Origin of the sequence: Methylocella tundrae (assembly GCF_901905185.1) — a bacterium.
GTDB lineage: Bacteria > Pseudomonadota > Alphaproteobacteria > Rhizobiales > Beijerinckiaceae > Methylocapsa > Methylocapsa tundrae.
This window is the reverse complement of record NZ_CABFMQ020000120.1, coordinates 57,672-113,967: the sequence shown is the minus strand read 5'-3', so window position 1 is coordinate 113,967 and position 56,296 is coordinate 57,672. Positions and strand designations below refer to the sequence as shown.

Annotated in this window: 56 protein-coding genes and 2 pseudogenes (2 of these 58 only partly in view); 27 read left to right on the top strand and 31 right to left on the bottom strand. The window is 62.1% G+C overall.

All coding sequences use genetic code 11. The features are described from left to right. A protein-coding gene (locus tag MPC4_RS17755; protein ID WP_174513696.1) for a DUF47 domain-containing protein crosses the window boundary here: on the top strand, positions 1-1,351 show its 3' portion. It extends 545 nt beyond the left edge of the window; 1,351 of the gene's 1,896 nt are visible here — the last part of the coding sequence; its start codon lies beyond the left edge, outside the window; it ends in the stop codon at positions 1,349-1,351. Beyond that, a complete protein-coding gene (locus tag MPC4_RS17750; RefSeq protein WP_174513695.1) occupies positions 1,344-2,927 on the top strand; it encodes a PEP/pyruvate-binding domain-containing protein in 1,584 nt (527 codons plus the stop codon). Before MPC4_RS17755 ends, MPC4_RS17750 begins: the two co-directional genes overlap by 8 nt. 9 nt (positions 2,928-2,936) lie before the next feature. Here MPC4_RS17750 and MPC4_RS17745 read toward each other — a convergent pair whose 3' ends face one another. Further along, a complete protein-coding gene (locus MPC4_RS17745) occupies positions 2,937-3,803 on the bottom strand; it encodes an NmrA family NAD(P)-binding protein (RefSeq protein ID WP_174513694.1) in 867 nt (288 codons plus the stop codon). A 111-nt stretch (positions 3,804-3,914) separates the two neighbouring features. Between MPC4_RS17745 and MPC4_RS17740 the strand changes: the two genes are divergently transcribed. Next, positions 3,915-4,814 (top strand): LysR family transcriptional regulator, encoded by a 900-nt coding sequence (locus MPC4_RS17740; RefSeq protein WP_174513693.1) that lies wholly within the window; start codon positions 3,915-3,917, stop codon positions 4,812-4,814. A 153-nt stretch (positions 4,815-4,967) separates the two neighbouring features. Here the strand turns inward: MPC4_RS17740 and MPC4_RS17735 are convergent, their stop codons facing one another. Further along, complete coding sequence (locus MPC4_RS17735; protein ID WP_174513692.1) at positions 4,968-7,118, bottom strand: alkaline phosphatase family protein; 2,151 nt, start codon at positions 7,116-7,118, stop codon at positions 4,968-4,970. Between the two features lie 392 nt (positions 7,119-7,510). Between MPC4_RS17735 and pqqC the strand changes: the two genes are divergently transcribed. Continuing rightward, the gene (pqqC, locus tag MPC4_RS17730; protein WP_244629095.1) at positions 7,511-8,275 is read left to right on the top strand and encodes a pyrroloquinoline-quinone synthase PqqC; all 765 of its coding nucleotides are present in this window, start codon (positions 7,511-7,513) and stop codon (positions 8,273-8,275) included. Positions 8,276-8,344: 69 nt separating this feature from the next. Here pqqC and MPC4_RS17725 read toward each other — a convergent pair whose 3' ends face one another. Further along, positions 8,345-9,010: a dienelactone hydrolase family protein gene (locus MPC4_RS17725; protein ID WP_244629094.1), complete on the bottom strand. Its 666-nt coding sequence runs from the start codon at positions 9,008-9,010 to the stop codon at positions 8,345-8,347. A gap of 397 nt (positions 9,011-9,407) precedes the next feature. On the opposite strand from MPC4_RS17725, the gene MPC4_RS17720 reads away from it, so the two are divergent. Continuing rightward, positions 9,408-10,469, top strand: coding sequence for a hypothetical protein (locus MPC4_RS17720; RefSeq protein WP_174513690.1), 1,062 nt, complete (start codon positions 9,408-9,410; stop codon positions 10,467-10,469). Here MPC4_RS17720 and MPC4_RS17715 read toward each other — a convergent pair. Beyond that, positions 10,447-11,475, bottom strand: a complete 1,029-nt coding sequence (locus MPC4_RS17715; protein WP_244629093.1) for a ribose-phosphate diphosphokinase — start codon at positions 11,473-11,475, stop codon at positions 10,447-10,449. The genes MPC4_RS17720 and MPC4_RS17715 overlap by 23 nt on opposite strands. Before the next feature lie 30 nt (positions 11,476-11,505). Further along, entirely contained in the window at positions 11,506-13,551 is a 2,046-nt protein-coding gene (locus MPC4_RS17710) for an NAD(+) synthase (protein ID WP_174513689.1), read from the bottom strand. 527 nt (positions 13,552-14,078) lie between these two features. On the opposite strand from MPC4_RS17710, the gene MPC4_RS17705 reads away from it, so the two are divergent. From MPC4_RS17705 to MPC4_RS17695, 3 genes are read left to right on the top strand one after another with little or no spacing between them, the layout of a single operon-like run. Then, positions 14,079-15,206: an ABC transporter permease gene (locus tag MPC4_RS17705; RefSeq protein WP_174513688.1), complete on the top strand. Its 1,128-nt coding sequence runs from the start codon at positions 14,079-14,081 to the stop codon at positions 15,204-15,206. A gap of 3 nt (positions 15,207-15,209) precedes the next feature. Next, positions 15,210-16,001: an ABC transporter ATP-binding protein gene (locus MPC4_RS17700; RefSeq protein WP_174513687.1), complete on the top strand. Its 792-nt coding sequence runs from the start codon at positions 15,210-15,212 to the stop codon at positions 15,999-16,001. An 11-nt stretch (positions 16,002-16,012) separates the two neighbouring features. Next, the gene (locus MPC4_RS17695; protein WP_174513686.1) at positions 16,013-17,137 is read left to right on the top strand and encodes an ABC-type transport auxiliary lipoprotein family protein; all 1,125 of its coding nucleotides are present in this window, start codon (positions 16,013-16,015) and stop codon (positions 17,135-17,137) included. Between the two features lie 54 nt (positions 17,138-17,191). Here MPC4_RS17695 and MPC4_RS17690 read toward each other — a convergent pair whose 3' ends face one another. After that, entirely contained in the window at positions 17,192-17,350 is a 159-nt protein-coding gene (locus tag MPC4_RS17690; protein ID WP_174513685.1) for a hypothetical protein, read from the bottom strand. 91 nt (positions 17,351-17,441) lie between these two features. Here MPC4_RS17690 and MPC4_RS17685 point away from each other — a divergent pair, with 91 nt between their 5' ends. Further along, entirely contained in the window at positions 17,442-17,756 is a 315-nt protein-coding gene (locus MPC4_RS17685; protein ID WP_174513684.1) for a hypothetical protein, read from the top strand. Positions 17,757-17,852: 96 nt separating this feature from the next. Here the strand turns inward: MPC4_RS17685 and MPC4_RS17675 are convergent. Together MPC4_RS17675 and MPC4_RS21410 are read right to left on the bottom strand one after the other, a co-directional pair. Next, a pseudogene (locus MPC4_RS17675) lies at positions 17,853-18,324 on the bottom strand (DDE-type integrase/transposase/recombinase); the annotation flags it as partial. A 68-nt stretch (positions 18,325-18,392) separates the two neighbouring features. Next, positions 18,393-18,545 carry a hypothetical protein gene (locus MPC4_RS21410; protein ID WP_244629092.1) on the bottom strand — a complete coding sequence of 51 codons (153 nt, stop codon included), beginning with the start codon at positions 18,543-18,545 and terminating at the stop codon, positions 18,393-18,395. Between the two features lie 117 nt (positions 18,546-18,662). Here MPC4_RS21410 and MPC4_RS17670 point away from each other — a divergent pair, with 117 nt between their 5' ends. Beyond that, entirely contained in the window at positions 18,663-19,283 is a 621-nt protein-coding gene (locus tag MPC4_RS17670; protein WP_244629091.1) for a DUF4915 domain-containing protein, read from the top strand. 586 nt (positions 19,284-19,869) lie between these two features. Continuing rightward, positions 19,870-20,487 carry a hypothetical protein gene (locus MPC4_RS17665; protein ID WP_174513682.1) on the top strand — a complete coding sequence of 206 codons (618 nt, stop codon included), beginning with the start codon at positions 19,870-19,872 and terminating at the stop codon, positions 20,485-20,487. A gap of 23 nt (positions 20,488-20,510) precedes the next feature. Here MPC4_RS17665 and MPC4_RS17660 read toward each other — a convergent pair whose 3' ends face one another. The 18 genes and pseudogenes from MPC4_RS17660 to MPC4_RS21810 form a co-directional block, all read right to left on the bottom strand. Continuing rightward, positions 20,511-20,732 (bottom strand): hypothetical protein, encoded by a 222-nt coding sequence (locus MPC4_RS17660; protein ID WP_174513681.1) that lies wholly within the window; start codon positions 20,730-20,732, stop codon positions 20,511-20,513. 97 nt (positions 20,733-20,829) lie between these two features. Then, a complete protein-coding gene (locus tag MPC4_RS17655; protein ID WP_244629090.1) occupies positions 20,830-23,037 on the bottom strand; it encodes a CDC48 family AAA ATPase in 2,208 nt (735 codons plus the stop codon). A 31-nt stretch (positions 23,038-23,068) separates the two neighbouring features. Further along, positions 23,069-23,626, bottom strand: coding sequence for a hypothetical protein (locus tag MPC4_RS17650; protein ID WP_174513680.1), 558 nt, complete (start codon positions 23,624-23,626; stop codon positions 23,069-23,071). A 47-nt stretch (positions 23,627-23,673) separates the two neighbouring features. Next, positions 23,674-24,198 (bottom strand): Hsp20/alpha crystallin family protein, encoded by a 525-nt coding sequence (locus MPC4_RS17645; RefSeq protein ID WP_174513679.1) that lies wholly within the window; start codon positions 24,196-24,198, stop codon positions 23,674-23,676. Further along, positions 24,191-24,532, bottom strand: coding sequence for a gas vesicle protein (locus MPC4_RS17640; protein WP_174513678.1), 342 nt, complete (start codon positions 24,530-24,532; stop codon positions 24,191-24,193). The genes MPC4_RS17645 and MPC4_RS17640 overlap by 8 nt, the downstream gene beginning before the upstream one ends. Before the next feature lie 11 nt (positions 24,533-24,543). Further along, the gene (gvpJ, locus tag MPC4_RS21005) at positions 24,544-25,167 is read right to left on the bottom strand and encodes a gas vesicle protein GvpJ (RefSeq protein WP_210253684.1); all 624 of its coding nucleotides are present in this window, start codon (positions 25,165-25,167) and stop codon (positions 24,544-24,546) included. Beyond that, complete coding sequence (locus MPC4_RS17625; RefSeq protein WP_174513677.1) at positions 25,142-25,402, bottom strand: gas vesicle protein GvpG; 261 nt, start codon at positions 25,400-25,402, stop codon at positions 25,142-25,144. The genes gvpJ and MPC4_RS17625 overlap by 26 nt, the downstream gene beginning before the upstream one ends. Positions 25,403-25,744: 342 nt before the next feature. Next, complete coding sequence (locus MPC4_RS17620) at positions 25,745-26,482, bottom strand: GvpL/GvpF family gas vesicle protein (RefSeq protein WP_174513676.1); 738 nt, start codon at positions 26,480-26,482, stop codon at positions 25,745-25,747. Positions 26,483-26,520: 38 nt separating this feature from the next. Further along, entirely contained in the window at positions 26,521-26,874 is a 354-nt protein-coding gene (locus tag MPC4_RS17615; protein ID WP_174513675.1) for a hypothetical protein, read from the bottom strand. 111 nt (positions 26,875-26,985) lie between these two features. Beyond that, positions 26,986-27,315, bottom strand: a complete 330-nt coding sequence (locus tag MPC4_RS17610) for a hypothetical protein (protein WP_174513673.1) — start codon at positions 27,313-27,315, stop codon at positions 26,986-26,988. Next, a complete protein-coding gene (gene gvpN, locus MPC4_RS17605) occupies positions 27,312-28,334 on the bottom strand; it encodes a gas vesicle protein GvpN (RefSeq protein WP_174513672.1) in 1,023 nt (340 codons plus the stop codon). The genes MPC4_RS17610 and gvpN overlap by 4 nt, the downstream gene beginning before the upstream one ends. Then, entirely contained in the window at positions 28,331-29,092 is a 762-nt protein-coding gene (locus MPC4_RS17600; protein ID WP_174513671.1) for a hypothetical protein, read from the bottom strand. The genes gvpN and MPC4_RS17600 overlap by 4 nt, the downstream gene beginning before the upstream one ends. A gap of 80 nt (positions 29,093-29,172) precedes the next feature. Beyond that, positions 29,173-29,391: a gas vesicle structural protein GvpA gene (gene gvpA / locus MPC4_RS17595; protein ID WP_134492829.1), complete on the bottom strand. Its 219-nt coding sequence runs from the start codon at positions 29,389-29,391 to the stop codon at positions 29,173-29,175. Positions 29,392-29,601: 210 nt separating this feature from the next. Further along, positions 29,602-30,009 carry a response regulator gene (locus MPC4_RS17590; protein ID WP_174513670.1) on the bottom strand — a complete coding sequence of 136 codons (408 nt, stop codon included), beginning with the start codon at positions 30,007-30,009 and terminating at the stop codon, positions 29,602-29,604. 1 nt (position 30,010) lies between these two features. Then, complete coding sequence (locus MPC4_RS17585; RefSeq protein ID WP_174513669.1) at positions 30,011-31,483, bottom strand: ATP-binding protein; 1,473 nt, start codon at positions 31,481-31,483, stop codon at positions 30,011-30,013. A gap of 23 nt (positions 31,484-31,506) precedes the next feature. Continuing rightward, positions 31,507-32,355 (bottom strand): GvpL/GvpF family gas vesicle protein, encoded by an 849-nt coding sequence (locus tag MPC4_RS17580; RefSeq protein WP_174513668.1) that lies wholly within the window; start codon positions 32,353-32,355, stop codon positions 31,507-31,509. Then, the gene (locus MPC4_RS17575; protein ID WP_244629089.1) at positions 32,348-33,406 is read right to left on the bottom strand and encodes a sigma 54-interacting transcriptional regulator; all 1,059 of its coding nucleotides are present in this window, start codon (positions 33,404-33,406) and stop codon (positions 32,348-32,350) included. The genes MPC4_RS17580 and MPC4_RS17575 overlap by 8 nt, the downstream gene beginning before the upstream one ends. A gap of 45 nt (positions 33,407-33,451) precedes the next feature. After that, positions 33,452-33,685 (bottom strand): annotated as a pseudogene (locus MPC4_RS21810) (response regulator); the annotation flags it as partial. A gap of 584 nt (positions 33,686-34,269) precedes the next feature. Here MPC4_RS21810 and MPC4_RS17570 point away from each other — a divergent pair. The 4 genes from MPC4_RS17570 (at position 34,270) to MPC4_RS17555 (ending at position 38,862) form a co-directional block, all read left to right on the top strand. Beyond that, positions 34,270-35,142, top strand: coding sequence for a VOC family protein (locus MPC4_RS17570; RefSeq protein ID WP_210253683.1), 873 nt, complete (start codon positions 34,270-34,272; stop codon positions 35,140-35,142). Between the two features lie 12 nt (positions 35,143-35,154). Further along, positions 35,155-35,559, top strand: a complete 405-nt coding sequence (locus tag MPC4_RS17565; protein WP_174513666.1) for an OsmC family protein — start codon at positions 35,155-35,157, stop codon at positions 35,557-35,559. Between the two features lie 129 nt (positions 35,560-35,688). After that, positions 35,689-36,876 carry a thiolase family protein gene (locus MPC4_RS17560; RefSeq protein ID WP_174513665.1) on the top strand — a complete coding sequence of 396 codons (1,188 nt, stop codon included), beginning with the start codon at positions 35,689-35,691 and terminating at the stop codon, positions 36,874-36,876. Positions 36,877-36,990: 114 nt separating this feature from the next. Continuing rightward, positions 36,991-38,862, top strand: coding sequence for a PHA/PHB synthase family protein (locus MPC4_RS17555; protein ID WP_174513664.1), 1,872 nt, complete (start codon positions 36,991-36,993; stop codon positions 38,860-38,862). A gap of 88 nt (positions 38,863-38,950) precedes the next feature. Here the strand turns inward: MPC4_RS17555 and MPC4_RS17550 are convergent, their stop codons facing one another. Continuing rightward, positions 38,951-39,991, bottom strand: a complete 1,041-nt coding sequence (locus MPC4_RS17550) for a cytochrome-c peroxidase (protein WP_174513663.1) — start codon at positions 39,989-39,991, stop codon at positions 38,951-38,953. Between the two features lie 492 nt (positions 39,992-40,483). Here MPC4_RS17550 and MPC4_RS17545 point away from each other — a divergent pair, with 492 nt between their 5' ends. From MPC4_RS17545 to MPC4_RS17530, 4 genes are all read left to right on the top strand, one after another. Next, complete coding sequence (locus MPC4_RS17545) at positions 40,484-41,236, top strand: cytochrome b/b6 domain-containing protein (RefSeq protein ID WP_244629087.1); 753 nt, start codon at positions 40,484-40,486, stop codon at positions 41,234-41,236. A 753-nt stretch (positions 41,237-41,989) separates the two neighbouring features. Further along, positions 41,990-42,556 carry an HPF/RaiA family ribosome-associated protein gene (locus MPC4_RS17540; RefSeq protein WP_174513662.1) on the top strand — a complete coding sequence of 189 codons (567 nt, stop codon included), beginning with the start codon at positions 41,990-41,992 and terminating at the stop codon, positions 42,554-42,556. An 11-nt stretch (positions 42,557-42,567) separates the two neighbouring features. Continuing rightward, positions 42,568-43,908 (top strand): erythromycin esterase family protein, encoded by a 1,341-nt coding sequence (locus MPC4_RS17535; protein WP_174513661.1) that lies wholly within the window; start codon positions 42,568-42,570, stop codon positions 43,906-43,908. 214 nt (positions 43,909-44,122) lie between these two features. After that, complete coding sequence (locus MPC4_RS17530; RefSeq protein ID WP_174513660.1) at positions 44,123-44,530, top strand: hypothetical protein; 408 nt, start codon at positions 44,123-44,125, stop codon at positions 44,528-44,530. Positions 44,531-44,836: 306 nt separating this feature from the next. Here MPC4_RS17530 and MPC4_RS17525 read toward each other — a convergent pair whose 3' ends face one another. Beyond that, positions 44,837-45,559, bottom strand: a complete 723-nt coding sequence (locus MPC4_RS17525) for a hypothetical protein (protein ID WP_174513659.1) — start codon at positions 45,557-45,559, stop codon at positions 44,837-44,839. A gap of 244 nt (positions 45,560-45,803) precedes the next feature. Then, a complete protein-coding gene (locus tag MPC4_RS17520) occupies positions 45,804-46,277 on the bottom strand; it encodes a hypothetical protein (RefSeq protein WP_174513658.1) in 474 nt (157 codons plus the stop codon). Between MPC4_RS17520 and MPC4_RS17515 the strand changes: the two genes are divergently transcribed. From MPC4_RS17515 to MPC4_RS17490, 6 genes are all read left to right on the top strand, one after another. Then, complete coding sequence (locus MPC4_RS17515) at positions 46,276-46,428, top strand: hypothetical protein (protein ID WP_174513657.1); 153 nt, start codon at positions 46,276-46,278, stop codon at positions 46,426-46,428. The genes MPC4_RS17520 and MPC4_RS17515 overlap by 2 nt on opposite strands. 142 nt (positions 46,429-46,570) lie before the next feature. Further along, the gene (locus MPC4_RS17510; protein ID WP_174513656.1) at positions 46,571-47,293 is read left to right on the top strand and encodes a J domain-containing protein; all 723 of its coding nucleotides are present in this window, start codon (positions 46,571-46,573) and stop codon (positions 47,291-47,293) included. A 103-nt stretch (positions 47,294-47,396) separates the two neighbouring features. Further along, positions 47,397-49,241: a hypothetical protein gene (locus MPC4_RS17505; protein WP_174513655.1), complete on the top strand. Its 1,845-nt coding sequence runs from the start codon at positions 47,397-47,399 to the stop codon at positions 49,239-49,241. Between the two features lie 77 nt (positions 49,242-49,318). Beyond that, positions 49,319-50,551: an ABC transporter permease gene (locus MPC4_RS17500; RefSeq protein ID WP_174513654.1), complete on the top strand. Its 1,233-nt coding sequence runs from the start codon at positions 49,319-49,321 to the stop codon at positions 50,549-50,551. Positions 50,552-50,554: 3 nt separating this feature from the next. Beyond that, entirely contained in the window at positions 50,555-51,238 is a 684-nt protein-coding gene (locus MPC4_RS17495) for an ABC transporter ATP-binding protein (protein WP_174513653.1), read from the top strand. A 5-nt stretch (positions 51,239-51,243) separates the two neighbouring features. After that, positions 51,244-52,125, top strand: a complete 882-nt coding sequence (locus tag MPC4_RS17490; protein ID WP_174513652.1) for a hypothetical protein — start codon at positions 51,244-51,246, stop codon at positions 52,123-52,125. Positions 52,126-52,139: 14 nt separating this feature from the next. Here MPC4_RS17490 and MPC4_RS17485 read toward each other — a convergent pair whose 3' ends face one another. Continuing rightward, complete coding sequence (locus MPC4_RS17485; protein WP_174513756.1) at positions 52,140-52,481, bottom strand: MarR family winged helix-turn-helix transcriptional regulator; 342 nt, start codon at positions 52,479-52,481, stop codon at positions 52,140-52,142. Between the two features lie 209 nt (positions 52,482-52,690). Between MPC4_RS17485 and MPC4_RS17480 the strand changes: the two genes are divergently transcribed. Further along, the gene (locus MPC4_RS17480; RefSeq protein ID WP_174513651.1) at positions 52,691-54,532 is read left to right on the top strand and encodes a chloride channel protein; all 1,842 of its coding nucleotides are present in this window, start codon (positions 52,691-52,693) and stop codon (positions 54,530-54,532) included. 37 nt (positions 54,533-54,569) lie between these two features. On the opposite strand, the gene MPC4_RS17475 is transcribed toward MPC4_RS17480, so the two are convergent. Beyond that, entirely contained in the window at positions 54,570-55,526 is a 957-nt protein-coding gene (locus MPC4_RS17475) for a dihydroorotate dehydrogenase-like protein (RefSeq protein WP_174513650.1), read from the bottom strand. 599 nt (positions 55,527-56,125) lie between these two features. Here MPC4_RS17475 and MPC4_RS17470 point away from each other — a divergent pair. Beyond that, positions 56,126-56,296, top strand: partial view of a PepSY domain-containing protein gene (locus MPC4_RS17470; protein WP_174513649.1) — the beginning only. Its footprint extends 171 nt past the window's final position; the window shows 171 of its 342 coding nt (coding positions 1-171); the start codon lies at positions 56,126-56,128; the stop codon falls past the right edge of the window.

Genomic DNA, 56,296 nt, shown 5'->3' with positions numbered 1-56,296 from the left:
CGCCGAAGCCGACCGCCCGTTGGTGTCGGCGTTCATGGCGGGACTCAATCGCACCGCTAAGCTGAAATTCGCCCATCCTGGGCTCGCGACGACCGCCACGCGCGCCGGCGCGCGGCTGATCATCCAAAATGACATCGGCACGACAGACGCGCATGTAATCGTCATCCATGTAGAGGGGCTCAAAGTCAGCGTCACCTACACGGACGTGCACCCCGAGCGGCTCGCTTTCTTCCAGGACATGCTGAAGCCCCGCAAGGTGGCGTGGGAGCAGCAGCGCACCGACGTATTGGCCGCCGGTTCGGCGTTCTATCTCGCGACGGGACGCATCGAAGCGCTCGATGAAGCGGGCGCTCGCTCCTATCTCGAATTCCTGGGTTCGCGCCTCGTGTTCCTCATCGACTGGAACCGTGCGCGCAAACAATTGCGCGGTTTTTTGCGCGGGCCGGATCGTCTTGCCCTATTAAGCTGGGCGGCGGAAACCGAGATGGGTCATCGCGGCTTTCTGGAGCTTGGCGGCGCGCGCCTGGTCAATCAGGCGATCGAGGCCGCAGCGGGTTCCTCGATGCATTTCGGCGACCGTCTCTGCGACGTGCTGGGAGACGCGGAGACGCTGGATTTCTTGCGCTTCGTCTTCCAGGCGTCGACGGAGGGTCTTCTGACCGGCCAGTCCCGGGCCTTGATCCATGATCGAATCCGCGTGACCCTTGGGACTCATTTCAGCAACGAGGAGCAGCAGCTATTGCGTCTCGCCGCCGACCACGCTGGCCTCATTTTTGAAATAGCCAGCCTCGTTCGCGACGGACTGCAAGCCGAGCCCCATGGCGCGGCGAAACGCGCGCGGCGCGCGCGGCAGTATGAGCATGACGCGGATGGCAAAGTCGTGGAGACGCGCGTGGCGGTGGCTCGCCGTCCAGATTACGCGGTCTTCCTGCGCCTGCTGGAGGCGGCGGACGACGCAGCGGACCAGCTCGAGGACGCCGCCTCGCTCCTCGGGCTTCGCGTTCTCGAAGGCAAGGCTGTGGATGCGCTGCAGATCCTCGCCGACCTTTTGGTCGAAGGCGCGCAGGAATGGATCAAGGCTCTCGGCCACGCAACGCAAATTGGCCGCGCCGCGAGCCATGCCGAGACGGAGGATTTCTTGACCGCGATCGACCGCGTCGCCGCGATCGAGCATCAGGCCGACGACGCCGAGCGCGCGCTGGCCGCGAGCGCCCTGCAGCATGCAAGCGACTTCCGCCAGTTGCACCTGTTCACGTCGATCGGCGAAAGGCTGGAGGAGGCGGCTGACGCGTTGAAGTACGCCAGCCTGATCCTGCACGAACATATGCTCGAGGATGTGATTGATGCCTGACTATTATCCGATTCTTCCGGGCGCTCCCCTCGCGCCTGGCGGCGCAGAGGAAGTCGGCAACAAGGCCTGGAATCTGATGCGCCTCGCACAGGCGGGTCTTCCCGTGCCGCCCGCTTTCGTGCTGCCGACGAGTTGGCGCGGACGCGTGGCGCCGGACGATGAAGCAGCCTTGCGCCTTGCGCTGACGGAGGGCGTCGCCCGGCTTGAAGCCGCAAGCGGCCTCAGCTTTGGCGGACGGCGGCCTTTGCTCGTCTCCGTCCGCTCAGGCGCCGCCGTGTCCATGCCGGGCATGATGGAGACCGTTCTCGACGTCGGTCTCAACGCGGAAACAGTCGAAGGCCTCATCCGCCTGACCGGCAATCCACGCCTCGCCTGGGACAGTTACCGCCGTCTGGTGCAGGGCTATGCGGAGGTCGTGGCGAATTTGCCGACCGCGCCCTTCGACGCGCTGGTCGCCGAGGCGATGGAGCGCGCGGGAGCCGAGACCGAACGTGAACTCGATCATCGGAGCCTGCGGGATCTGACGCTGGCGATGCTGGAGCGCTACGGCTCGCTCACAGGCTCTGCGTTTCCGCCGGATCCAAAGGAGCAGCTCATGAGCGCCGCAGCGGCGGTGTTTCGCTCTTGGGATGCGCCGAAAGCGCAAAGCTACCGTCGTTTGAACGGCATCAGCGACGCCGGCGGCACGGCGGTGACAGTGCAAACCATGGTCTTTGGCAACGCCGGCGGCGCATCGGGCTCGGGCGTTGGCTTTACCCGCAACCCCGCCACCGGCGCGCGGGAATTCTATTACGACTTCCAGTTCAATGGGCAGGGCGAGGACGTCGTGGCGGGGCGCCAGAAGCTGCGCGACAATGAGCGACTGCGCTTGCGGTTGCCTGCTGTCTGGACGCGGCTGAACGACATCTGCGGCGAGCTGGAATCGCTGTTTGGCGATGTGCAGGATTTTGAATTCACGCTCCAGTCCGGTATTTTGTTCCTGCTCCAGACGCGCCGGGCCAAGCGGACCGATTGGGCGGCGCTGACGATTGCTGCCGACATGGTTGCGGAAGGGCTGATAAAGCCGGCCGAAGCGCTGCGCCGGATCGAGGGCGTCGATCTCGACGCCGTCGCGCGCACGAGCTTCGCGCCGCCGCTGCCTCCTTCATTGGCTGAAGCGCTTGCGGCGGGCATGGGCGTCGCCAATGGCGCCATCGCGCTCGATTCCGAGGCGGTAAAGCGTCTTTCAGGGGAAGGCTCGCCCGCGATTCTTGTTCGGCGGGACACGGCGACGACTGATATCGAGGGGATGGCGCTGGCCACCGGCATTCTCACTGCTTCTGGCGGGCGCACCTCCCATGCGGCGGTGGTGGCGCGCCAGCTCGGCAAGGTGTGTCTCGTCGGCTGCCCCGGGCTCGAGATCGATATGGAGCGCCGCCAATGCCGGATCGGTGGAACGCTGTTGAACGAGGGAGATTTTTTGTCGCTCGACGGCAATTCCGGCGCTGTTTACCCTGGACGGCTCGCGCCCTTGACCGAGCGCCCCGAGCGGGCCCTTGCGGCGATCGCCGACTGGCGCCGCGCCGCGGCGGCATAGGGCATTCGCCTAAGCCCCTTGCCCCAGGAGGCCTTTCAGCACTGTGTCAAATTCGATCCGGCCCTTGACAGAGCCACTTTCGCCGCCTTCGAATTCGATCCAGCCCTCGTTGAAGCCGTCCAGCATCTGCATACGCGGGAGCGGGTTTTTCATCCCTTGCGTCGTAAACAAATCCGCCCAGGTCTCGCGAGGGACGGCTTCCATTCGCACCGCGCGGCCGAGGGCCTTTGAGAAGAGCGTCGCGATCTCGTCCGGCGCGATGCGGCGCGGCCCTTCGAGTTCGATAATCCGCTTGCCCGTCCATGTCTCCTGAAGCAGCTCGGCAGCGAGGCGACCGACATCTGCCGTCGCGACCATCGGCGCGGGCTTGTCGAGGGGCTGAAGGAAACTCTGGATGACGCCTGTCTCCCGCGCCGGCGCAATGTCCCAGGCCGAATTCTCCATGAACCATCCAGCACGCAAAAAAGCGATCGGCAGCGGCAGAGCGCCGAGTTGCTGCTCCATGAGGCCAAGTTGATTGAGGAGGTTCGGCTGGCTCGCCTGCGCCCCGATCGTCGATAGGCATACGGCCTTCGGCGGACGCGCCCTTTCAAGCGCAGTTCGAAGCGCGGCAAAGAGCGCCCGCGCCTCTGGAAAACCAGGCGCTGGATCGAATATCGGCGGAGCCATGACAAAGACGCCTTGCGCGCCCTTGAAGGCGGAAGCCAACGCCGCCGCGTCGTTGAGATCGGCGAGCGCGACGTCGCATCCGCGCTCAGCCCACGCCGCTCCCTTCCCGGCGTCGCGCACGACAGCGCGCACGGGCCGTCCGGCGCCCAGCAGCGTCCGTGCGAGGGCGCCCCCGACCTGACCTGTGATTCCGGTGATGACGTACATGATGGATCTCAGCCCTCCAGGTCTTGCTTGGCGCAGTCTTATCGCGACGGGAGGCTTTGACAAAAGCGCCGCTTTGTCACATTATTCATGACAAAAGATCATGAGTCTTTCATGCCGTTTGATGGACGATTGCTGGCTGGCGTCAGTGTTCTCGCCGCTGTCGTCGAAGGCGGCAGCTTCGTTCGCGCCGCCGAAGCGCTGGGGATGAGCGCCTCAGGCGTCAGCCGCGCGGTGTCGCGGCTTGAATCGCGCGTCGGCGTGCGCCTGATCGACAGAACCACGAGATCATTGACACTCAGCGATGAAGGCCGCCGTTTCTACGAACAGGTTGGCCCGATGCTGGCTGGCATCGAAGAAGCGGCGGTTGACGCGTCGGGATCTTTGAGCGCCGTGCGCGGCCGGCTGCGCGTCAATCTCGATCCATTCTTTTCCCGGCTCGTTCTCGCCGAGCGCCTCGGCGTGTTCCTTGACCGCTATCCGGACCTCTCGCTCGAACTCATCACCCGCGACCGCATCGGCGATCTGGTCGCCGATGGCATCGACGTCGCCATGCGCTTCGGAGAGCCCCCGACATCTTCACTGGTTTCGCGTAAAGTTCTCGAAACGAGGATTCTTACCGTGGCGGCGCCAGCCTACCTCGCACGCCACGGTCGACCGAAACGTCCAATAGAGCTCGCTCGCCACGCCTGCATTCAGTTTCTCAATCCGCATACCGCGCGGCCTTTCGATTGGGAGTTTCATAAGGGCCGTAAGGTCTTGCCAGTGAAGACGACCGGACGCCTGTTGCTCAACGACGTCGGCGCTCTGCTCAAGGCATGCGCCGCGGGCGCAGGGGTCGCTCAGGTTATGGCGATGGGGGCCGACGAATTGCTTCATCAAGGCCGCCTGATCGAATTATTCCCCGAGTGGTCGGGAGAACTGTTTCCGCTCTACGCGTTGTATCCGTCGAAACGCCATCCGTCGGCGAAGGTCAAGGCGTTCATCGATTTTGTGCTGCAGACCCTCCATTAGCGCCGGCGCCAACATTGCCTCGCTCGGTGAGCGCCGCCCCCAGACGCCATGACATCAAAGCCGATAGACGCCGGTTTCCATTTCCGAAACCGGCGTCTCGATAGGTAAAGGCCTGCCGCGCGTGCGCGGCAGGGGGGTCAAATGATCGAGATTTTAATGATGGTCACGGTCATGGTCGTGGTCATGGTCATGGTCGAAGTTGAACAGATCCATCATATCGCCGATAGCAGGAGAGTTGACCGGGACATAAGGATCAGACTCGGTGCGCGGGTTCGGGAAATTGTCCCGGCTGCGCCGAGTGATCGGCTTGAGGCCCCAGTTCGCTTCGATGAACTTGAGCGTCGAGGCGTGATCCGCATAGGTATGCGAGATGTGGCCGCCTCTGCTGTACGGCGACACGACGATCATCGGGGTGCGCGTGCCGTCGCCGAAGAAGTCGAGCGGCTGGACGTAGCCCGAGTCCCAATATCCGCCGCCTTCGTCGAAGGTCACGAGAATCGCCGTTTCAGCCCACAGCTTGGGATTGGCCTTGACGCCGTCGACAATCTTTTTGACGAAGCCTTCGTACAGATTGAGTTTGGAGGAACCCGGATGACCGTCGAGCAGGCCGCTCGGCTTGACATATGAAACAGCCGGCAGCTTGCCAGCAGCGATGCTTGCGTAAAGATCAGTCGTGTCCTTCAGATGCTCCGTGCGAACCGCAGGGTTGGTCATGATCGAAGTCGAGTACTGTGCCCAATTGCAGATGTTGCAATAGATGTCCTCGGCGTTCTTCTCGTATTTGTCATTGAGATACCGGTTCCAATCATCCCCGTAATAGGCCCAGGAGATCTGCCTCTCATTGAGAGAATCGCCGATGGTGCGCAGGTTCGACGGAGGGAGCGTGAAAACAGTGTTGTTGGCATTGGCGTCGGTGTAGGCATTGCTGCCGTCGCCGAAGTAGCCGGGGTTATAGTTGTTGAGCAGATAGTAATGCCCGGTCTCGCAGCCGGACGCGATCTTGTGGCTCAGCGAATGGAGGTAATTCAGCACAGCCGGAACGCCCGGCTGAGTCGCGTCGGAGCAATTGACGTAGGAGCCGCCGCCGTGGTTGGCGTTCGGAGCAACCGCGGTGGGAGATCCGGAGCCGCCGCCGTAGCCGTCCTCTGTATAGTAATTGTTGGTGCCGGGCCGTGGGTTCGGATTTTCGATTTCGCTCAGTGCGCTTGCGTAGCCAGGCAGAGGCGTGCCGGGAGCCGCCGGATTGACCGGGTTATGTGGCGGCACGGCGGGGTTGCCTGCGCCATCGCTGAACCAGATTGCATCGCCGGCGCCGAACATGACGTGATTGGCGCCCGTGCCGCCGTTAACAGCCTGATGATAATTGTCGCTCATCGAATAGGTATCGGCGAGTTCCTTGAAGTACGGCGCATCGCCTTGCTGAACATTGAAGAATCCCATCGAGGTCGAGCCTTCGCCCGTCGATGACTCGTTGAAGCCGGCCGGCGGCGCGGCGCCATTTGATCCGGCGCCGACGGACGTCTCCACCCAAGGGAACAGATCGGAGCGGCAACCCGAGCTGTTATGCTCGGTCGCAGCGGAGGCGTCGCAATCGAGCTGTTGCCACATCTGATAGAAACGATGCACCGGGCTCGCTGCGTAGGCGTCGTACGGGTACGTCTTCGACGTCAGCTGGTATGGTCCAGGCGGCAGATGCGTCGCGTCCCGGCCGGCGTAGGAGATGCGTTTGTCGGGCGTTTTGCTCGTTTGGCCGGTGCCGCCGGTCAGCAGATATTTGTAATAATCGTCAGGCAGACCGTTCTCGACAGTCTTGGCGACAGCCTCATTGGCGGGGGTGTCGCATGATGTGCCGCTGGTCACGCCCAAAGCCGCGCACAGCGCTGGCGTCGATGGGCCGCCGACCAAGGCGGGAGGCAGAACCGAGTAAGCCGTTTTGGACGGCGTCAGCTGGTATCGCGTGGTGTCGAATCCGCGGGACTGCAGGGCCTCGCCATAGTTCGGGCCAGGCGTTCCGTCCGCATTGACGATGCCTTTCGAGAGCAGATTCGAAATGCTCTCACCCTTGTGCACGGGCTTGTAGGTGGCGAAGATATGATCGAAGCTGCGGTTCTCGCCGAGAATGATGATCACATGTTTGATGGGCGTCGCAGTGCGCCCTTCTTCGTGCCGGCCCTCTTCCGACCGGCCCTCTTGCGCAGACGCCGTGGCGATCGGAGCTACCGTATTGCCGATAATGACGCCGATCGCGACACAGGACAGCAACCTGTCTTTTAGACTTTTCCGATTCGAGCTCGTGGTTCGCATTTAGTACCCCCTTTGCGCGGCAAGGACGCTCCCGCCGCGCGGCGGAACCTAGAGCCCGACAATTTCGTTTAGGTGACACTTCGACATGGTTTCGGTAACGAAATTGAGAGCAGAGGCTTTAAACATCATCAGGCGCTCCCGGAAAGCCTTGGATCGGGAAGCTAACCCCGCTGCTGTGATGGCGCCTGAAGCTTGATCTGGCTCAATTTCCTCCCGTGTCCGCCCCGTTAGAGTTCGCGCGAAAAGAATTGGGGAAGAACGTCTGTCCGAAATGCGAAATGGACGCCGACGATCCGTTGGGCCCCGCTGTCGGAGGACGAACCGGACAATTCGCCTATGGGTCCAAGCAAAGTGACGGGCGGTAGGTCGTCACAGATGAGGGAGGCTATGATATGAACGAGATGAAGGCGCCGCCATTGGCGGCATCCGAGCTGATGGGCCCAAACGAATTCGAGGCTGCGATCCGCGCCGTCGGAACAGAGCGCTATCACGACAAGCATGTGTTTCATAAGCTGCTGCACGGCGGCAAGCTGAACAAGGGTCAGGTTCAGGCCTGGGCGCTTAATCGCTATTGCTATCAGGAGGCCGTTCCGCGCAAGGACGCCGCCTTCATGAGCCGCGTGCACGACCGTGATCTGCGGCGAGAGTGGATCAGCCGCATCCATGATCACGACGGCCTCGGCGAGGAGCCGGGCGGAATCGAACGCTGGCTCATTCTGACCGATGGCCTCGGACTCGACCGCAAATATGTAACCTCGCGGCAGGGAGCTTTGCCAGCGACCCGCCATATCGTCGAATCCTATGTGCGCTTCGTGCGCGAGCAGCCGCTCGTCGTCGCGGTCGCCTCCTCGCTTTCGGAGCTCTTTGCGCCCTCGATCCATCGCGAACGCATTGCGGGCATGCTGGAAAATTACGACTTCATCAGCGATCACGTCATGGCTTATTTCAAGAGGCGGCTGACGCAAGCGCCCCGTGATTCGGAATTCGCGCTGGCCTATGTCAAAGCAAACGCGAGGACGCGCGAGGAGCAGGAAGCCTGCGTCGACGCCGTACGTTTCAAATGCGATGTGCTCTGGGCTCAGCTCGATGTTTTGAACCATGCCTATGTGACGCCCGGCTTGATCCCGCCCGGCGCTTTCGTTCCGGCGTCCCTCTAGTTCAAATGAGGGATTGTAGCCGGCGCGAGGCGCATTGATGGCAATTCGCGCCCCGGCTTCCGCCCGGTGTTAGACCGGTCGGGCGCCGAATGACGGCGGTTCGACGCGATGGCCGAGATGGACAAGGAACCAGCGCGTGGCATGCTCGATGACGGCTTCAAGCGCGCCCGGCTCCGGGAAAAGATGAGTTGCCCCGGGCACAATCTGCAGAGCCTTTGGCGCCTTTAGTTTCGCCAGGGCCTGTTGATTCAGTTCGAGAACGACATCGTCATCGCCTCCAACGATCAGCAATGTCGGCGCGCGCACCAATTCGAGCGCGGCGTCAGCAAGATCGGGGCGCCCGCCCCGCGATACGACGGCCTCGACCCTGTCGCCGAGCCGCGCGGCCGCGACCAGAGCCGCGGCGGCTCCGGTGCTGGCGCCGAACAGGCCAAGCGGCAGCCCGCTGAGCGCGGCGTTCTCATCGATCCAATGGATCGCGTCTATCAGACGATCAGCCAACAGCCCGATATCGAACACGTTACGGCGATCGATCTCCTCGTCGGGCATGAGAAGGTCAAACAGAAGGGTCCCGAAGCCTGCGTCATTCAATGCGGCGGCGACCGCCGCGTTGCGAGGGCTGAAACGGCTGGAGCCGCTTCCATGCGCAAATACGACGAGCCCGTATGAGTCAGACGGAAGCCGCACTGCGCCAGCGAGGCCGAGAGGCGGGAGAAGCACATCACGGACGCTCACCGCTCGACCGCGCCGCGAACTGTTGTCGCTTTGTATTCGGCTGGCCACTGAGACCTCCCGATTTTGTCCCCGGCCGGCCGAGGATCTAGCTCGTCGATTGAAATCCCGATCCGTCTCCGCATCCTTGATTTCGCTCAACGCGAACGATGTTTTCGGCTGGCCAACAATGCGACTCCCGTGCAAAAACATCTCGTAGCTCGAGCGTGACGCGGCGGCGATCCGCCCCCGGCCAAGGGCTGGACCGGGCGACGGCTGGCTTTCCGACTGGCAGGAAAGCGCATGACACCTGCCGCTTTGGTCGAACGGACAGTGTTCTCCAGCCTGAAAAACAGCCATTGATCGGAATCAAGCGCAACTGCGGCAATCCGGGTAGCCTATGTCAATGTGGGACTCGTCGATGCGGGACGACCGAGCCTCGCCTTGCGGCGGCGTGGCGACGCTTGATGACAAGGTGCGGTTTCTCAGCCGGCCGGACAGCTATGCGCCCGGCGTGAAGAACGTCGCCGTCCGCGAGACGCATATGTCTTTTGTATTCATGGCTGGCGAACGCGTCTATAAGCTCAAGAAGCCCGTCCGCTTTCCCTATCTCGACTTCTCGACGCTGGAACAACGCGCCGGCGCCTGCCGCGCCGAATTTTCATTAAATCGCCGGCTCGCTCCGGATGTGTATCTCGACGTCGTTCCGCTTACGGCTTCCGCGTCGGGTTTCGCTATTGGCGGTGAAGGGCCTGTTTCAGATTGGCTCGTGGTCATGCGTCGGCTTGATGACAGCGCCAACCTCGAGGCGGCCTTGCTCGACCGCCGCCTCTTCCCCGCGCAGGTGGATCAGATCGCGGCGGCGCTCGAGACGTTCTACCGTCATGCGCGACGGATCTACCTTCTGCCGGAGATCTGTCTTGCGGAGTGGAACAACGCGCTTGCCTATGACGCGCGGGTGCTGCTTGACATGCGCTTTGGCCTTCCCCAGGGCTGCGTGAGGCGGATTCTACGGGCGCAGCGGCGTTTCCTCACGCAGCGCTCCGATCTGCTGATCGAGCGGGTGCGCGCCCGGCGGCTTGTCGATGCGCATGGCGATCTCCGGCCCGAACACATCTGGCTCGGCGAACCGCCGATCATGATAGACTGTCTTGAATTCTCGGCTCGGCTAAGGGCGCTCGATCCTCTTGACGAGATCGCCTTTCTCGATCTCGAATGCGAGCGTCTCGGCGCCGAATGGGTGGGCGAGCGCATCCAGCGGCGTTTGGCGCGGTTGCTGGACGATGACCCTTTGAGCGGACTGTTTCTCTTCTATCGCAGCCGTCGCGCCATGCTGCGCGCCCGTCTCGCCATCGCCCATCTACTCGATCCGAAGCCGCGCACGCCTGAAAAATGGCCGCGCCGGGCCCGCGACTATCTTCGTCTCGCGGCGGCCGACGCGGCAAGGCTGGACCGGCTCCTCAGAACACCAGGAGATCGGTGAGCGGCTCGCCTTCGTGGAGCCGCCGGATTGCTTCCGCCAGCAGCGGCGCAGCGGATACAATGACGAGCTTATCGCGGACAGGCCCCGCGGCTAGCCGGAACGGCGGGACCGTATCCGTCGCGATGATTCGCTCAATGGCCGGATCGGCAAGCGCCTTCTCGGCGCCGGGCATGAAGAGACCATGCGTGACGCAGGCGATGATCCGCCGCGCCCCGCGATCGCGCGCGGCGCGGGCCGCCCGCACGAGCGTTCCGCCGGTGCTCACGAGATCATCTACGATGATGCAGGCGGCGCCCGCGACGTCGCCGACGAAAAGGTCGCCGGAGACGACGCCGGCGCTGCGGCGCTTTTCCGCAAATGCCTTGCCGACCTGTCGGCCCGTGGACGCCTCCAGCGCTTCGCGGAGCAGATCAGCCCGTTTGCCGCCCCCGAGGTCCGGCGAGATGATGCACAGGGGCTCGTCTTCGACGAGGGCCTTGATCGCCTCGATCAGCAGCGGCGCCGCCGTCAACGCGACGGCCCTGCAGCGAAAAGCGTTCTCGAAGGCGGCCTCATTGTGGACCTCGAGCGCGACGATCGCGTCGGCGCCCACCGACTCGAACAAGGCGGCGACGTAGCGGGTCGTGACGGGATCATTTGGCTTGGTGCGCCGGTCTTTGCGCGCATAACAGAGATAGGGAACCACAGCCGTTACGCGGGCGGCGCCGGCGTCCTTCAGCGCGCCGATGAAGAAAAGGAGCCGGCATAGCTTGTCGTTGGCGCTTTGCCCCGGGCCGCCATGAAGGCTGTGCGCGACGTAGACGTCGGCGCCGCAAACCGCGTCGAGCGGCCTGGTCTTGTGTTCGCCGTCCTCGAAATCGCGCTCCTCATGCCGGGCCAGCGGCCAATCGAGGCGCCGGCCAATCGCCTGACCGAGCTCTTCGGTTCCCTTCAGAGCGAACAGGCGCAGCCGGTCACCGGCGACCGGTCGAATGAGAGAGGGCGACCACATGTGCGGTTCCGTCATCGGCTGGATGTCCTTTGCGGCGGGCGGCGCCTATGCCCTCGGAACATTTTCATCGAGCTCCGCGAGCCACGCTTTGGCCTGCGCGTCGGAGGGCGCTCGCCAATCGCCGCGCGGCGACAGCGAACCCCCCGAAGAAATCTTCGGCCCATTCGGCAGCGTCGACCGTTTAAACTGGTTGGCGAAGAAGCGCCGGATAAAAACCTCGAGCCAATGCCTGATCTCGGCGCGCGAATAGGCGCGGCGATCGCCGGCCGGCAGATCGACAGGCCAGGCCCCGCGTTCCGCATCGCTCCATGCGTGATCGGAAAGAAAGGCGATTTTGGAAGGCCGAAAGCCGTAGCGCGTCAGATAGAAAAGATTGAAGTCCTGCAGGGCGTAGGGTCCGACGATCTGTTGCGTCGACTGCAGCGCGACGCCGCTGGTCGGCGGCACAAGTTCGGGAGAAATCTCGGTCGCGAGGATGGCGCGCAGTACGCGAACCGTCTCTTCGCTCACCTCGCCCGACGCCGCGACGAAGCGGATCAGATGCTGGATCAGCGTTTTGGCGACCGAGGCGTTGACGTTGTAGTGGGACATATGATCGCCGACGCCATAGGTGCACCAGCCGAGCGCAAGTTCCGACAGATCGCCGGTGCCGACGACGAGCCCGCGGTTCTGGTTGGCGAGGCGGAACAGATAATCCGTGCGCAGGCCGGCCTGAACGTTCTCGAATGTGACGTCATAGACCGCCTCGCCGCGCGCGAAAGGATGGCGGAGGTCCGCCAGCATCTGCTTTGCAGCGGGGCGGATGTCGATTTCCCCGCCAGTCACTCCGAGCGCGCGCATCAACGCCAAAGCGTTGGCCTTTGTCTCCTCCGATGTGGCGAAGCCGGGCAGCGTATAGGCCAGCACGTTTTTCCGCTCGCGCCCGAGCAAATCCATGGCGCGGGCGGCGACGATCAGCGCCTGCGTGGAATCAAGGCCCCCCGAGACCCCGATGACGGCGCGCTCAATCCCCGTGGAGGCAAGGCGCCTGGCGAGGCCCTGAACCTGAATGTTATAGGCCTCATAGCAATCCTCGCGCAGCCGCGAGGGGTCCGACGGCACGAAGGGGAAGCGTTCGATCGTCCGCCGAAGCGCCACGGACGTGTCGGGCGCATCGAGCCTGAACGAGAGCGTCCGGAACGGCGGCGCCTGCCTTAGCTCTGCGCTCTTGCAATCGCCAAAGCTGTTGACGCGCATGCGCTCCTGGCGGAGCCGACCGAGATCGACGTCCCCGATAGCGAGCGCGGGCCCGCGCGGAAACCGCTGTGTTTCGGCGAGGAGGTCGCCACATTCGAAAATCGCGGCATGACCATCCCAGGCGAGGTCGGTGGTGGATTCCCCAGGCCCCGCCGCCGAATAGGCATAGGCCGCGATGGCTCGGGCGGATTGACTGGCGCACAAAAGGCGCCTCGCGTCCGCCTTGCCGATGGTGATGTTGCTCGCGGAAAGGTTCAAGAGCACCTCAGCCCCGGCGAGCGCGGCGCGCGTCGAGGGCGGCAGGGGGACCCAGACGTCTTCACAGATCTCGACGTGAAAGGTGAAAGGCGCCGACCCCGACGAACGAAACAGGAGATCGACGCCGAAAGGCGCCTCGCGGCCCGCGACCGACAGGCGCCCCCCGGTGACGCCCGCCCCGGCTGTGAAATAGCGGCGCTCGTAGAATTCGCGGTAGTTGGGCAGATAGCTCTTCGGCACGACGCCAAGGATGGCGCCGCGGTGAATCACGAGCGCCGCGTTGTAGAGACGCCCCTCGCATCGCAGCGGCGCTCCGATGACCAGCACGGGATAGAGATGGCGCGAGGCGTCGGCGATCCGCGCGACGGCTCTCTCGACGGCGTCGAGGAGCGCATCCTGAAACAGAAGATCATCAATCGCGTAAGATGAGAGCCCGAGTTCCGGAAACACCATGACAGCGGTTTTCGCCGCGTCTCCCTCCGCGGCGAGGCGAAGGGCTTGCTCGGCTGCGAAATCGGGATCGGCGACCTCCGCCGGCGGCACGCAGGCCGCGATGCGGATGAACTCATGGCTGTAGAGAGAGGTAAATCCGGTCATCGCCCGCAATTGGCTCCAGCAGCTCTCGCGATATGGCGTCCATTCTCTATACCATCGGAACCGGAGCGCCGGCGAATCGAGCGCGCCGTCGCCGCGGTGTCGGAAGGTCTGACAGCCGCCTCAAAAGGCCGCCCCCTCGCCTTCTGCGGGCGCGACGCCGACGGAAGCGCGAGAGATCTCGATGGCGCCTCCGCCCGGGTTTTTCCGCGCCCTGGTTTTTCCGTTTGATGGAGCAAGCCAGCGAAGACCTCGCGGGCCTTCCCGGATCGGAGCGCCGTTTTCGCGTGGTCCGCCAGGCTGCCGTTTGGTCCAAACGGCCATGACGGGATTTTATTCGCGGCGCTGTAAAACATTTTTTGTTCAAACTCGGCAGGCTACAAGCGAACAGGCTACAAGCGAACAGGCTACAAGCGAAAGAGAAGACGGGACCGGGCGATCAAAGTAACCTTTCTCGAGGCTTCATCGCCTTGACCCGAGGCCTTTGCCGCGACTTTGCTTCAAGGATCTCATTGACAGGGAGAGAAAGCGTGCCATCTGAACCATTGCAGGCCGCGTTGCATGGCGCCAGCCTCGAGGTCGTCGCTTCCGGTCCATGGACCGCCGCTCATGCGGGCGCGCTCGAACCGCTGGTCGAGAAGGTCATTGCCGGCGCGAGCGCTGGCAGCCTGTCCTTAGACATCCATGGCGTTCGCGAAATCGACACTTTCGGAGCCTGTCTCATGGAGCGGCTGCTCCGCAGCTACAGAGCAAGCGGCAAGCAAGCGCGGATGGTCGGCGTGTCGGACCAGTTTCGCGGATTGCTGCTGGAGATCGATCGCATCGCCGCCGCACCCGCGGCTCCGGCGAAAAAGGACACGCGATTCGCGATCTTCGAAGCCGCCGGCCGGGCCACTCTCGCGATTGGCCAGGACTTCGTGACCTTCATCGCCATGCTTGGAGCGCTCGGCGATGCGCTTATCCGCATTCTGGTGCGCCCGCGGACGTTTCGCCTGACGTCCGTGGTGAATCAGCTCGACCGCGTCGGCCTGCGGGCCGTGCCGATCATCTTTTTGATCACCTTTCTGATTGGCGGGATCATCGCCCAGCAGGGCTTCTTCCATTTCCGCAAATTCGCCGCCGAAGATTACACCGTCGACCTCGTTGGCATTCTGGTGCTGCGCGAACTCGGCGTGCTGATCGTCGCAATTATGGTGGCGGGCCGTTCGGGCAGCTCCTATACAGCCGAAATCGGTTCGATGAAAATGCGCGAGGAGATCGACGCCTTGCGGACTATGGGGCTCGACCCCGTCGAAGTGCTCCTCCTGCCGCGCGTCATCGCTCTCGTCATCGCCTTGCCGATCCTGACTTTTCTCGGCTCGATGGCCGCTCTTTACGGGGGCGGAGTGGTCGCCTGGCTCTATGGCGGCATGAGCCCCTCGATCTACATCTCGCGGCTGAAAGAGGCGGTCTCGATCACTCATTTCGAGGTGGGCATCATCAAGGCGCCGTTCATGGCGCTCGTCATTGGCGTCGTCGCCTGCGCCGAGGGCCTGCTCGTGAAGGGCAGCGCCGAATCCCTCGGGCTGCGGACCACGACCTCCGTCGTGAAATCGATTTTCCTCGTTATCGTACTCGATGGTTTCTTCGCTATATTCTTCGCCTCGATCGGGATGTAGGCAATGGACCCAGCGCAAAGTCCGGTCGTGATAGGCGTGCGCGAGCTCGTCGTCGGATTCGGCGATCATATCGTGCTCGACCACCTGTCGCTTGATGTGCGCCGGGGCGAGATCCTCGGCGTTGTCGGCGCGTCGGGAGGAGGCAAATCCGTCCTGCTTCGCACCATCATCGGCTTGCTGCCCAAACGTTCCGGCACGATCGTTGTGCTTGGCGCCGATCGCGACACGGCGAGTTTCGAGGCGATGCGCGCCATCGAACGCCGCTGGGGCGTTCTGTTCCAGCAGGGCGCCTTGTTCTCCTCGCTGACCGTGCGTCAGAACGTCGAATTCCCCATGCGGGAATATCTGAAACTATCGCAAAAGTTGCAGACCGAGGTCGCGATGGCGAAGCTCGGCATGGTCGGCATCAATGCGGACGACGCCGAAAAATATCCTGCCGAGCTCTCGGGCGGCATGACCAAGCGAGTCGCGCTGGCGCGCGCGCTCGCCCTCGATCCCGAGATCGTGTTCCTTGATGAGCCGACATCGGGGCTTGATCCCATCTCGGCCGGCGATTTCGACACGCTGATCAAGACACTGCAGCAGACGCTCGGCTTGACCGTGTTCATGGTCACGCACGATCTCGACAGCCTCTTTGCGGTTTGCGATCGCGTCGCGGCGCTCGTCGACGGCAAGGTGATCGCCGAAGGGCCGATCGCCGCCATGCTCGCCTGCGAACACCCGTGGGTGAAGGCGTATTTTCAAGGCAAGCGCGCGCGCGAGACAACGCATGCGTTCAATCATCCTGCAAGCTGAGGCGACAAGCGATGGAAACACGAGCCCGCTACATATTGGTCGGACTATTCGCGCTTGCCGCCATCGCGGCCGGCTTCGGCTTCGTCTATTGGTTGAACAATAATGGAGGGCTCGCCAAAGGAGTCGTTTACCGGATCCGCTTCGAGGGCCCGACGTCCGGCCTGCAGACCGGCTCCGCCGTTCAGTTCAATGGCATTCGCGTCGGCGAAGTGACCAGTCTGCAGCTCGACTCTAGTGATCCCCGCCGCGTCACGGCGACGATCGCCGTGGCGAGCGGGACGCCTATGCGCGCCGATACCAAGGTCAGCGTCGAGTCGCGGGGTTTGATGGGAAGCCCGGCGATTGCCCTCAGCGGCGGCGCGTCGACGTCTCCATTGCTGACCGCCTCCGATGCTGAGCCGCCCGTTCTCGTCGCCGACCGCAGCGCGACCCAGGATCTGACGCAGGCCGCGCGTGAGGCGCTTCAGCGCCTGGACAAGATTCTCGGGGATAATTCCGACTCTATGAAGAGCACAATGGATAATCTGAAAACCTTTTCGGAGGCCCTCGGCCGTAACTCGAATCGCATCGATGCGATCATGGCGGGCCTCGAACGCATGACCGCTGGCGCAGCGACGGAAAAAGCGAAGCCGGTCTATGATTTGACGGCTCCGAGCACGTTTCCAAGTTCAATCCACGCCCCGCGCGCCCAGTTCGTCGTCGCCGAGCCGACCGCCGTCAATGCTCTCCAGACGCAGCGCATGCTCGGCCGCGCGAGCGATGGCGAAATCTCCATACTTGGCGACGCGCAATGGAGCGACACGCTGCCCAAGCTCATCCAGGAGAAGGTCATCCAGAGCTTCGAGAATGCCGGCTTTTCCGCCGCCGTCGCGGCCTCGGTCGAGGGGGTGAGCCACAATTATCAGCTCGTGCTCGACCTGAGGAATTTCGCAATCATAAACACCCCCGATCCGACGGCGGATGTCGCATTTTCCGCGAAGATCGTGGCGGACAATGGCCATATCGTCAGCGCGCAGGTGTTTCATGCGACTGCGCCGGCGACCGGAACGCAGACGCCCGAGATCGCCGCGGCGCTCAATCAGGCTTTCGGCAAAGCCGTCACAGATCTCGTGGCCTGGACGTCGAAATCCGTGTGATCTACTCCCCGGCGGCGGGCCTTGCGGAAGCCAGACGCTTCCGCATCGGATGAGTCATGCTTTGGGCTCGTGAGCACAGAGCGCCTCGAGACGGTCGAGCAAGGGGCGCTGGCTGGTGAGGATCTTCGCCCGCGCGGCCGGCAATGAGTCATCCGCTTCGTCTCCGATCGCCGCGTCCCCTTCGCCGTGACCCGAGACTTCGTCGGAATCCAAGGCTCCGTCGAGATCAACGGCGGGCGCGCCGGGTCCAGCGAGCCGGCGTCCTGCAACCGCGCGATGTCGGAAAGTTCGCGCAGGCTCGCCAATGCGGAAACGCTTCGAAATTTGCGTCGTGAGATGGGCGAAGGCGTCGCTGGTTGCGACGCAGTTTCACGACCGCTCGCAGCTGGGCCATCGCGCTGGATCGTCAAGCGTCCGTCCTGCCGATGGCGGTTGCGACCTCATCGGGCCGATCATCTCCTTTGTCCTGCTGTTCCTCTGCGCCGAACCCGCCCGGCAACTCCCCCGCGAGCGGCTTGTCCTTGCTGAGGAGGCCGGCGTCCTCGAGCATCTCGATACGGGCAGGTCGCGCAGCGTGTCGAATCCGAAGTGCCTCAAACCGCTCCGCGTATCGGATTGACGACCTGGAGTCCGGCAAAGTCCTTTTCATTATCCGTCACGGCTGTGGAGCAAAGTTTCCGTGAGAGCGCAGCGGAACGACAAGGGATGAGCCGACTCATGCGGCGAGTATTGCATTCCAGATTTCGGGCGCCCGGTGGTCTTTGATGCGAAGCCTTCCGAGCTTGAACTGACTTTTTCTGATCCGGTGCATGAGTTTGATACCAGCGAGGGTGATCCGAGGCGTTTCGGAACCGCTTCAAGCCAAGCATAGGGCCCAAGCGACGTTTGATCGATCGATGATCCGGTTCAATGAGGTAATTCAAGTATTTCGACAGAATTTTGGTCCGCGCGCCTTGATGCTGTTCGAGCCATTCACGCGCCGCTCGATGCGAAGCTTGATAGCCGTCGAACGTGATCTTCTGCGGCAGTCGACCTTGGCTCTTGAACGCCCGACGGAAAACGGTTTGGCGGCAGCCACATCTCGCTTGGCGGAGCAGGAAATCGACGGTCATTCCAGTCCTGTCGACGGCGCAATAGAGGTAGGTCCAGCGACCTTTGATCTTGACGTAGGTCTCATCAACGCGCCAGCATTCGTCGGCTTGGCGAGCGAAAAAGCGGTTCCGCCGCTTTCGAATTCTGGAACAGCGCGTTGGATTCAGCGCAAGTTCGTCGTATGAGCCAGAGATAATCCGCGTTCCGCCATTATTTCCACGACGTCTCGAAAGCTGAGCATGAACCAGAGATACCAGCGCGCGCAGAAGATGATGATTTCCCGGTGGAAATGGCGGCCCTTGGGAAGATCATCCATGCTCAGTATAGGGGTCCGCTTGCTCCAGGAGCCAGTTTGCGGCGAATATCCCCGTTGCAGCGGTTTGCACCAGAGCCACGATGAGCATGACGCATGCGTTCAAGCCGCTGTTGCCATTTGAACGGCCTCGCCATGGAAAATGGCCGCGCCCGCTACGTGACCTGTTGTTCCACTGGCGATGCGGTGGAAAGCTGGCGCGGAGGCCGCCGTGACGGCGGCGTGCTGATCGATATCGAGACCGATGAGATCGTCGCCGACGGTCTCTCGATGCCCCACTCGCCGCGCGTGCGCGGCGACGCAGTTTATGTCGTCGAGTCGGGGCGCGGCGCACTTGTACGGATAGACCGGGCGAGCGGGCGACGCGAGGACGTCGCCTTTTGCCCAGGCTTCGCGCGCGGCCTTGCGTTCGTTGATCATTACGCCGTGCTGACGATCTCGCTGCCGCGCGGCGTCGCCCTCGACGGCCTGCCGGTGGCGGACACAATGCGCAAGCGCGGGGCGACGCCCTGGCGCGGGCTGATCATCGTTGACCTGCGCAACGGCGACATCGTGCAATGGCTGCGGCTGGAGGGGGATGTGACCGAGCTTTTTGATGTGGGGGTTATAGCCGGGGTGAGGTGTCCAAGGGGTTTTGCGCGCGGAACAGTCTTGTCCACCCGAGGAGAAGATCGATGGGATCTCGCGTCAGCCAGGCAAAATAACGAGGTGGCTACTCGAGGAAATGATGGCACTTCTTGAGGATCGCCACACGACGCCTAAACTAAATCGCGAGATTGCCCCGTCGTAACATAAACAAGCAACCCGTCGAGAATCGTTGAATGAAAAGGAGAAGTTGGTCATCGTCTCAAGAATTAACACGGATATCAAACCAATTGCTGTTGTGGTTCGTCGGTTATATAGCATATATATATCGCGATATTTGATCGTGAGATATGGTCGTACCGATAAAGAATTTGTAATAGTGCTATTACTTTATTCACTAATTACAATTATATGGTTCACTATAAATGCCCGTTACAGATTCAAAAGGATTTATCGTGCTTTTTATAGAATACATAGATATGACGCAAAAAGTGTTTTTGTTCAATTGTGCGCAGGCATACTGCTCTTGGCGTTTGCCCAATTCTTTATCTTGAAATGGCTGTACAAATCGGTGGGTGATTTTATGCTAACTGGCCATCTTAGTAAAGACATTATTGTTCCATATTTAACTATAGTTGCCTTCTTGCTGTTTTGTGCACTTTTTATAGTTCAAGTGCATATCTTGATCAGAAATAGACAGAAAATATTAAATAAAATATAGCCAATAGTGGGGAGCGTGAAAATGCCGTCGTATCTATTTGTTGTCGGCCTTGGTCTTACGGACGGCGTTTTATACCAGGCAGCGATGGCTGGTGGCTCCGGAGAGGCTTATCTTTCGACCTCGACTTCTGCAGTGTTTGGAAAATTAGGTTTACCATTTGCCGTCGCACTGGATGCGGGTAGCTTAGTTTATGGCGTGAGCGCAGGCCAAGATGCCCAGATCGGCAGCAGTGAGAGCACCAACGGCAGCATCGACACGTCCGGAGCCGCCTCGGATACACCTCTCGGCGACGCGGCGATCCCTGATTTTTCCCAGCAAGTTCAGAGCGCCTTCGATTGGCGGAGCCATGTGCAGACGCCGGGCATCGCCCTCCGCCTCGAAGGCGGCGATCGGCAGCGGCAACTCGAGAAAACTCTCAAGAATCGGCTCGCTTCGCTCGGGCCGGGCGCTTTTCGCGACGCCATAGCAACAGTTCGTGCGGATCGCGTCAACCGCGTCTGGAGCCTTGGATCATCTCCCGCTGGCAGCCCTCACCGCCAACAGTCGCGCGGGCGAACTCGCCCGCGCTCTGTGTGCGCTGCTTGTCTACAGATCAATCGCCACGGTTGTACGCCGGGGCGGCATGAGCGCGCACAATGATCCTGCGTGACCACGCATGAGAGTCACAACAGGCGCTCATAAACGGCGCGCGCCTGATGCCTGGAGCCGTCGCGTTCGTAGATGTGAGCCAGTTCGAGCAGCTTGTCCTGCGCAGCCTGCGCTTGCACCGTTTCGGAATGATCTTCTGACAACATCCAGTAGATTTCCATCGCCTGCCGGCGACTGCCTTCGCTACGGTAACGCTGCGCCATGGCCAACAAATGATCAAGGCTCTCGCGGATCACCTCCGCTCGATGCTCCTGAAAAAGGGCGCCGTGCGATACTGATTCTTGAAACTGCATATCCCTCTCCTTTTGTCATGACGTTCTGCGTCGGTTGGAGTCACAAGGATCCTAAAAAAGGAATTGGTTGTGGCGCCGCCGGCTGTCCTGAAGCAGCGGCCCGGTCCCCAATGGCCTCGTCGAAGTCCCGCTGCTCGATGCGCAGGGTGGCGACGTCGACCAATCCGCCTTTGGCCGCTGGAAACACGCGGCGGATCGCATTCATGGCGGCGCGGTCGCAGACGAACCGGACCTCGGCCGCCGACATTCCTTCCGTCAACTCGGCCAGGGCTGAGAGATCGATACGCTGATCGATCGGCTTCCTGCGCAGATGCACCGCCAGGATCGCCTGCCGCGCGACGCGATCCGGGCGCGGCACCTCAAGCCGGAAATCGAGCCTGCCGGGGCGCAGGAGGGCGTCATCGAGCATATCGGGCCGGTTGGTCGCTGCGATCACCCAAACGTCCTTCAGCGCCTCCACGCCATCGAGCTCGGTAAGCAATTGGCTGACGACCCGGTCTGTCACCGGCGAGCGGCCGTCGAAGCCGCGCTTCGGCACCAAGGCGTCGACCTCGTCCAGAAAGATAATGCAAGGCGCCGCCTGGCGGGCTCGCGCGAAGAGTTCGCGCACGCCCTGTTCGGACTCCCCGATATATTTTGACAATAGCTCCGGTCCTTTGACCGAAATGAAGTTGAGATTGCTTTGTGAGGCCAGCGCCTTCACCAAAAGCGTCTTGCCATTCCCGGGAGGACCATAAAGAAGGATGCCGCGCGGCGGCTGCAATTGGATCTGCTCGAACAGAGCCGGCTGGCTCAAGGGCCAGGCGATGGCCTCCTGCAGGGCGGCCTTGATCGACTCAAGCCCTCCCACGTCATCCCATCGGACATTTGGCACTTCGACGGCTACTTCGCGCAGCCCAGAGGGCGACACCTCGCTGAGGCCCTCCCTGAAATCCGTCATACCAACCTCCATCGCCATCAGCGCCTCATAGGGAATTGGCCCCGAATCGAGCGTCAGCTCAGGAAGCTGACGACGCAGCGCCGCCATGGCGGCCTCACGGCAAAGAGCGTTCAGATCCGCGCCAGTAAAGCCGTGCGTCGTCTCGGCGAGTTCCTTGAGATCGACATCGTCGCCGAGAGGCATCCCACGTGCGTAAATTTCCAGGATCTCGAGCCGGGCGTGCTCGTTGGGGATGCCTATGGCGATCTCGCGGTCGAAGCGGCCTGGCCGCCGCAAGGCCGGATCTATACTGTTGGGGCGATTGGTGGCGGCCATCACAATCACGTCGCCCCGGCCCTTCAGTCCGTCCATCAGCGCAAGAAGCTGGGCGACGACGCGCTTTTCCACCTCGCCTTCGACACGCTCGCGTTTGGGCGCGATCGCATCTATTTCGTCAAAGAAAATGATGCAGGGCGCACGCCGCTGCGCGTCGTCGAAGATCTTGCGCAACCGGGCTTCGCTCTCGCCGTAGAATTTCTGTATGATTTCCGGTCCGCTGACATAGATGAAAGCGGCGGCGGCCTCGTGGGCCACGGCGCGCGCGAGGAGCGTCTTGCCGCAGCCGGGCAGCCCGTGCATCAGCACGCCCTTCGGCGGCGTCATGCCGAGACGCTCAAAGATTTCAGGATGGGTGAGCGGCAGCTCGATCATCTCGCGTATTTTCGCGACTTCGCGCTCCATGCCGCCGAGATCGTCATAGGTGACGATGTCCTCCGCTGCCGCCTCCGCCTTGCCTGCCGACCCGCCGCGTGGATTTTCAATGGCGAGCAATGTGTCCGGATGAATCATCACGGGTCCATCGGGTTCGCTTCGCACGACCTGGAAATCGCGGTGGTTTCCTCCAAACAAAGCGATCCTGACGCGGTCGCCAGCCTTCATGGCGAGCCCGTCGAGGCGGCGCGCCATGTGGTCGATTTCATCTTCGCGCAAGGCGCCGGCGCCCAGCGGCGCCATGACAACACGACGGGCGACCGCAGAGGAGACCTTGCTGATCATGGCCCTCTGGCCCAGCGCCACGCCGGCGTTGGTGCGCCCGACCCCATCCATCTGGATAACCTGCTGACCTCTTTGTTCCTTGAAGGTCGGCATTCCCTTGGCGACGGTCTTTGCGCGCCCTTCAATCTCAAGCACGTCGCCAGGCGAGGCGCCGATCTGCCGCAGCGTTTCGGGATCGACCCTGACGATGCCGCGTCCTACATCCTCGCGCCGCGCCTCGACGACCGTCAGGCGCAACTTCTCCATGTTCGTCGCTGATGCTTCGCCTGACATGTCGTCCTCCCATCGTCTTCATTGACGATCGCTATTGATCGCGGATTTGCAGATATTCGACCTTGATGCGTCGCGGCAGAAATCTGGCGACGTCATGCAGGGCTCCGATAAAAAGAATTCCATCCTCCGCATCGCCAAGCGTCGCCTCGATGCGCCCGCCGATAAAGCGGTCGCGGGCCTCAAGCAGCGCCGCGGCGCTCGCCTCAGTGCGCAGCTCGGGCGATTGGAGCGCCCGATATTCTTCGAGAAGCAGGTCCGGCGCCTCGGTGCCGACGAGCGTCGCGCCGCCGCGCATGAGGTTGACCAGGAGTTGATGGTTCTGACTGCCCTGGGCCGCCAGTTCCTCCACCAGCGCGACCTCCCGGCCGCAGACCGGCAAGCTGTCCTGGAACAGCTTGACGCGCCTGAGATCGAGCCAGAGCGCCTTGATCGCATCCGCGATGGCGCGCCAGATGGCGTCGAATTTGGCGGATCGCTCCTCCCATTTGCTCTGGCCATAACGGGCGACGAAGGCTGCCTCATAGGCGCGTGCGGAAGAACCCATCTCGGGAGTGCTATGAAGCACCGGAACGTAGATCAATCGCGCCATCTTGCCGCCGGCTCCGTTTCCAGGGTGCTCCGCGCAAATGCGGATCGCTAGGTTGGCTGCTTGCTCAGTCGGACTTCAAGAACTCCGTTGCGCAGCGTGAGATGCGGCGCTCCGGGGGCCAGCTTCTCTTCGATGAGCGTCTCCTTGCGATAAAGCCGTTCGCCTGTCTTCGCCTCGAGGAGGAGGATGTCGCCGTCAAGGATGCAGCGTATCGCCTTGCGTTCGACGCCGGGCAGCTCGAAGAGCAATATGACCTCGCCCGGCTCGTCGAACATGTCCGTGACGGGCTCGAGGACTTCGAGAGAGCTTGGCTTCGCAGCGCGGCGGCGCGGCGTCTCAGGGCGCGCCGGAGCAGTCTCCTCGTGGCCGCCCCCTTCTTCCCCTTCGTCGACGAGCGTGCGCTTGCCAAAGGAATATTCCATCACCCTCCCATCCTTCTCGTGCCGCCCGCGGCGCGGTAGCTGATCGAAATCGGCGAGCACGGTGAAGAGATCGGAAAGCCCGCGTGCGATCTTGGTGAACCCGGCCGCGCCGGTGTCGTCATCTTTGTTGTTTTGATCGTCCCTACCCATGAGTCGTGCTCCCTTGCTCAAATGGCCCCGCGACGACGGCGCCAAGCGCCTGCTCGATCCTGCCCAATCGCGCGTCCATCGCTTCAAGCGCGGCGGTGCGCTCCACTGCCAGACGGTCAGGACGTCCACTGTAGTTCCACCAATCGAGGCCGAGTTCTTGCGCCTTGTCGACGGAGCAGATCACCAGGCGCAATTGAATTGTCAGAAGCTCGACTTCGACCAGCTTGATCGAAATGTCGCCGGCGATCACGACGCCTTTGTCGAGAATGCGCTCGAGCAGATCAGCGAGATTCGTGCTGTCGACGGAATGGGTCAGGGAATTGGCGGATGGCATGACGACACCTTTCAAAGCGCCCCATCGGGAACGCTAAGGTCGAGGGAAAGATCTTTGTCGGAAAATCCGAACTGCCGCTTCAAGCGTTCGATCTCTTCGGCTTGAGCGAAAAGCGCCGCGCCGACGTCCTCGACTTGCATGTCGGTCAGGCGCCCCGCCTCCATACGCCGCACGGCCTGCCGTTCGAGCACGTCATGAAGCAATTTGACAAGGGTGAGCACGAGACGAACGAGGCCTTGGGCCGTCGATGACCCGGAGGGGCCAGGGGCGCCGGCGGGGGCGATCGGCGGTTGCGGATGAATCCTTGTGGGGTCCATGCTGACAGCGGCGATTTCGGGCCGCGGCGCGGCGGCGGCCGGCATCGGCGTCGAAGGCGCTTGCGGCGGCGTTCGTGGATGCACAGGCTGCACGGGCGGGCGCCCTTCCGGCCAGATCGCGTCCACCGAGCCGAGGAGCAGTCTCAGATCGAGAAACAGCAGATCGACTTCCGCCAGCCCGATCGTCACATTGCCTTGCGCCGCCACTCCGCGCTGGAGGATTCGATCGAGCGCATCAGCCAGCGACAGCTGGTCGCCGCGCTCCGGCCGCGCCGTGGATGCGGGGCCAGAATCAGGAACGAGCATCGCCGCTGGCATCGGACCCGTCCTCCCCATGCAGGCGATCGAGGCGATACAGCAACGCCTGTTCGCGCGCATCGAATTCCGCTTCGGTGATCGCCCCATTGTCGAGCGCGCGGTGGAGCGCTGACAGATCAGCCATGATGGCCCGCTCGTCGAGAGCGGTCTCTTCCTGGACCGCTTGATCAATCTTCTTCAGAACAAAGACGAGCCCCCGCAACGGCGCCGATAGCAGATCGTCGATAAGAAACATGGCGGCGTCCTTTGAAGATAAATGGCGGTGATGAGCGTACTATCCGTCGCGCGGGCCGAACCGCGCGTGGTCTGCCTGATGTTGCTCGGCATTCTGTTGACGAGGAGGGTCGGATCGTCCGGCGGCGCCGTCGGCAGACTGGCGCAGTGAAACATGATCTCGTTCGTCTCCGACAGTCGGCGACGCCGGCGCCTCCGTCAGCCTCGCGGATCTTACCGAGCTGAACTTTTTGACGGTCAGAATCTTCCTCAGAACGAAGGCGACAACGTGCCCGGGCGCCGAAAGCAGATCGTCGATGACAAACATGGTCGCGTCCTCCAAGGGTGAACGGCGTTGCGCGTTCTATTGGCCGACCGGATTGAACTGCACGAAATTATGCGGCGGCCAGGGGCCGCTGATGTCGAAAGCGATGTCTTCGTCGAGCTGCGCCGCCGACTCATTCACGGCAACCTCGAATTGATCGAGACCCGCGCGAGGCACCAGCGCCGCCAAATTTGCGATCTCTTTTTCCTCGCGAACAGGCAATTTCATGACTTCAGCGCAGGAGGCGCCGACAACGGCGACGACCTGCGCCGTGCGGCCGTCGCGGTATTGACGCAAGGCGTCCTCGCACAGCTGGCCGAGCCGGATTCTATCATCGTAAGACGGAGGCCGGCGGCTGCGGAAAGTGCGTTCGCGCGCAGCGCGCAACGCCGGCGTCCGTTCCACAAGGTAGGCGATAGGATCAGGAACCTCAAGGCGCACGCGCAGACTCATTTCGATCGCGCCGGCGATCCGCAACAGCTGCGCAGTCAGCGTGTCTTGGTGCTCGTCGAGGAAAAGCCGCAGCTCAGCTTCCGACTTGGTCACGGCGCCGAACGCCATCGGCAATATGTCGAACTGCGTGTTGAGGGCGCTGAGCACGCGTTGATTGGCCGCGATGTTGCGGCGCTCGGCGCGCACCGGCGCAAGAGAACACTCGCTGACGATGGCGCAGAGCGATCCCTGCTCAAGGCGATTGACCGGCTGATCGAGGATGCCCTCCAGCGCCGGCAGTTCGTCGTCCCCCGCTCGACCCACGGCATAGACATAGAGACCCATCGCATGCTCTCCCACAACAAGCCCGCCCGCTGTCGCGCTCAGTGGCTGCTCGGGCTGAGATATTCGTAAGACCGGACGATCAGATCTATATCGAGTTCGACCAGGTAGTATTCCTGTTCGAGAATTTCCTGCGTTAGCGGCAGGCCGAGCGTCTTGATTTCAAGGTTCGGGACGAGAATTTCGGCCTCCGCGGACCATCCCAGCGCGCCATGTTCAACAGGCGCGATCTTGGTGATCCGGGTCTCCCGCGCGCCCAGCTCTGACTCGAGGAATTGCTTGACCGCGGCCCGGGCCGCCGACACCTTTCCGACAGGCGGGGGCGGGGGCGGCGGCGCCGTGACCTTCGACTTTTGATCGTCTTCGTGTCCTGCTCTTTGGTTCTTGGGCAGCATCTGCTTCATCTCCACGCAATTTTGCCGCGCGATCGGAAGGAATTCGTCGGTCGGCAGCTCTCGAAGTGTAAATAACTGAGGCAAGGCAGTCGCTTCGGGGCGAACAGTCGTTCAATACGAAAGTTGGAAGTTTCGCTTCATGGGCTTGCGCCCTACAGGCGATCGATGCGGCGCAGCAACCGCGTGCGCACGCGGCGCAGCGCCATTCAGGCTGGCAAGTATATTGGCGATTTCAGCGTCGATCTCACGAAAGCGGGTTTGAATTTTCTCGAAGCGGTCACTCGCCGCGCGCACTTCCAGCGTTCGGCGAGCTTTCTCCAATTCGAGAAAGCTGATGCGCAGATAAGCCTTGTGAGCTGGAATCTGTATGTCCGAGCGGTTCGCCAACGTTCGTAAATCAGCGGTTCCCCTTAAAGGTCGTCCTTGCGCCGGCATGGTCATTTTCCTCCTTTGGCTCGCGCGGCCGCGCGGCGGCCGGACCGCATCGTTACCTTGCCGTCCTCCTCCGCGCATTCGGAGCGGCGCAAAATAAGGTCGATGAAATCAGGCGAAACCGCCTGGTCGCTCTTCCCGTTCGGCGTCGTATGGCTGAGAATGTCGCGGCAGGCCCAAAGGAAGACGGGATTGCGATAGCTTGCTTCGCCGCCGCGCGTAGCGAGCACGCGGGCGATGGCGATCGAGGCGCGCAGAGTGGGAAAATGCGGATCCTTTCCCTCGACGCGGCACGCCCTCACGACATCGACGACCCGCGCCGCGCGTTGCGGATCGACGCCGGATTTGCTGGCCGTGATGGCGATCTCCGTCTCCCGATCGTAGTGACCGAGCTCCAGCGTGATCATCCGATCCAGCAAAGCGTCCTGGGCGCGGTAGACGCCCGCGTATTCCGCCGGGTTTGAAGTGAAGATCGCGCGAAAGCATGGATGCACTTTGACGTAGCCCTCGCCTCGGCCGTGCAATCCCGGAATGTTGAGAACACCCTCCGATAAGATGCTGAGGAACGGGTTGTTGGCTTCCGGCTTGCTCCGGTTGAATTCATCGTAAATGATCGAATGTCCAAGCCGGCAAGCCGTTGTGATACGGTTGTCGATCCAAAGCGCGCGCCCTTCCTCTTCAAGCTTGAAGACCGAGGGGATGTAGTTGTCGACGAGGCGCGACTTGCGATACCCGCTCTCACGACCGATGAGGTCGGAACTGCCGAACTCATGATCGCCATGGATGAGGATCGCGGGACGGCCGAGCTGAGCCGCGACGTGGAAGGCGAGCGTCGTCTTCCCGGTGCCGGGAGGGCCTGATAAATGCAGGGCATAGCCTGCCTCGAGGTAAGCCATGGCTCGCTCGGTGATATCCTTAACGGCGGCGGAGCTTACGAATGCTTCGCTCGGAGCCAATGCGATCGAGTCGCTTTGGTCGCCAGCGTCTGGATCGACCGCATCGTGACTTGCGAATGGGACGACGCTCATTTCGAATCTCCACCGTGACGTTCGCCCGGGCCACGATGACGGCCCGAACGGCTCGTCGCATCGCCCGATTGCGCTGCGGCGCTGGAGGCTCCATGCGTCGCGGCGGGTCCATGCGTCGCGGCGGGCAAGGGGATTTCGGCAGGCCGAGGCGCTGCGGCGTGGACAACGACAGACTCAGCCGACTGCCGATGGCTCGCTTCGGCCGCCGGCTTGCTCGTGCGGGACATTCCGCGCCATATCGCGACCGCCTCGCGGCGATCCTGCGCATAGCCGGCAAACCGCGCGCGCAGGGCGACGGCCCGATCGCGACCGCTCTTGTCGAATTTGTCGAGGAGGGAAGCAACGCCGCTCGTCAGATCGCGCATGAAGGCCGCCGCGGCGTTTTGGCGATGCTTCTGGCGAGCAAGCTGTTCGCGGCCGAACTTACCAAGAAGCCCTTTGACCTCCCGCCGACGACCGTTCCTCTCATCGCGCGCCTTATCGCGTGATGACTTCGATTCCTGCATCCGCGACGTCTTCAAACCTTGCATAAATGAGTGAACGTCGGCGTGGCGGGTTCGGGTCGCCGCCATGAGGCCGGCCGCCTGCTCACGGGTTGCCCTGCCGCGCGACGCCCTCAGGCTCTCCAGCATTGAGCGAACTTCGCGATGGCGACGTGTCGTCGCATTCTTGATCTCCGTCGCCAGTTCGCTTCGCTGCCGGCGCGCCATCATGATTCCGTCCATCATATGAGTTGCGCTTTCCGCCATTTTCGCCATGTCTCATCCTCCATCCGGGTCAAATTGCCGCCGGGAGCGCGATCGTGGTCGCGACCGCGCTCCCGGGCTGCTTGCAGACGCTACGCGGGCGCTGCGGCGGAAGCCGTAAGGCCGACCGCTTCTGCATATTTGAGGTAGGTTTCAACCGAGGCCACGACGACCCGAGCTTCGATCGTGATCAGCTCAATACCAACCAGCGAGATCTTGACCCAAGCATCGATCACGATGCCTTTGTCGAGGATCCGATCGACAACTTCGGCGAGGCTCGACGAATCGGTGGACTTCTGTACGCGTGCCATGAAGCTTCTCCTTGTGAACGCTGTGAGCGCTTCGTGCATTGACCGGAACAGGCGAGAACCCTCCGGCACTTGTAGAAATTGCAAGAACGGAGCCACGCGAGCGCAATTTCTCAGGAATTGAAATAGAGCCAGAGAATCAACAGCTTCGCCATTACCAACACGACAAAGCCCGCGGCCTTCTACACAGCATGCGGGCGAATGCGCCCAGATTCACGGGCGGCGATTCCCCTCTCCACTGCCCTTCACCGCGTCGACGATCGCGTCAATCCGAAACGGCTTCGCAAGAAAACCGTCGATTTCGGACGCCCGCACCGCCTCGATGATGCGAAGGTCGTCTTCTAGGAAATAACCGGAGATCATGATGATCCTCATCCCCGGTTGCATGTTGCGCAATTTCTCAACCAGTCGCAGACCGTCCATATCAGGCAGCCGCGCATCGACGAAGGCGATCGGAAATGACTGTTCAGCCAGCGATGAAATGGCGCTTTGCGCCGAACCGACCGTGGTCGCCGTATAGCCAACGCCCGCCAGAGCGATCTCGAGCACCCAACACATATCCTGATCATCGTCCACGATAAGGACAGTTTCGGGGGCGCGCTCGATCGCAGCGCGGCCCATGTCAGGAACTCTCCCTGGAAGGCGCAGCGGATGGAAGACGCACGACGAAAGTGGTTCCATTGCCGGGCGAGGTGCGCACAGTCAGTCCGCCTCCGTGCTGACGCACGATGGAATGACACACGGACAAGCCAAGCCCCGACCGACGACTGTCGTTGCGCGTCGTGAAGAAGGGGTCAAAGATTTTGGAGACATGGGCCTCCGGAATGCCGACGCCTGTGTCGCCGATCTCGATGACGACTTCGGCGGCGTCGAGCCGGAAGCCGATCGTCAGGCGGCCGCCGTTCGGCATCGCCTGGAAGGCGTTCAGCATGAGATTGATGAGGACGAGCTCAAGAAGATTCTGCACGCCTTCCGCCCATAAGGACAGGGTTGCGTCCGGCAGCCGCCAATCAACAGTTGTCCCGGTCGCAGCCTCGCCAGAGGCGAACATCAGAGCATTCTTCAACACGTCATGCACATCGACCCGCGTCGTCTCGGTAATAGGGCCGGGCCGCGCAAACCGCAGCAGGCTCTCGACGATGAGCGAGGCGCGGTCGATGCCTCCGATGACTTTCGTGACGCATTCTTCGAGCAAAGCCGGCGACGTCATTCTGTACTTCATGAGTTGCGCGGCCGCTGAGCTGACGCCCAACGGGTTGCGAATTTCGTGCGCGATGCCTCCAATCACCATGCCAAGCGCGGCGAGCTTTTCGCCCTGGTGCATCTGCGCCTCAATGGCCCGCTGCTCGACGAGATTGCGCCCGACGACGACGACGCCCGTAACCTCGCTATTGTGGCCAATCATATGCGACAAATGCCAGGAAACCGGTATGCTATCGCCATCCCGGCACCGCATCGGCCATTCGAACGAGCGTCGGTCTTCGATCTGGTCGATCCTTCGGAAACAGGCTTCGACATCGGGCTTTACCTCGGGATCAATCTGGTTGGTCAGCAGGGTGCCGCGCACTTCAGCCTGAGTGTAGCCGGTGGCCTTCTCCGCCGCCGTATTCCAGGTCATGATGGCCCCGTCTGGATCGGTGGAGATGATGAGATCGCCGGCGCTCTCGACGATGCTGGCGAGATGCAACTGCATCCGCCGCACCTCCTCCCCCAGCCGCAACAGGTCGGTCACATCGTCCATGACCAGAATGGCGCCGCCCGAGCCGCCCTGGAGCTGAAGCGGACAGATGCTATAGGAATAGATCCGCAGGGGAACACCCGGCGCGCGGTAGGTCATCCGCTGGCGATGCAGCGTTTTTCCAGTGACGATAACCTCCCGGATTTGCTGGTCGAGCGCCGTGTCCTGGAAGGCGGGGGGAAAAATCTCATGCAATCGCCGCCCCATGATCAAGGTCAGGCTGCTGCGGGATTTTTCCAGAAAATTGTGATTGGCCGCCAACACGGACGCCCGCTCGTCCAATATCAAGATGGACGAAGGAATCGTCGCCATCACCGCGTGAAAGAAACTCTGATGATCCAGCGTGGCGAATGGCATCTGCGTCGCCTGTCCTGGCGCCACTAACGTGGCGGTTTGAGATCCGGCCGGAAACTGAACGGCGGCCACGGGCCCGATAATGCAATCGTGACATGTCCATGCGAGGCGCGGGCCGACGCATCCCTCACGCGCTCCTGCAAGGCGGCGACGTCTGGTTTCCCCACCAGCAAAGAGTAGCGTGCAATGAGTTCCGGCTCGTCCGCCCCGTTTGGCCGGCGGTTCGCTTCATGCCGGCGAACGGTGGCCGTCAGGGGTTTGAGGTCCGTCACAAAGGCGCAAATAAACGCGCCGGCCTCGGCGCGGCCCTGCTCGATAAGCGCATTTCTGTCACGGCAAAGCCGCATATACCGCTTGCCGGGCGTCAGTTCGCACCAGTCCGGCCATGCCGCGCGCGCCAGCCGGTCGAGGCTTTCGGCCTCATCGAGGCGGGCTGTACCGCGTAGCTCCCATTCTTCCTTGCCGGCGACGGCCTGCAGGAATTCGGCGATCGTCGCCACATGGGCGTGAGTGAACGCCGTCAGGCTGTCGAGGCTCTCATAGAGCGTGCCAAAAGGCGCCGGGAACACCGATGACCATTGGGCCGCCCAATCGACGAGGGCGGCATGACGGCGCACGCGCGGCGCCAGCCAAGCGACATCGGCTAAACGGCGCTCCGCATCGGCGCCGCAATAATCCGCGACGGGAACGACGCCAATCAGCGCCGCTACCGATCCTACGCGATGCAGAATGAGCCGTCGCTCCAAAACCGCTTCGGGCGGGCGCCGCTCGAGCGCGCCATCATATTGGGCGAAGGCGAAAAGGCAGATGACCTCCTCGCCCGCAATGGGCGGCGGCGCGGCGGCGCTGTTGCGCTCAAGATCGATTTTATTCATCGACCGTCGTCTCAACGCGCTCTCGCAGCGTCTTCAACTTGGTGCGGTAGGTCTTGTAGTCGATGCCAAGGAGCCGCGCCGCCTCGGCCTTATTGCCTCTGGCCTGCTCGAGCGCCTTCACCACCGCATCGCCCTCGAGCGCGCGGATATGGTCCTGGACCTTATGCCGGAGGGTGATCACGCTGGTTGATATTGGGGGAGGCAGGACAGGCGCCACGGCGCAGAGGCCGAGGCTGTCGGTCAGATGTTCAGGCTTTATCACCTCCAACGCGCTCAGCGCCGCCCGACGCATGACATTGCGCAACTCACGGACATTTCCGGGCCAGCGATAAGCGCGCATCAGATCCAGCGCCGCCGGCGCTATTTCGGCCGGCGGCCGCCCGAGGGATGCCCGCGCCTGCGTCAGAAAGCGCGTCGCGAGGAATGCAACATCCTCCGGCCGCGCGCGGAGCGGCGGAACCGCGATGACATATTCGGCGAGGCGAAAGTAGAGATTCTCGCGAAAGCCGCCAGCTTTGGCGCGGTGCTTCAAATCATCGTTCGTGGCTGCAATAATGCGCACGTCGAGATCGATCAATTCGGTGCCGCCAACCCTGTGGATGGTGCGCTCTTCGAGTGTTCGCAAAAGCGCCTTCTGCCCGGTCATGGAGAGATTTCCGATCTCGTCCAGAAAGATCGTCCCGCCATTGGCTGCGACCTCGAACCAGCCGCGATGGCGCGCGACGGCGCCCGTATAGGCCCCCTTTTCGTGACCGAAGAATTCGGTGTCGGTGAGAGTCTCGGCGATTGCGCCGCAATCGACGACGACGAGCGGCCGGCCGGCCCGGCGGCTATAGCGATGGAGATTACGCGCGACGACTTCTTTGCCGGCGCCGGTCTCCCCCTGGATAACGACGGAATAGTCAGTCTCCGCGACAGCTTCGATCTGATCGATCAGGCTCTCCACCGCAGGGCCCTGGCCCATGGCTTCCTTGATCGTGGCGCGGATGCCGACTGCTGACGAAGCGGGGGCCTCGCCGCGCCGCGCGATGGCTCGCTGCACAGCATTCACAAAATGGTCGTTGCGAAATGGCTTGGTGAGATACTCGAAGGCGCCCTCCCGAATGGCCCCCACCGCCCCTGAAATGCTGCCATGGGCGGTGACGATGATGACCGGGAGGCCTTGGTCATGCCGGTGGAGGCGGCGCAGCACTTCATCGCCGCCGAGGTCGGGCATTCGCATATCCAGGACCACAGCATCTGGCGCCGCGCGGACGACCCTGTCGAGGCCGGACCGGCCTCCTTCGGCTTCGGCGACGTCAAATCCCGCATCCGCCAGGATATTGCGCATCGCCCATCGCATATCCCGATCATCGTCAATCAGCAGGACCGTGGCGCGCTGGGCCATCATATCACATCGCTCGGTATGAGAACCTGACGCAAATCAAGTTGCAACTGCTCGATGCTTGTTCTTTTGGCGAGCAATTATTGTAAAAATATTTACTCTCGATAAAGTTTGTATATTACGTGAAATTTGAATGATTGTTTATCATTGTTATTATTTTTACACTAGTCGCATATTTCGCATTGACGCAAATCAAATACGATCGAACGCCCTCCAAACCGGCGTTATCTCGCGTTTGTGTTCGGAGCTCGCGCCGAGCCTGCCGACGCAGGCGGGGCGCGACCGGCCACGCTCAGGCCTGACCGTAACACTGCCGAGGTGAGCGGACGCGCCCGCGTAGCTGAACCTCAACATCGACCCATACGGACGCGCCGACAGGCGGGGCCGTCACGTTGTCATTTTGAGGAGCAAGTTGAAGCTCGCGATGAGGAGATAAAGAGATGGCTCTGTCGCCCTTTGGCTGAAGCGGCGCTGGTTTGACACAGAACAATTTAGAACAACCCCGCGAGGGTTAGAATAAAATGATGAGCATGCCCAAGATCCTTTTTCTTTGCGTCGCAAACTCGGCGCGTAGCCAGATGGCGGAAGGCCTTGCCCGGCAAATCCTTGGCCCTGATGTCGAGGTCATGAGCGCGGGCTCGCAACCATCGAAAATCAATCCCCATGCCATCGACGCCATGGCCGAGATCGGCGTCGACATCTCCCGGCATCGGTCGAAGTCGACCAGCGAGATCAATCCAGCCGGGATTGATCTCGTGGTCACGCTCTGCGCCGAAGAGGTCTGTCCCGTCCTCCCCGGGGCCGCGCGCCGCCTGCACTGGCCAATCCCCGACCCCGTGTCTACCGACCCATCATTGGCGCCTGAAGATGTGCGTGTCCGATTCCGGACTGCGCGCGATCAGATCAAAGCCCGGATCGAGATCCTGGGAAGCCTCCTCCATCTTCCTGAAGGCCCGGCGGCAAAAGAGTTCCATAGCAGCATCCGGGTCAGAAGCCTGCCCGACAGCGTCCGCTTCTATGCCTGGCTGCTCGACGCCTGGCCCAAGGAATGGACCCATCGTTACGCGACCTTCATCCGGCCGGATCTCAAGTTGAATTTCGTGCTCCTCGTCTCCGACGGCAAGGAGCTGCATCACGACACGCTCTACCATCTCGGAATCGGGGTCGCGGACAAGGCCGCCGTCGTCGATGCATATCAGCGAGCGGGCGCCTTCGGCGCCCATGTCGAGAAGCCGCCGCGCACAACCTGGAAGGGCACGCCGCTGCACGAGCTATGGCTCACGGATCCAGATGGCAATCTGATCGAGATCTATGCGCGGTTGACCGATGCCGAATTGTCGATGAAACCGGCGGACGAAGCGCCCGTCTTCCTGACGCCTGACGACGCGGAAGCGCGAGCATGACGGAGAGCCGGGATGCTTGAATACAATGTTTGCGCCCGGCGCATCGACGGACATGGCGGCGAGGCGTCGGTGAAGGAGGCGCGGATTATCCTCGACACCGACGTGAACGGACGGCTGGATGCATTTAACCCGGCCGAATTGTTTCTGGCGGCTCTCGCCGCCTGCATGATCAAGGGCATCGAACGCGCGACGCCGATGCTGAAGTTTGATTTGCGCGGCGTCGAGGTCAAGCTCCATGGCGTTAGGCAGGACAGCCCGCCAAAGATGAATTCGATCGATTACGAACTGATTGTCGATACCGATGAAACCGACCACCGGCTTGAATTGCTGCACGCCAACGTCCGCAAATACGGCACGATCTCGAACACCATAGCTGAGGCGGTTAGGCTTGACGGAATCATCAGGAGAAAATCGTGATCCGGCCGCGCCTGCCCCGGACAAGCCATCGCGCCGCTTATATCGGGCGGCTGAGAGGCGCCGGGTTATGCCGCCCTGCTCCGGCAGGGTATGTTTCATAGTCAACGCGCTTTCAGGGAGGAAATTCGCATGACCAAAAGAGAAGCCGTGCTGTGCGCGCCGGTCCGCACCGCGATTGGAACCTATAATGGTTCGCTGAAAGCGACGCCCGCGACCGCACTTGGGGCGACGGTCGTCCGCGAGACTGTCCGCCGCGCCAATCTCGATCCGGCCAAGCTGCGCGCAGTCGTCATGGGCAATGTGGTGCAGGCGGGAAACAAGATGAATCCGGCGCGCCAGTCCGCCATCCATGGCGGCGTGCCGGTCGACGTGCCGGCCATGACCGTCAACCGTGTTTGTGGTTCTGGCGCGCAGGCGATCGCCACCGTGGCTCAGGACATCTGGCTAGGCTTCGGCGACGCCGCCATCGCTGGCGGCATGGAGAACATGGACGCCGCCCCCTACCTGATGCTGGGCGGCCGCTGGGGTTACCGGATGGGCAATGCCGAGATTTACGATTCGATGCTGCGCGACGGGCTCAACGACGCCTTCTCCAACGAGCATTCCGGTTGGCACACAGAGGATCTCGTCACGAAATGCCAGATCAGCCGCGAGGATCAGGACCGCTGGGCGGCGCGCTCGCAGGAGCGCTTCTCGACCGCGCAGGCGGCCGGCAAGTTCGACGCCGAGATCGTCGCCGTGGAAATCAAGGGCCGCAAGGGGCCGGAGCTTTTCGCCAGGGACGAGCACAATCGGCCCGGCACGACGATCGAGTCGCTGGCCAAGCTGAAACCAGCCTTCCGCAAGGATGGAACCATCACGGCGGGGAACGCGCCGGGGCTCAACACCGCCGCGGCGGCAATGATCGTCGCGGAGCGTGGTTTTGCCGATGCGAACGGTCTCGATCCGGTCGCGCGTCTCGTCGCCTACGGCCTTGGCGCGGTGGAGCCTGGCATGTTCGGCATCGGCCCCGTCCCGGCCGTCCGGCAGGCGCTGGAGCGGGCTGGATGGACGCTTGGCGACGTCGAACGCGTTGAGATCAACGAGGCCTTCGCCGCCATTGCGCTTGCGGTCACCCGCGAACTCGGCCTCGCCGAAGACGTCGTCAACGTCGAGGGCGGCGCCATCGCCCACGGCCATCCGATCGGCGCCAGCGGCGCTATCCTGACCACCCGGCTCCTGCATTCAATGAAACGCGACGGGCTTCGGCGCGGCGTCGTCACGCTTTGCATCGGCGGCGGCCAGGGCATCGCCCTGGCGCTCGAAATGCTGGCCTGAGGCGGGCTGACGAACCTCCCGCAGGACTCGGATGCGCATCCGTTGGATCTGCGTGCCCTGAAGGAATTGACGCAGGTCATTCCAACGCCGCGAAATCGCAGGCATTCTTGAGCAATGGAAAACACGATAGTCAGCGGCGCCTCCGCCAGCTCCATCTCGCCCAAAGCCGAAAATACCGCTTTGGCCACGCCCTTGACAAAGACGGAGGGGCCTCACGTCGCGCCAGTGACACCGTCCGCGACGGTCAGTCCGCCGGACCCGCTCGAGCGTCTTTCCGAGACATTGGACAAGATCGTCCACTCCTCCCTGGCGCGTCTGACCGCCGGCCTGTCGCCCGCCGCCATGGCGGAGGCGTATTCGGACTGGGCCATCCACCTCGCCTTCTCCCCAGGCAAGCAGGCCGCGCTGGCCGGGAAGGCTGCGCGGAAATGGGCGCGGCTCGCGACAAACATCCAGCAGTCCATTTTGTCGGGCGGCCGCTGCGAGGCCTGCATCGAGCCGCTCCCGCAGGATCGGCGTTTCGTGGCGAAGGAGTGGCAAGACTACCCCTACAATGCGATCTATCAAAATTTTCTGCTGCAACAGCAATGGTGGCACAACGCTACGACTGGCATCGATGGCGTCTCGAAGCAGCACGAGAGAGTGGTCGAGTTCGCATCCCGTCAGCTTCTGGACGTGGCGTCGCCAGCGAATTTTCTCGCCATCAACCCGGTAGCGCTGCGCCGGACGTTGGAAACCGGAGGGATGAACCTCTTCGACGGCGTACAAAATTTTTGGGAGGACTGGGGACGCCTCAGCCGCGGCGAACCGCCTGTTGGAACGGAGAATTTCAAGGTGGGGCTCGAAGTGGCGGTCGCGCCCGGCGAGGTCATCTTCCGCAATCGTCTGATCGAGCTGATCCAATATGCGCCCGCGACTGAGACGGTGAGGCCGGAGCCGATCCTGATCGTTCCAGCGTGGATCATGAAATATTACATCCTCGACCTTTCGCCGCAGAACTCGCTTGTTAATTTTCTGACAAAACAGGGCTTCACGGTTTTTATGATCTCCTGGAAGAATCCAACCGAGGAGGATCGGGATCTCGGCATGGAAGATTACCTCCGGCTCGGCTTCCTGGCGGCGCTCGACGCCGTTAACGCGATCGCGCCCGATGCGAAAACACACGCGGTGGGCTACTGCCTTGGCGGCACGCTCCTTTCCATCGCCGCCGCCGCGATGGCGCGGGATGGGGATAACCGGCTAAAGTCTGTCTCGTTCTTCGCTGCGCAGCAGGACTTCACGGAAGCAGGCGAACTTTCTCTCTTCATCAACGAGAGCCAGGTCCACTTTCTTGAGGACCTGATGTGGGAGCAAGGCTATCTCGATGGAAAGCAGATGGCTGGCGCCTTCCAGCTCCTGCGATCGAACGATCTCGTCTGGTCGAGGATCATGCGCGACTATCTCATGGGCGAGCGCGCGCCCATGAACGACCTCATGGCCTGGAATGCCGACGCAACGCGGATGCCATACCGGATGCACTCCGAGTATCTGCGTAAGCTCTTTCTCGACAATGATCTCGCGGAAGGCAGGTTCAAGGTCGAGGGGCGGCCGATCGCGCTGACTGACATCCGCGCGCCGATCTTCTCCGTCGGAACCGAGCGCGACCACGTTGCGCCCTGGCGATCGGCTTTCAAAGTGCATCTGCTGACCGATACAGATGTGACGTTTCTGCTCACCACGGGCGGACACAACGCCGGCATCGTCTCGGAACCCGGACACCGGGGCCGCAGCTACCAGATTCTTACGAAGGCGGCGCAGGACCGTCATATCGATCCTGACGCCTGGCAGACGCTGGCGCCTCGCAAGGAAGGCTCATGGTGGCCCGAATGGACCGCCTGGCTTGCCGGCCACTCGGGCAAACCTGTAGCGCCGCCGCGACTGGGGGCGCCTCAATCCGGCTACACTCCGCTATGCGCGGCTCCTGGCTCCTACGTCCAGCAGCCTTGATGGCGCTGGCGATCGTCGCGGGCAATGTTCCCGATCGACATGACGGTTCGTCCAACCGCCAAGCGCCCCGAGGGCAACCTGTTGTCTCTCACGGCTCCGGTTGCGGCGTGGCTGCGCCGCTGGGCGGTAAGATCGGGTAGGTCACAGTCGGCTGGTCCCCTGTCAGGCTGGCGAGGAAGGCTGTGATCTTGTCCACCTCATCGTCGCTGAGCGAGACGCCGAGCTGGCTTGTGCCCATGACCGCCACCGCCTGACGCAAATCCCAGGCTTTGCCGGTGTGGAAATAGGGCGCCGTCAAGGCAATGTTGCGCAGCGTCGGCACCTTGAAAACATATTCGTCGCTCGGCGTCTTGCTGACCATGAAGCGGCCCTTGTCGGCGGGCGGCAGCAGTTCCGCGCCCGGCTTCTCAACCACTCCGAACGGAGCGTACATGCCGCCTCCCACGTTGACGCCATTGTGGCAATTCGAGCATCCCTTATCCATGAACAACGCCAGGCCCTCCTTTTGCGGCGCCGAAAGCGCGTCGGCCTCACCTTTGAGAAAACGATCGAACGGCGCATTTGGCGTGATCAGCGTGGCTTCAAAAACGGCGATAGCCTTCTGCACATTGGCGAGCGTGGTCGGGTCCGCCTCACCCGGGAACGCCTTGGCGAAGACCTCGCCATAGCCGGGGACGCCCTTGAGCTGTTCGGCCACATGCGCTTTCGGCGACGCCATCTCGACCGGATTCATCATCGGCCCGCCAGCCTGCTCCTCGAGATCCTTGGCCCGCCCGTCCCAGAACTGGGCCTTGTTGAAGACCGCATTAAAAACCGTCGGCGCGTTCCGGCCGCCCAGCTGCCAGTGATGGCCGATAGATTTCGATTCAGCATCAGCTCCGCCAAGTCCCAGATTATGACAGGAGTTGCAGCTGATGGCATGGCTCGCGGATAATCGCGGGTCGAAGAAAAGCATTTTGCCAAGTTCAACCTTGGCGGGGGTCGCCGGGTTGCCGGGCAAATTCGGCGCGGTTGTCGGAATCGGCTCGAACAGCTGCTTCGCCTTCGTCAGCAGTTCCTCGGCGGCCAGGGCGGGAGAGGCGATGAGATAGGCGACGGAAAGGAAGACGGCAGAAATGCTTTTTGCCATGATGAGTTTCCTTACTCTAGTTCGCGCTGCGCCTTTATGGCGGCGGATCATTGCGTCGATCCATACCGACTGTCGCGGCAGTACATTTGACGCAACGCGCACGCGACTAGCGTATTCGCGTTACAATTTCTAAATGGACGCCTGCCAAAAGTAAATCATGAATGCTTCCCTGAATGATATTATGACATACTGATATAACCTGAACGAAAGCTTTGAGGCTCTGGCTCCGGGCCGTCATCTGGACGATTTCATCCCGATACCAACCCCACGCGGAAACGCTCTGTGGCCGAGCGACCCGATGCATCTTGCCGACCTCGTCACTATATAACCTCGAAAGACGTTGGAAGGAAAAGGCGTTGGTGCATTTGCGCGCGCGATCCGCTTCCGGCAGCGGTGAGTTCCGGGCTGCAAAAACTGTATGGTCTCGTTGGACGGGAGGATATGACCGTGGCGCACGATGCCGGCGCCCGGACACTCGAAGGAGGCACGCAAATGATGCAACAAAGCTCTGACGGCCCGATCCAGTACACAGAATATTTTGCGTGGGATGCGCCCACTCGATGGTTTCACTGGATCAACGCGCTTTCCGTGCTCGGACTCATCGGGACAGGGGTAGTGATCCTCAATGATGACGCCCTCGGCCTTTCGGCCAGCGGCAAGATCGCGCTGAAAAGCGTACACGCGTCATTCGGCTACGTGATGGCGATCAATCTGCTCTGGCGGTTCGTCTGGGCATTCTTTGGCAATCGTTACGCGCGGTGGCGGGCGATAGCGCCGGGCGGACCCGGTTATCCCGCCGCGCTGCGAGGCTACGTCATGTCTTTCCTGTCCGGGCAGCCGCAACAGTTCGTCGGGCATAACCCGCTGGCGCGCATAGGAGTCTCCCTGATCTTCCTGCTGCTCCTCGTGCAGTTGGCTACAGGCCTCGTCATTGTGGGAACCGATCTATTCTGGCCGCCGTTCGGTCACTGGTTTGCGCAGTGGGTGGCCGCGCCGGGCGTCGACCCCGCGGCCGTTCAACCGGGGGCGTCGGCCGTGATCAACGAGGCGTCCTATCAAGCCATGCGCGCTTTTCGTGGACCATTCGTCGAGATCCACGAGCTTGCATTCTACGCTTTGGCCGTCGTTATCACGCTCCACATTATTGCAGTGGTTTCAACAGAGCTTCACGAGGGCGGCGCCATCACGTCCGCGATGTTCACTGGCCGCAAGATCCTTACCCGAAAGCCGCCGGACGCGACGTGACAACAGCGCATATTTAAGCCAATCCACCGCGGATCGCGAGAACTGTCGACATGGACGACCCCGCTGACAAACCGATTAAAAGTCGAGGCAAGCCAATGCTTGAGCGCCTGAGGGAGCCGCAATGGCGCTTTGCGAGAATCCCTCTCGGCACGGTGCTTGTCCTCGGGGGCGTCATCGGCTTTCTTCCGCTGGTGGGCTTCTGGATGCTCCCTCTCGGCTTGATGATTCTCGCAATCGACATTCCACTTGCTGGCCGCCTTTTGGATAGGCTGACGAAGCTCGGCCGCCGGCTTAAAGATTTCTTTCGGCGGCGGACAAATCGATAAATCATTGGCGTCGTCAGCTATTTGCGAAACAGCCCGGCACGGCCCGTGGCGACCGACGCCATAGGCCGCCTTTTCTGGCCGCGGCGCACGATCCCATCGGCCTATGGGTGACAGATCAGCGTCATCACAACAGAAGCGTTGACGTTGCAGGCGATAACTGGCCGCCGCTCGCGCTCGCGCGCTCCAACCAAGCATCAGCTTCGCCATCAATGATGGCGACGCTCGCGCTGCAACGTCTCATCGGTTGATCTTGCAGAAATTGATCTGGCTCAACGTACACAACCCGGTTTCACTCTACCCACATCTACAGCCAGCGCGCATGATGGATCGTCGGCGTCTGCGACCGTCCCGCACCTTGAGCGTTGCGTCGCGGGTCCCGTTCCGAGCCGGCGGCGCATGGAAGCCATTTCAGACTGAGGAGGGCCTCATGCAAGCGCCAATCGAGATCGCCTTTCAAAACTGCGACCCTTCGGAAGCTGTTCGATCCGAGATTCTCAGGCTGGCTCAGCGCCTCGAAAAATTCAGCTCCCGAATTACGAGCTGTCATGTCGCAATCATCCGTGAAGAAAAGCGGAGCCGTCACGGCGGACCGTTCAAGGTCGACATCCGAATTGCGATGCCCGGGCACAAGGACGTTATCGTCAACAGGACGCATGATGACAAGCCTGAACGTGAGCATGTCATGGTCGCGGTGAGAGAGGCCTTTGGCGCGGCGCAGCGGCAGGTCGAGGACGCCCAGCGCGATCTGCGCGGCGAGGTGAAACTCCATGCGGTGGAAGATCACGGCCGTGTGGCGAGGTTCCTCGCGGGCGAAGACGCCGGATTCATCGAAACGCCCGATGGGCGCGAGATCTACTTTCATCGCAACGCCGTTCTCGACGACGCTTTCGACCAGTTGAGGGTGGGCTCGGAAATCCGCTTCGTAGAGGAAGAAGGCGAGAAAGGCGCGCAGGCGAGCACGGTGCGTCTGGTTGGCAAGCATCATCCTGTCTAGCGGAGGCTGCGATGGCTGATATCGATGTTGCTGGGGCGCTTCGCGCGGTTGGCGCCGACGAGGCGGCGGCTGTGGTGCGCGATTTCTGTGAGCCCCTGCCCTCCCTCGACGAGGTCGATGATTTCGGCGAGTGCTTCGACCGCTTCGGAGACGCCAAAGTCGTCCTGCTCGGGGAGGCGACGCATGGCACGTCTCAGTTCTACCGCGCCCGCGCGGCGATCACGCGCCGCCTGATCGAACGACATGGCTTCAATATCGTCGCGGTCGAGGCGGATTGGCCCGATGCGGCGCGTATTGACCGCCATGTGCGTCATCACCCGCATGAGGCTTCGGCCGAAGAAGCTTTTGCGCGCTTCCCGACATGGATGTGGCGCAATGTCGAGATGGATGATTTCGTCGAATGGCTGCGAACGCATAATGCAAAGCTGGCGTCGCGGCAGCGCGTTCAGTTCAGCGGCCTCGACATCTACAGTCTTGGCGCCTCGATCGCCGCCGTTCTCTCCTACCTTGGCAGGGTCGATCCTCAGGAGGCGATGAAGGCGCGCCAGCGTTACGGTTGTCTTACCCCCTGGCAGAATGATCCTTCCCGCTACGGCAGCGCGACGCGCTTTCTTGACAAGTCGCCCTGCGAGGACGCCGTCGTTGCGCAATTGCGCGAGCTTCTCGACAACCGGCTCATCTATCTGCGCCGCGAGGGCGATTTTTTTGACGCCGAGCAGAATGCCCGCATCGTCCACACCGCCGAGCATTATTATCGGCTGATGTATCGCAGCGCGACAGATTCCTGGAATTTGCGCGACCGCCACATGTTCGACACGCTTGCGCGCCTTTTGACCGCCCGCGGCAATGAGGCGAAAGCCGTGGTGTGGGCGCATAATTCGCATGTCGGCAATGCGGCGGCTACCGCGATGGGCTGGCAAGGAGAATTCAACATTGGTGAATCGTGCCGCGCCGCGTTTGGCGAAGCGGCAGCGCTGATCGGATTTGGAACCGATCGCGGCACGGTGGCCGCCGCGGACGATTGGGGCGGTCCGATGAGATTGAAGTCCATCCTTCCGTCCCGCCCGGACAGCTATGAACGCGTCTTCCGCCAGGCTTTCGTCGAAAAATCGCTCACCGACTGGCGAACAGGCGACAAGAAGGAACTGCGGGGCGTGCTGAGCAAACCACGGCTTGAGCGCGCGATTGGCGTCGTCTACCGGCCAGACACGGAGCTTTACAGCCATTATTTCGAGGCGATCCTGCCCGACCAGTTTGACGCCTATGTCTGGTTTGAGGAGACGACGCCGGTGACGCCGCTCAGCGGTGCAAGGCCGCACGGCGCGCCGGACACTTATCCGTTCGGGCTTTGAGCATCGGCGGGCATGGATCGCCTCAATCCTTCAACACTATAAACAAACTATAATTTGTGAGCAGCTGTGAATTTTTCAGGGAGCCGGAAATCACTCGCAAAAGAGCCTCAAACTCCGGACATCCATGCCGTCGCCAATCGTTTCACGATTGGCGCTATGAGGCCTGTCAGGTCCTAAGGTTCCGGTTAACCGGAATCTTGTGATGAGGAAGACTATGGATAAAAAGATCGTTGGAGTAATTGGGGCCGTGTCTGCCGTGACGTCGGTGAATGCGGCGCAAGCTTCTATTGCGAACGTCGCCCAGCTGATGAACGCGGGGTCTTTCGCCGAGCTGCTTGAGCCCATACCAAATGCGGCGGCTCTTCTACGCGCCGCAAACGCAGCAGAGGCTGCGGCGGCCAACGCGGCGTGGAGCACACAGAAGGCCTCAGGAAACGCAAATGTGACGGTTGCCCAGTATTATAATTACAACTATCCTTATTATAATCCCTATTATAACCCCTATTATCAACATCACCACCATCATCATCATTACTATAGACGCTACAATTACCACCACCACCACCACCACCATCATCATCACCACCATCATCACTACTATAATGACGGATATCCTGAATAGTTGACGTCGCTGACCCTACAATCGACGTAAAGACGCAGCGCCCAGGACCCGGTTGAGCGCAAGCTCAGCCGGGTTTTATGGATTACGGGATGGAGCGGGAATATCGGGGCAGCCCGCTCAGAAAAGGCTTTGAACTAGCCGGTTGGCGAAGCCGCCGGGCCATCGTGGCCTGCAAACCGAAATGCGAGGGCTGGAGCATTCCGATCAGATCGGTTCGATCTGACAAGAATATGCGCAAGTTTTTGAATTTGAAGCGATTTATCATCGATCGAATGACTCCCTTCGATCGGCAAGCGCTCCAAAGGGCTATTTTTTTCTATTTTTTGCGATGGCTGCCCGGTGGATCTGGCGATAGGTCCCGTCAAACACCGTATTTGTCGCGGAGGTCCATTGCGAGGCTGCCGATAAAGTCGAACGGGCCTTGTAAATCCGCCGCGCTTGCAGTTCGCGCTCGGCTGCCTCCTCCTCCGACATCTCGACCAGTTGAAAGTCCGGCTCCTCAGGGATGACGATGATCTGCGCGAACGGTTCGCCCGATCTAAAAATATGGGTCCGGCCTTCGCTGGGCGCCTTGAAAACCATGAAAAACATCATCGGCCACCAACCCCTTAGCAGCGCCGGCACGGCGATCGGAACGGTATCGGTCGTGTCGGTATAAAAACGAGGATGAGGCTCCGTTCTGATCGCAAATCCGTCCTCAACCTTCAGATCGAGAAGAATCTGATAGGTGTAAAACTGATCGCCGAAATTTCTGAACGGCGGCGAGGATGCTCCGGTCTCAGGATCGGGACCCGACTGGCCTTCGATCACGAGGCGGCCCTCCCGCGTGCTCACGCGCAGTTCTTGCTCGAACGGATAAAACAGTTCGATTCCATACTGCGCTCCTTCCGCGAAGGGAATGCAATGCCACGGCTGTTCGCGAGAACCGTTCTTGCGAGGCTCCGGTTCTCCGCCCCATCCCGGGACATCCAGCTTCGTCCGGCGCGGCCTTAGCCCAGGGTCACGAAATCTATATTTGATCTTATGCATCAGCTCTCATCATCCGACCGTAATGGACCGCCAACCGAATGGCGCAAAGAAATCATTGTTTGGGCGACTCTATGGCCGCGACGCTCGCCAGAACACATGAACGCGCCGACGAGGCAATTTTTCGATGAGGAGCCATCCGGCCCGAACCATCCCCGCCTGTTTGCGCTTTTTTGTAGGCGCAGAGCCGCCTCGGACAATTCTGCGCGGCCACGGCCCCACTCGCGGCTTGCCGCATCCGCCATTGTCAGCTCGTGGAAAGGCCCTTGCAGATAAGCTTTGACGCCAACTCGTCGGTCAGACGATGGACGATGGCCGACTGCTGCGGCGAGAGAATTTCGTCCATTTGGTTCATCGCCGAGCCGAAGAGCAGCGCATGTCTCGCCCTCTCCGCTGTTTCATCGACGCGTTCGCCCGACGCCAGGCGCCGTTCATATTCCCCGGTCAGCTGTTCGAGCTGAGACATGGTTCTCGCGAAATCCCGCCACGCGGCGTCCTGGCCCGGATGAATCCCCGCCAAGCGATGGATCCCTTCCAGCCGTCCTGCAAGGTCTTTTGGCTCCGCGACGCCTGGCGCCGCATCAGAACCGGCGCGCACCACGCCGAAACCGTTTGAGCCGCCAGGATCTCCCATAAGGCCGACGAAGAGACCTGCGGCTGCAATAGTGAGCGCCGCCGGGAAGCATGACGCCCTGAAGGCGTCGGACGCGCGTGACCGCATGATCGTGAAGCCCGAGCTGAATCTCGCCAAGATTGCAATAACGGCAGATTACCAACCGGCAATTGCCATATTTATCAACTACATATGCGGCAAAGCATTGTACTTTTCAACGCGTGCCGATACGCTGACTGAGCTGGGGCTTTCCGGTTGATGGTTCTCATTAGCCGGCAGACATTCATTTTCCGTACGAGTCATGGTTGTAGAGCGCGCGGCTTGGGCGGGTTCCCGCGGCGGGTCGAGCCCTGTTCGCGAGGTCTCGCGTTGGAAAGGCAGATCCGCCGATGAATCTTGGGATGATCCTCAGTTCCGCTGCGCTCGGCGTCTCTGTCGTTGTCTCGGCGTTCAAATTCGTCGACTGGCTGCTTCACTCCGACGCCCGCACCCTTGTCCGCACGGCCCGCTGGTCGCTTTTCGCCGCAGCCGCCGCTTCCGTGCCGGGCCTCATCGCGCTGCTGGCGTACCGGCAGTGGACGCTGGCCATGCTGCTTGGCGCTGGCATGCTTGCCGTCCCGGCCGCGATCAACTGGCGCGCCTTCATCCCGCGCAGGCCTTTTCGGCCGATGTGGAGCGAAACCTACCCGCAGGATGAAATGCGCGGCGACTTTGGTCAGCCGCCGCCGGACCCGGAGCTGGCGCGCCGGGCCGCCATTATCCTCGAAGATTATCTGAAACACGCCGGACATCCCGAAATCAGCGCGCGGATCGACAGCCGGCGGCCGCCGGCCGCGGCGGAGGACGGATCGCCTCGCGGCGACGGGCCGATGGGCTCCGAAGAGGCGCTGGATGTGCTGGGACTTGAAGCCGGAGCGACGGCGGCGGCGGTGCGCGCCGCTCACCGGCGGCTGATGCAGGTCGTTCATCCAGATCGCGGCGGCTCGAATTATCTCGCGGCCAAGATCAACCGGGCAAAGGATGCGCTGCTGACCGAAGCCGCGCGGAAGCCGCGGGCGGCGACGCGCAGGATGCGGGAGCCATCGAAGCGAGCAACCGGCGGGGACGCGGATGGGCGCGCATGAGGAGCAAAAACAAGGGCGCTCGCCGCCGGTCGGGCCGGGGATGCGAGCGCCTGTTTTGGATAGCTGCCCGGCTCTGCCGGCGGCCGGTTGGGCGGGAGAGGTCATGAGCGAATTCAACAAGTCCGCGAAGGTCAAGGACGCGGAAAAGATCGACATCAACCTTCCTCTGGCTCCAAAGAGCGAAGGCGCGCCGGCGAATGGCGGCAAAACGGAGGTCGAGACCTTCCTCGCCCGACGCTCCGAAGTCGCGAAATCGGACCATGAAGAATTCCAGGACTATCTGCGCGAGAAGCAGGCGCGGGCGCTCGCCATGCGGGTCGAGGCCGCCCCTGAGAAAAAGGAGCCAGGGATCACACGCCGCAGCGTGTTCAAGGTGGGCGCTGCGACCGCGTTCGTCGGGGAAACCGCGGCGCTTGGCTATCATGCGGTGCAAAGCGGCGCTCTGAGCGCGCTTGGCGTTGTCGGCGCCAGCCAAAGCCAGGCCACAGCCGGCGCCGTCGCCGCGCAAGCACAGCAGCAGCCAATCAGCCGCGAACTGATCGACTCCAAAGCGGATTTCGGCGGCAGGAGCCTCGGCAAATGGGTCGCGGTGCTGCCGACCAAGCTCGGCGGGGGCGCCTATGCGCTCGATCTCAACACCAACAGGGTGATGGCCTCGATCTGGTATTGGAACTATGGCGACTTCAATCCGATCGCCCATCATCTGTGCGCCTTTCCGAGCGCTGACCCCTACAGCAGTTTTGAGTTCATCAACAGCACGCAGGGCGGCAAGAATTCGCTGATCTACGGCATTCCCACCCGAATCAGCGAGCCCGCGCCCGGCTTCAACATCTACCGTGTCCGTTATGACGGCGCGCAGATGCAGTTGATGGAGAACGTGTCCGAGGCGACCGGCCTCGGTCTTGGCGTGCACGTCACGATCAATCCGAAAGATGCCCAGTCTTATTTCGTAACCGACGGTCAAAAAGACATCGCCGCCTGCTTTGATAGAACCACATCGCAGGTCAAGGCGGCGCTGAAGTTCGACTGGAAACCGAATTCAAGCCAGCTGGCGCGCGCCTGGCAGGACGGCGGCGTGCTGAAAATCTCGAAAATCCATCCGGACGGGGCCACCGGCAAATATGACTACCTCGGCACGAAGGGTCAGAAGATCGACTGGGAAATGGTGCCCATGGGCGAGTTGTTCGTCGAGGAAGGCACTTTGCCTGGCGACGATCCCATGAGCCTCACCGGCGCGGACGGAACGATCTGGCACCCGACCGGGCGGTGGGCCGCGACGGTCGTTCGCCTTTGCGGCGGCATAGCGATTCTCGACGCCGAAAACAATTTCGATCCCGTCGCCTTCCTGCAGTTCAACGCCAATTCGCAGGACCAGTATGAAGTCGTGAAAGTCGCCGAGGATCACTGGGAGGTGACGTTCGACAAAATTCATTCGCCCGGCCACGAGATCGGCTTCTCGCCGGACGGCCGGTTCCTGTGCATGATGAACAATCTGCGGGAAAACAACTGTTCGGTGTTCTCCAGCGCCGACCCCGATCCGCGCAACTGGAAGAAGATCGCTCACGTCGAAGATCCGCTGTGGAGGGGCAAGTACCCAAATCCATTTCACATGGTCTTTTCCCTCGACTCCAAAAAATTGTATCTGTCGGTGCTGCATCCCTCGCCCGCGTCCAGCGGCGTCATGGTGGTCGACACCGATACGTGGACAATCATGAAAGAGATTCAGGGCATCGGCCCGGATCTCCAGACCCCGGCCATCACCTACGACGGCAAATATGTGATTGTGCCGTTCAGCGGCTTCCAGCGGCTGTCGAGCGGGATCGCTGTGATCGAGACCGAAACCGACCGCCTGATCGGCATCCTTCCAAGTTCGGGAGGGCACCACGACTGCGTGATCGTTCCGACCGAATTGGCGCATATGAAGCACACCCGCTCGTGCACGCTTTGACGCGGGACGTTCGGATGCGCCCGCGCACGCCCGCCACCGCCGAGAAGCGTCGCGCCATGCAGCGGATCTAGCAGGCCGTGGCAGCTCCCGCCGCTCCCCGCTGGCTGCTGGTTAGCCTCGCTCTGCAGAATCTCGGCCGCCGCAAGTCGCGCACCGGCCTGCTGCTCGCTGCGGTCGCCGTCAGCAGCGCCATTGTCTTCGCCGGCGCCGTGACGATGCGAAGCATCGCGTCCAGCATGGAGATCGGATTCAGCCGGCTCGGCGCCGATCTGATGGTGGTGGCGCAGGACGCGCTCACCAACATCACGGTCGCGCTGCTGACGGTCGAACCGACGGGCCAGACTGTCGACGCCAATCTCCTCGAGCGCGCCGCAATCGCCGGCATTGGCAAGGCGACGCCTCAGCGCGTTTTTCGCACCACGCGATCGGGCTTGGGAGGCCACGGAGAAACCGTCGATCTCATCGGCTTCGATCCCGCAAGCGACTTCACCATCCAGCCCTGGATTTCGGAGCGGCTCGGGCGCGCCATGGGGCCGGACGACGTCATCCTCGGGGCCGCCCAGAACCTGCCTCTCGGCTCCGAAATCACGATCTTCGGCAAGCCATTCCGCGTTTTCGCAAAGCTTGGGCGCACCGGAGCCGGGACGCATGAACGCGGATATTTTATGCGCTCGTCAAGTCTGTTGGCTCTTGCGCCCGCGATCCGCGAACGCACTGGCGAAGTCGCGCCCATGCTGGATCCGGGCAAGGTCACGGGATTTCTTATCGAGCTGGCGCCTGGCGCCAGCGAGCTGCAGGTGCGTTTTGCCCTGCTGTCCAAGCTCTCGGGCGTCAAGGTGGTCAGCGGAGGATCGCTGCTTACCGGCATCCGCCAGAGTCTCACGGCCCTGCTCGCTGGCGCGCTCGCGCTCGTCGCGCTGATGTTTGCAAGCACAGCCGTGATGGTGAGCATGCTGTTTTCGGCCATCGTCTCCGAACGACGGCGCGAACTCGGCTTGCTCAAGGCTGTCGGCGCACGGCGTTCGCAGATCGTCGGAATGATAGTGATTGAGGCCGTGGCGGCAACTGGCGCAGGCGGCGCCATCGGCGTGCTGCTCGGCATGCTTCTGCTGCGGCTGTTCGAGCGGTCATTGGTCTATCACCTGTTGCAGATGGGGATTCCGTTTCTCTGGCTTGACCGCGCGAGCACAGTGCTCGTCGCGCTCGCCTGCCTCGGCGGCGCGGCGCTCATTGGAGCCGTCGGCGCGCTGGCGCCGGCGTGGCGGGCCAGCCGCCACGAACCCTACGACCTTATTCGCGGCGAAGGCTGAATCGTGCTGCACTGCCTCGCCCTTACCAAAACCTATCGCTCGGACCGGGGCCAAGTGGATGCCGTGCGCGGCGTCGATCTCGAAGTCGGCGCCGGGCGATATGCGGCGATCATCGGCCGTTCGGGCTCCGGCAAATCCTCCCTCATGGCAATGATCGGCGGGCTGAGCCGACCGACATCGGGCAAGATTTTGATCGAAGGCGCCGACCTCTGGTCGCTCGGCGATGACGCCCTGGCGCATTTTCGCAACCGCCGGATCGGCTACGTCTTCCAGTTCGCGAGCCTGCTGCCGACGCTGCGTGCGATCGACAACGTCGCCTTGCCCCTCCTGCTCGATCGCAGCGGCGACAAAAAGGATCCCTATACACGCGCTACCCGGCTCCTGAACGACGTCGGACTTGGCGCCTACCTCGACGCCTATCCCCCGGAGATGTCGGCCGGCGAGCAGCGGCGCGTGGCGATCGCGCGGGCGCTGATCAATGATCCCGCCCTGCTGCTCGCCGACGAACCAACGTCGGATCTCGACGAACAAACCGAACGCGAAATCATGACGCTGTTGTTGCAGGTCAATCGCGAGCGGGGCGCCACGCTTATCCTCGTGACGCACAATCTCGCTTTGGCCGCGGGGGCCGAACAGATTGTGCAGATGGCCGATGGCGTCATCGCCATGAGCCGCGCGAGGGGCTGAGCATCGTGAGCCGCCCGCCCAAACTGCCGGACCTCGATCAGCTCACGGATGCGCAGAAGGACGAACTGATCGTCAGCCTCTGGCGGACGCTGGTCGCGGTCGACGGCCTGGAGGGGACGCCGGCCTCCACCGCGACGGCGACGACGGGGTCGCTGGAGCCCGCAGCCCCCGAAGCGTCAGTCTCTACGGACGATTTGCGGGCCGCCATTCGCGGCGCAGGCCCATCGCGCCGCACCCGCGCCCCCTCGTCCGGCTCCGCGGGGCTTGGACGTGGGCTCGGCTTTTTCGATTCACGCCCCTTGCAGATCTTGCTGCTTGTGGTCGGACTTTTCTACCTGGCCGATTTTGGCGTCGGCTGGTTTCAGCGGCGCGCCCTCGCAACGCGCGAGCAGGCGGAGCTGGCGCTTCGTAACGCGGCGTTCGGCGGCCTTTACGTCGAATTGACGCGGGTCGCCTATGAGCCGGACGGCAAGTCCTACAGGGCGACGCTAAACATGCAGAATTCCAATCCGGCCACCCCGCTCTATGTGATGCTCAACCCGCCGCGCGTTTACGTTCAGGTCGGCTTGACCTGGCAGGAAGCCCCCGCGCAGGCTCCTCTTGGGAGCGCCTTGGGTGTGGTCAAGCTCGACGGCGGCCGCGAATACTCGCTTGTGTTCCAGACCGATCTGAAAGACTGGTCGCAGCTGATCCCGGGTTACATGCACGTCCTCATCCAAAGTGACATGCTGATCAGCCAGAGCAGCGAGCCCAAGGACGATATCGTCGAGCGCGACAATCGCTTTTACGTCTACCTGAAGCCTCAGGGCGCGGACGATGCATGGATCAAAAGCCGCTCGAATTTTCCTGGCGTTCCGCCGATCTTCATTCCGATGCCGCCGCATTAGACCAGACGCGGCGCTCATCCACACAAAGCTCTCAATACGTCGATGAGCAGCGGCGCCATGTCCCTGATTTCCTTTAGATGAATGCGGCTCAGCGAATTGAGGACGGCCTCGGCTTTGGGCGCCAGAGCGAGCGTCAGACGCCGGCGGTCCTCCGGATCGGTCATCCTCGTAACGAGGCCCGCGTCGACAAGACGGCCGACCAGCTCGGTTGCCGAGTGCGGCGCGATCAGCAGCCGTTCGGCCAGCAGTCCGGCGGTCATGGCTTGGCCGCCGGGGCTTCCTTTTATCGCGAGAAGAGCCTGATGCTGTTGCGAGGGCAGACCCGCGCCCTGCGCCGCCGACGTGCTAAACGCCATGAACCGGCGCAGCTCATAGCGAAGGTTCGCCAGCGCCTCATAGTCAGCCTGCGTCAGGGCAGGCTCTCCCTTCGGATCCGCTTCGTTCAACCCAGCACCCCCTCAAGATTGCGTTATATCGCATTACGATGTATTTCGAGCCCGCCGCGTTAGCGAGGCCGGCATCGGCCGCCGACCGGCGATATGCTCACCCCAGGGTCAGGAATTCCATGCACGGGTCCGCCGCAGCCAACAACCGTGACGCAAGGCCGTTCAAAAACATGCCCCCGAAGAAAACACTTGGGGATTTCACCACCGACCGGCGCGTCCTTGTCTTGATCGCCATGGCCCTCGTCGTCGGCACGGGTGGCGCGTTCGCGGCTTGGCTTCTCATAAAATTGATCGCTCTCGTCACCAATCTCGTCTGGCTTGGCCGGATCAGCACAGCCTTCGTCGCGATGGGCGACGTCCCGCGCACGCCATGGATGGCGTTGGCCCCCTGCCTTGGCGGCCTGGCGGTTGGCCTGATGGCGCGTTTCGGATCGGAGAAAATCCGCGGGCATGGCATCCCGGAGGCGATCGAGGCGATCCTGATCGGCGGCAGCCGCATGTCCCCCAAGGTTGCAATTCTGAAGCCTTTGTCCTCGGCGATCTCGATCGGCACGGGCGGCCCTTTCGGCGCGGAGGGGCCGATCATCATGACCGGCGGGGCCATTGGTTCACTGTTCGCCCAGTTCTTTCATCTCAGCGCCGCGGAGCGCAAGACGCTTCTCGTGGCCGGCGCGGCGGCCGGCATGACGGCGATCTTCGGCACGCCCATCGCCGCCGTGCTGCTGGCGGTCGAACTGCTGCTCTTTGAATGGAAGCCCCGCAGCTTCATCCCGGTCGCCGTCTCGGCCGGCGTCTCGATCAGCTGGAGGCCGATGCTGTTTCAGGCAGGGCCGCTGTTTCCCACCAGCTTTCAGCTGACGCTGCCATGGTACGGGCTGCTGATTTGCGCCGGCGTCGGCGTCGCCGCCGGTTTGCAGTCGGGGCTGCTCACCGCCTTGCTGTACAAGCTTGAAGACGCGTTCGAGCGGCTGCCGATCCACTGGATGTGGTGGCCCGCCCTCGGCGGTCTCGTGGTCGGGATCGGCGGCCTGATCGAGCCGCGCGCGCTCGGGGTCGGCTACGACGTCATTGGCGATCTTTTGAGCGGGCATATTCTGGCGCAGGCGGTAGCGGCCATTCTGCTCGTCAAGGCCGGCATCTGGCTCGTCGCCCTTTCGTCAGGGACGTCAGGGGGCGTGCTCGCCCCCTTGCTGATCCTGGGCGGCGCGCTGGGCTGGCTCATCGGGCTGCTGCTGCCCGGCGAACCCGGCGCCTGGGCGCTGCTCGGCATGGCGGCGATGATGGGCGGCACGATGCGCGCGCCGCTCACCGGAGCTTTGTTCGCGCTCGAACTCACTGGCGACGTTCACATGCTGACGCCCTTACTGGCGGCGACGGTCGCCGCCTACGCCGTTACGGTGCTGCTGCTTCCCCGCTCGATCCTCACCGAAAAAATCGCGCGCCGCGGCCAGCATGTGACACGCGAATACGGAATAGATCCTTTCGAGCTCACGCGGGCGTCCGACATCATGGTCAGGGCCGTGGACACCCTGCCAGCGGATATGGCGCTCGACCAGGCCGCCGCCTTTTTCGGCGCGAGCGAGAACGGACGCCAGTGCTACCCGGTCGTAGAGCCGAATGGACGCCTTGTCGGCGCGGCGTCGCGCGCTGACGCCTTGCGTTGGCAGGCCGAAGGGCGCCATCCCGCAGCCACCCTCAACGATGCTGTCTCCGACGCCTCCATCCCGGTCGCGCATCCTGACGATGTGGTTGGCCGCGTCGCCGATCTGATGATCGCCGCCAACGTTGGACGCGTACCGATCGTCGACCCCGAAAGCGGCGTTCTCGTCGGCCTCATCGCCCGAAAGGATCTGCTCCGACTGCGAAGCGCAAGCAGCTCTCTCGAACATGATCGCCGCGCATATTTTGGCCGCGCCACACCTCTGCCCCTCGAGCGGCGCCAGCCGACTGGACCAAATTGAGTTCGCCCTCGTGCGCGCGGGCAGGGAAACCCCAGGGTCAACCCTGGCCATATCCCTGCAGAATCTCGATATAGTTGGCGCGCTCCAGGGCCTGCGGATCCTTCAGCTTGCGCTGGCTCATGAGGCCTCTGACAGGCTCCAGCGAATCAAAGTCCCTTGACGCGAGCCAGTTTCTCAGCCCGTCAAGCAAGACGGCCATATGGCCGGGGCCATGTCGCAACAATGCCGAAGTGGTCATCACCACATCGGCTCCGACCAGAAGATACTTCACCACTTCGTCGGCGCTGGCGACGCCGGTGCTGGCTGCGAGAGAGACTTTCACCCGGCCCGCGAGGATGGCGAGCCAAAGGAGTGGCAGACGGATCTCGCCGGGATCGCTGAGTGTCAGATTCATCAAAAGCCGCAATTGCGCCAGATCAAGATCGGGCTGATAGAACCGGTTGAACAGCACGAGGGCGTCGGCGCCCGCATCCTGAAGGGCCAGCGCCATATTGCCAACCGAGCTAAAATAGGGACTGAGTTTTATGGCGACCGGGATCGACACCGCCGTGCGGACGGAGCGCAAAATGTCGAGATACCGCCGCTCGGCGGCCTGGCCGGTCATCGCGAGATCGGCCGGAATGAAATAAATATTGAGCTCCAGTCCTTTGGCCCCGGCCTCCTCGATCAGCTTCGCGTAGGAGATCCAGCCCTCATTGGTGACGCCGTTCAGGCTGGCGATCACAGGCACGTCGACCGCCCTGCCCGCGCGGCGGACGAGCTCCAGATAGTGACGCGGCCCAACCTTGTAGTCGGCGGGCGAGGGAACATTGCTGGTCGCGTAGCGCGCGCCCTCCGCCTCGAGCTCTTCCTGAAAGAGAGACGGCAGAATGAGCGCCGCCGCGCCCGCGTCCTCGAGCAGCCTGATGCTGTCAAGTTTGCCGGTCAAGGGCGAAGCGGACGCCACCAGAGGGTTCTTGAGGCGAAGTCCCATATAGCGAGTGGTCAAATCCATCGGCCGCTCCTCGGCTCTCTATCGCTGTCTGGGATCAACGCGCTCTGCCTCGGCTTCGCCCCATGCGAACACGCACGCCTGAGCGCAAATAGACAAAGCCCTCCGTCATATTTTCCAACCACCGGCGCCGTTGACTCAAGCTAAATCACACTAGCATAAGAGCAATGTCGGCGCCTTGACCGAGGTCAAAGGGCTGCGCCGACAATCAAAGACGCCTCAAGGCCTGAACGACGTCAGGCGCGCCGCCTTACGCGCTCGTGGAAGATGGCGCCCATGAAATCGAGACGACGACTCGCACACGGCCGAAATGCTCTTTCGAAAGCGGATAACCGCCGTTCAGGTCAGGTTCAGCTCGACGCGCATATATATTTGCCTCGCGGCCGGTCAGCGCGCCAGCGGCGGAAACGGACATGAGCGGTTTGCGATCCGGAGTTTCGTCGAAAGGCTGATGACGAATGACGCTGCTTTCCGCGCGTTTGCCAGCGGCAGGTCGTCAATCTTGCCGGCCTCCGCGCTTCTATCCATATGGGTGAAGTGATTCTCGAAAGCCTTCGCCAAGGCGCAACTCTCCTTTTGGCCAACCATTATGGTGCGCAAACGTGCCTGCAACACGCTTATATATTCCCTTCGCTGTCGCGGCGGCGCTCGTCGTCCCACACAGCGCGATGGCCGTGCATGACCAGGATCGCGCATTGTCTGCGCTTGAGGCGCGCCAGATCCTTCCGCTCAGCGAAATCATCGCGCGCGCACAGATTGGCGACCATCAGCTG

Coding starts and splice junctions, on each gene's coding strand:
- MPC4_RS17750 (WP_174513695.1), top strand. CDS start 1,344: ATGCCTGACTATTATCCGATTCTTCCGGGCGCTCCCCTCGCGCCTGGC.
- MPC4_RS17745 (WP_174513694.1), bottom strand. CDS start 3,803: ATGTACGTCATCACCGGAATCACAGGTCAGGTCGGGGGCGCCCTCGCA.
- MPC4_RS17740 (WP_174513693.1), top strand. CDS start 3,915: ATGCCGTTTGATGGACGATTGCTGGCTGGCGTCAGTGTTCTCGCCGCT.
- MPC4_RS17735 (WP_174513692.1), bottom strand. CDS start 7,118: ATGCGAACCACGAGCTCGAATCGGAAAAGTCTAAAAGACAGGTTGCTG.
- pqqC (WP_244629095.1), top strand. CDS start 7,511: ATGAACGAGATGAAGGCGCCGCCATTGGCGGCATCCGAGCTGATGGGC.
- MPC4_RS17720 (WP_174513690.1), top strand. CDS start 9,408: ATGCGGGACGACCGAGCCTCGCCTTGCGGCGGCGTGGCGACGCTTGAT.
- MPC4_RS17715 (WP_244629093.1), bottom strand. CDS start 11,475: ATGACGGAACCGCACATGTGGTCGCCCTCTCTCATTCGACCGGTCGCC.
- MPC4_RS17710 (WP_174513689.1), bottom strand. CDS start 13,551: ATGACCGGATTTACCTCTCTCTACAGCCATGAGTTCATCCGCATCGCG.
- MPC4_RS17700 (WP_174513687.1), top strand. CDS start 15,210: ATGGACCCAGCGCAAAGTCCGGTCGTGATAGGCGTGCGCGAGCTCGTC.
- MPC4_RS17695 (WP_174513686.1), top strand. CDS start 16,013: ATGGAAACACGAGCCCGCTACATATTGGTCGGACTATTCGCGCTTGCC.
- MPC4_RS17685 (WP_174513684.1), top strand. CDS start 17,442: ATGCGGAAACGCTTCGAAATTTGCGTCGTGAGATGGGCGAAGGCGTCG.
- MPC4_RS21410 (WP_244629092.1), bottom strand. CDS start 18,545: ATGGATGATCTTCCCAAGGGCCGCCATTTCCACCGGGAAATCATCATC.
- MPC4_RS17665 (WP_174513682.1), top strand. CDS start 19,870: ATGCCGTCGTATCTATTTGTTGTCGGCCTTGGTCTTACGGACGGCGTT.
- MPC4_RS17655 (WP_244629090.1), bottom strand. CDS start 23,037: ATGTCAGGCGAAGCATCAGCGACGAACATGGAGAAGTTGCGCCTGACG.
- MPC4_RS17650 (WP_174513680.1), bottom strand. CDS start 23,626: ATGGCGCGATTGATCTACGTTCCGGTGCTTCATAGCACTCCCGAGATG.
- MPC4_RS17645 (WP_174513679.1), bottom strand. CDS start 24,198: ATGGGTAGGGACGATCAAAACAACAAAGATGACGACACCGGCGCGGCC.
- MPC4_RS17640 (WP_174513678.1), bottom strand. CDS start 24,532: ATGCCATCCGCCAATTCCCTGACCCATTCCGTCGACAGCACGAATCTC.
- gvpJ (WP_210253684.1), bottom strand. CDS start 25,167: ATGCCAGCGGCGATGCTCGTTCCTGATTCTGGCCCCGCATCCACGGCG.
- MPC4_RS17625 (WP_174513677.1), bottom strand. CDS start 25,402: ATGTTTCTTATCGACGATCTGCTATCGGCGCCGTTGCGGGGGCTCGTC.
- MPC4_RS17620 (WP_174513676.1), bottom strand. CDS start 26,482: ATGGGTCTCTATGTCTATGCCGTGGGTCGAGCGGGGGACGACGAACTG.
- MPC4_RS17615 (WP_174513675.1), bottom strand. CDS start 26,874: ATGCTGCCCAAGAACCAAAGAGCAGGACACGAAGACGATCAAAAGTCG.
- MPC4_RS17610 (WP_174513673.1), bottom strand. CDS start 27,315: ATGACCATGCCGGCGCAAGGACGACCTTTAAGGGGAACCGCTGATTTA.
- gvpN (WP_174513672.1), bottom strand. CDS start 28,334: ATGAGCGTCGTCCCATTCGCAAGTCACGATGCGGTCGATCCAGACGCT.
- MPC4_RS17600 (WP_174513671.1), bottom strand. CDS start 29,092: ATGGCGAAAATGGCGGAAAGCGCAACTCATATGATGGACGGAATCATG.
- gvpA (WP_134492829.1), bottom strand. CDS start 29,391: ATGGCACGCGTACAGAAGTCCACCGATTCGTCGAGCCTCGCCGAAGTT.
- MPC4_RS17590 (WP_174513670.1), bottom strand. CDS start 30,009: ATGGGCCGCGCTGCGATCGAGCGCGCCCCCGAAACTGTCCTTATCGTG.
- MPC4_RS17585 (WP_174513669.1), bottom strand. CDS start 31,483: ATGCCATTCGCCACGCTGGATCATCAGAGTTTCTTTCACGCGGTGATG.
- MPC4_RS17580 (WP_174513668.1), bottom strand. CDS start 32,355: ATGAATAAAATCGATCTTGAGCGCAACAGCGCCGCCGCGCCGCCGCCC.
- MPC4_RS17570 (WP_210253683.1), top strand. CDS start 34,270: ATGCCCAAGATCCTTTTTCTTTGCGTCGCAAACTCGGCGCGTAGCCAG.
- MPC4_RS17565 (WP_174513666.1), top strand. CDS start 35,155: ATGCTTGAATACAATGTTTGCGCCCGGCGCATCGACGGACATGGCGGC.
- MPC4_RS17560 (WP_174513665.1), top strand. CDS start 35,689: ATGACCAAAAGAGAAGCCGTGCTGTGCGCGCCGGTCCGCACCGCGATT.
- MPC4_RS17555 (WP_174513664.1), top strand. CDS start 36,991: ATGGAAAACACGATAGTCAGCGGCGCCTCCGCCAGCTCCATCTCGCCC.
- MPC4_RS17550 (WP_174513663.1), bottom strand. CDS start 39,991: ATGGCAAAAAGCATTTCTGCCGTCTTCCTTTCCGTCGCCTATCTCATC.
- MPC4_RS17545 (WP_244629087.1), top strand. CDS start 40,484: ATGATGCAACAAAGCTCTGACGGCCCGATCCAGTACACAGAATATTTT.
- MPC4_RS17540 (WP_174513662.1), top strand. CDS start 41,990: ATGCAAGCGCCAATCGAGATCGCCTTTCAAAACTGCGACCCTTCGGAA.
- MPC4_RS17535 (WP_174513661.1), top strand. CDS start 42,568: ATGGCTGATATCGATGTTGCTGGGGCGCTTCGCGCGGTTGGCGCCGAC.
- MPC4_RS17530 (WP_174513660.1), top strand. CDS start 44,123: ATGGATAAAAAGATCGTTGGAGTAATTGGGGCCGTGTCTGCCGTGACG.
- MPC4_RS17525 (WP_174513659.1), bottom strand. CDS start 45,559: ATGCATAAGATCAAATATAGATTTCGTGACCCTGGGCTAAGGCCGCGC.
- MPC4_RS17515 (WP_174513657.1), top strand. CDS start 46,276: ATGATCGTGAAGCCCGAGCTGAATCTCGCCAAGATTGCAATAACGGCA.
- MPC4_RS17520 (WP_174513658.1), bottom strand. CDS start 46,277: ATGCGGTCACGCGCGTCCGACGCCTTCAGGGCGTCATGCTTCCCGGCG.
- MPC4_RS17510 (WP_174513656.1), top strand. CDS start 46,571: ATGATCCTCAGTTCCGCTGCGCTCGGCGTCTCTGTCGTTGTCTCGGCG.
- MPC4_RS17505 (WP_174513655.1), top strand. CDS start 47,397: ATGAGCGAATTCAACAAGTCCGCGAAGGTCAAGGACGCGGAAAAGATC.
- MPC4_RS17485 (WP_174513756.1), bottom strand. CDS start 52,481: ATGGCGTTTAGCACGTCGGCGGCGCAGGGCGCGGGTCTGCCCTCGCAA.
- MPC4_RS17480 (WP_174513651.1), top strand. CDS start 52,691: ATGCACGGGTCCGCCGCAGCCAACAACCGTGACGCAAGGCCGTTCAAA.
- MPC4_RS17475 (WP_174513650.1), bottom strand. CDS start 55,526: ATGGATTTGACCACTCGCTATATGGGACTTCGCCTCAAGAACCCTCTG.